Genomic DNA, 57,671 nt, shown 5'->3' with positions numbered 1-57,671 from the left:
CAGGGCTAAATACGGATCAACTCAAATCTGCGGTGAATTTATTAAAAACATTAAAAGCACACCCAGGACTTGAGTTTGAAGATAAAGATTCTGATTACCAAATTCCTGATGTTGTGGTCATGAAACGCAATGATCATTGGCAAGTTCAATTGAATCCTGATGTGATGCCTAAATTAAGAGTAAATTCATTTTATGCCAGCATGATCCGTCGAGCTGATCAAAGTGATGAAAATCAATATTTGCGTAATCAAATGTTGGAAGCCAAGAATTTTATTAAAAGTGTAGATGAGCGTCATAAAACCTTATTGAAAGTGGCCTCTTGTATTGTCGAACATCAAAAAACATTTCTTGAGATCGGTGCTGAAGGGATGAAGCCTTTGGTGCTGCGTGATATTGCAGAAGAAGTTGAGTTACATGAGTCAACTGTTTCGCGGGTGACAACCAATAAGTATATGTTGACGCCACGTGGGCTATTTGAATTGAAATATTTTTTCTCAAGTCACGTCGGTACAACGTCGGGTGGGGAAGCATCTTCCACAGCAATTCGTGCGAAAATTAAGAAAATGATTGCAGAAGAAAATACGCGTAAGCCTTTGTCTGATAATGCGATTGCCAATATGTTGAAGGATGAGGGAATTGATGTGGCACGGCGTACGGTCGCAAAGTATCGTGAGTCGTTACACATTCCGTCTTCTTCTGAGCGAAAAGTCTTGATCTAAAATTTAAAGTATGATTATTCTAGAGATTCATTATTACGAAATAATGAATCTCTTTTTATTTTAAAGGATAGTTGAAATGATTTGATCAGATTGTGCAGATTCTTTTCTGGCTGTGAAACATTTCGGCTGTACCTTTGCTAATCCTAAAAGAAGGTGAGGGATAGAATTATGCAAATAACAATTCGTGGTCATCATTTAACTATCACCCCTGCAATTGAAGAAAATATTCGTGAAAAATTTGCTGAAATGACGAAGCATTTAGATCAAGTCAATAGTATGCAGGTGAAGCTGTCAAAGGATCATCAAATTGATAAACATTCAAAAAAAGGTAGTGCGAACCATATAGCTGAAGCGATTATTCGTTTACCTGGAATTGAATTGTTTGCACAGGCCACGGCAGATGATATGTACACTTCGATTAAAAAATTGACAGAAAAATTAAAACGACAATTACATAAACATCGAGAATTGCAGATGGAGCATACTCCACTTTTAGCTTGATCTTGATTTTAATCTAGGGAGGTTTGTGATAAACCTCCTTTTTTTATATATAAAAAATTGTGCGATGAGTGCATTATTTTTCCTGATTTATAGTAAAATGGCGGGTTTTACACCATTGGTCCTGTATAGAGGTCTTTGTCATGAATAGTGAACAGCTCACTGAAATTTTAAAAACTGCTTTTCCTGAAGCTGAAGTTGCAGTTAGTGGGCAAGCGGGCAAGTTTGACCTCCGAATTGTTGATGATCAGTTTGAAGGAAAACGTCCTGTTGCACGTCAACAGACTGTTTATACTCCGCTGAACTCTTACATCGCAAGTGGTGAAGTTCATGCTGTGACCATTCGCGCAATGACAAAAGAAGAATGGCGCAAAGCTAGCCTTTTTGGAGCTTAAAAATTAATGGATAAATTTTTGATTCAAGGTGGCGTTAAGCTCGAAGGTGAAGTTCGAATTTCGGGTGCAAAAAATGCGGCATTGCCGTTGCTTGCAGCCATGATTTTGGCGGATTCACCGATCAAATTGACCAATGTACCGCATTTAAAAGACGTGAATACTCTGGTGCAATTGATTGCTGGTTTAGGTATTCAAATGACCTATGAAGGTGATACGGTTACTGCAGATACCTCAACTTTAGATAACCAATTTGCCCCTTATGAATTGGTTAAAACCATGCGCGCTTCAATTTTAGTGCTTGGTCCTTTGGTTGCACGTTATGGTAGTGCTAAAGTTTCTTTACCAGGTGGTTGTGCAATTGGTTCACGTCCAGTAGACCAACACTTAAAAGCGCTTGAAGCATTAGGTGCTGAGATTGAAGTTGAAAATGGTTACGTACATGCCAAAGTTGATGGTCGCCTAAAAGGTGGTGAAGTCGTTTTTGACATGGTGACTGTGGGTGGAACAGAGAATATTTTAATGGCAGCTGCGCTCGCGGAAGGTGTAACGACCATTCGTAATGCTGCACGTGAACCTGAAATTACCGATCTTGCGAAAATGTTAATCAAGATGGGCGCAAAAATTGAAGGTTTGGATACGGATACGCTTGTAGTAACAGGTGTTGAAAGTTTACATGGTTGTGAATATGCCGTTGTAGCCGATCGTATTGAAACAGGTTCATATTTAGCTGCCGCTGCGATTACGGGTGGTCGTGTCAAGACCACGCATACTGATCCAACTTTAATGGAGTCAGTACTGGAAAAATTTGAAGAAATGGGCGCGGAAGTGACTCGTGGTGACGATTGGATTGAGTTGGATATGTTGGGTAAACGTCCAAAAGCAGTGAGCTTCCGTACGCTTCCTCATCCTGAGTTTCCGACGGATATGCAAGCACAGCTTATGGCTGTAAACGTGATCGGTCGTGGTTTTGCGACCATTTCAGAAACGATTTTTGAAAACCGTTTTATGCATGTGCCTGAGTTGTCTCGTATGGGGGCAAATATTGAAGTTGAAGGAAATGATGCAATTGTAACAGGTGTCGAGAAGCTTTCTGCTGCACCCGTGATGGCAACAGATTTACGTGCATCATTCTCTTTGGTCTTAGCTGCATTGGCTGCTGAAGGTGAAACGTTGATTGACCGTATTTATCATATTGATCGCGGTTATGAAGATGTTGAAGCAAAATTACAAGGTTTAGGTGCTCAAATTAAGCGAGTAAGTGCATGAGTGACATGAGAAACGATGATCCTAATTTCAATGTAATGGGTAATTTTGATCATGGTTTAACATTGGCATTGAGTAAGGGGCGTATTCTCAAGGAAACTTTACCCTTACTTGAAACAGCGGGTATTAATTTACTCGAAGATCCTGATAAATCACGTAAATTGATTTTCCCAACTACACATAAGCAAGTCCGTATTTTAATTTTACGCGCTTCTGATGTTCCGACTTATGTTGAAAATGGTGCAGCAGATTTAGGTGTGGCAGGTAAGGATGTTTTAATGGAACATGGGGCACAAAATGTCTATGAACCATTGGATCTTAAAATTGCGAACTGTAAATTGATGACCGCAGGCAAGGTTGGCATGGAGCGTCCGAAAGGGCGTTTGAAAATTGCGACCAAATATGTCAATTTAACGCGTCAATACTATGCCAGCTTAGGTGAGCAAGTTGATGTGATTAAGCTGTATGGTTCTATGGAGCTGGCACCTTTAGTTGGTTTAGGTGATTACATTGTCGATGTAGTGGACACTGGAAATACTCTACGTGCCAACGGCTTAGAACCATTGGACGAAATTTGTAAAGTGTCTTCCCGCTTAATCGTGAACAAAGCAAGTTTTAAGCGTAAGCAAGCCTTGTTAAATCCGATTCTTGCACAGTTAGAAATAGCTGTTGAAGAACGTCAAAAAGCAAAACAAGCTTAATTTGACAAACTTGATAAAACCGCCCTTTAGGGCGGTTTTTTTATTTTTTAATCGAAGAAAATAAGGTTGTATAAATGACAGGCTAGATCATCTAACAAGGCTTAAATCTCAAGGTATCATTTAAAAATAGAGGTGTGCATACTGAAAATCCTATAACAAAGAAAACAACCATTTATTTCAAAATTACCCAATTTCCCTTATATCGATGAATTGTCTTTTATTGAAGTTGCTGATGAAATTAAGCCGCGATCAGCCGAACAGATTGTAAAAATGTAGGATAGCATTTGTTTCTTATTTTGGCGGTTTGACGATAAAGCGTGAATAGATCGATTACAAAAATTGATGTTGAAGCTGATTTAATCTCAAACAAACTGGCCATGATCAATCGGGCTGCCTCTGTGTAGATAGTTTTTATATTATCTGGAAACACGAAGCTTATGAGACAATATTATGCGTATTGAGTGCGAGCAAAGCATAAATTTTCTATAGACATTGCAGATTGTTATTGTTGTGATTTAATTTATTTATGCATGTAAAACGTTTGAAGCGGGTATGGCTTGTCTCAAACTTTTAAATATTAAAAAGCTAGTTGATGAGGTTGATTCGATCTCTTGTTATGACTAGGCATGTATAAGGTGAGATTGAAAAGGCAGATGGCTAGAGGATTTCTCATCTGTCATGTGCACGGGGCTTTAAATGGGTTGATACAGCGTGATGGTGATTGGAATCATCTTGATGTGAACACCTAATCCAGTATTTTTATATTGATGAAAGTCATTTCCGATGGGGCTAAGTTGAAATGCTGATGTTATCTTGCCCACAACCTCATGGAAACAAGGTAAACTAACGCTTTCCAATTCAAACCTTGTGGGTAAATTGATGCGACGTTTATCGACTCAAGATCAAAACTTCAAGCAGACTTTTGCAGACTTGTTAGCTTTTGAAACTGTAAGTGATCCTGAACTTTTAAAAACTGTAGACCAAATCATTGCTGATGTTCGTCAGCATGGTGATGCCCATGTTCTTAAACTTACCCAACAATTCGATCGACATCCAGCGCATCAATTTTCAGATCTAGAACTGACCCAAACTGAACTAAAAGCTGCATTTGAGGGTTTAAACTCGGAAGTGCGTGAAGCACTGGAGTTTGCCGCAGAACGTATTCGTGAATTTCACCAAGCGCAAAAACAAGAGGGTTGGACCTATGTGGATGCTTTGGGCAATACCTTAGGTCAAAAAGTTACGCCTTTAGATCGCGTTGGTATTTATGTACCTGGAGGCTTGGCGTCATATCCATCTTCTGTATTGATGAATGCTGTGCCAGCTCATGTGGCGGGTGTACCTGAAATTATTATGGTGGTTCCAGCACCGAATGGTGAGTTGAATCCATTGGTATTAGCCGCGGCTTATTTGGCTGGTGTAACGCGTGTATTTACTATTGGGGGAGCACAAGCAGTTGCTGCCTTGGCTTATGGTACAGAAACGGTTCCATGTGTAGATAAAATCACTGGGCCAGGTAACCGTTTTGTCGCTGCTGCGAAACGTGCGGTGTTTGGTCAAGTTGGCATTGACATGATTGCAGGTCCTTCAGAAATTTTGGTGTATGCTGAGGGTGAAAATGATGCGAAATGGCTCGCTATGGATGTATTGTCTCAAGCCGAGCATGATACCGTCGCTCAAGCCATTTTCATTACACCTGATGAACAATTACTGAATGATGTTGCCCAAGCGGTAGAAGAGCATTTAGCAGTATTACCCAAAGCAGAAATTGCACGGACTTCAATTGCAAATCGAGGAGCTTTGGTCTTGGTCAAAGACCGTCAAGAAGCGATTGATTTAATTAATCAGGTTGCACCAGAGCATTTAGAGCTTTGCTTGGATGAAGCACAGGAAATGGCTGAAGAGATTCGCCATGCCGGCGCGATTTTTATGGGGCGATATACACCTGAAGCGATTGGTGATTACTGTGCAGGCCCGAATCACGTGTTACCGACTTCGGGTACGGCGCGTTTTTCATCGCCACTCGGTGTGTATGATTTTCAAAAGCGTTCAAGTTTGATTATGTGCTCTCAAGCAGGGGTAAAACCTCTGGCGAAAACGGCAGATATCTTGGCGCAGCAAGAGAGTTTAGATGCCCATGCCCGCTCAGCACGTTATCGTTATCAATAAATTATTTTAAAACCTCTTCCTAAACCTCTCCTAAAAGGAGAGGGAACGCCTCGATGAAATCAATAACGAGGCGTAAATTCCTCTCGCTGAGTAAGCTTAAAGGATTTCTTTAAGGCGAAGCGTAAGAGAGCTTAGGAAAGGAAATATAGAGAAATAAAATGTCAAATATTAGTCCAGCACAAATGCGTTTTTGGAGTCCTGAAGTACGTGAATTAGAACCGTATGTACCAGGTGAGCAACCCAAAATTCAAAATTTATTAAAATTAAATACCAATGAAAACCCATATCCGCCATCTCCTAAGGTGGTAGAAGCTGTACAAGCGGTACTAGTAGATTCTGCGGATGCCTTACGTTTATATCCAGATCCTGATGCTTCTGCATTAAAGCAAGCAATTGCTAAACAGCAGCAGATTGATGTCGCGAATGTTTTTGTCGGGAATGGTTCAGACGAAGTTTTGGCACATATCTTTAAGGCTTTTTTTGTCCAAGATAAACCCATCCTTTATCCTGATATTACCTATAGTTTTTATCCTGTTTATAGTCAGTTCTTTGGGGTTCAAACACAAGTTTTACCTTTGAATGATGCTTTTGAAATTGTGGTAGATGACTATAAGCAAGCCAATGGTGGCATTATTATCACCAATCCGAACGCGCCAACCAGTATTGCTTTAGGGTTGGAAGCGATTGAGGAAGTCTTACAAGCTAATCCAGATTCGGTGGTGGTGATTGATGAAGCTTATGTCGATTTTGGCGCTGAATCTGCGGTTAAATTAGTGGAAAAGTATGAGAACTTGGTGGTTTGCCAAACCACATCCAAGTCTCGTTCATTGGCTGGTTTACGTGTTGGTTTTGCGATTGCACAGCCGCATTTAATTGCAGCACTCGAAGCGGTGAAAAATAGCTTTAATTCTTATCCAATCGATCGTTTTGCGATTGCTGCAGCCGTAGCTTCTTTTGAAGATCAGGCGTATTTTGAACAGCAATGTGAAAAGGTCATTCGCAGCCGTGAAAAATTGGTCAATGAGCTACAAGCGATTGGTTTTGTGATATTGCCGTCTAAAGCCAACTTCATTTTTGCATCTTTACCCAATAAAGATGCGGGTGAATTGGCAGCTGAATTACGTGCATGTGGCATTATTGTGCGTTATTTCAATAAGCCACGCATTAATCAATTCTTGCGTATTACCATTGGTACCGATGAGCAAAATCAACGTTTGGTTGAAACGTTAAAGCAAGATATTCTGGCTTAAGATTGCGGCTTCTGCCATGTGTTGAGTAAATCTAGCATGGCAGAAACTTTATCAAAACATTCTTGGTATTCAGCATCGCAGTCAGAGGCAATGGTGACTCCGCCGCCCGCCCATAGAGAAATATCCTGTTGATATTTCTGAATAGAGCGAATCAAAATATTCCATGAACCTGTGCCATCAAAATTAAAATAACCTAATGATCCACAATATGCACCACGTGGCGCGCCTTCTAACTCTTCAATAATTTGCATGGCACGAATTTTGGGTGCGCCTGTAATTGAGCCACCAGGTAGCGCTGCCAACAATACATCTAAAGCTTTGACATTGGGTTTCAGGGTTGCTGTGACTTCACTGACCATGTGATGAACTTGATTAAATGATTCAATTTCAAATAATTTTGGTGTTTTAACCGTCCCTGTTTCTGCATAAACACTTAAATCATTACGTAACAAATCTACAATCATGACATTTTCAGCCTGATCTTTAGACGAGTGTTGCAATTGGTGTTTAGATTGTGCATCGCGCTCTGCATCTGCATAACGTGGCATAGTGCCTTTAATTGGTTTAGTCACCAGTTTTTTTTCTGCTAAAAATTCGATAAACAGCTCAGGAGAGCAGCTCAGTAATTCGAAGTCTTCAGTTTTTAAATAACCTGAATAAGGTGCATCAGTTAACTGCCAGAACTCTTGTGCCACAGAAAGTAAACGCCCTTCAGCTTGTCCTTTAAATTCTTGGGTCAGGTTAATTTGATAGCAGTCTCCCGCTTTAATATATTCTTGTACCTGTGTAAAAGCATGTTGATATTGTTGCTTATTCCAACGTGCTTGACAGCTTTGAGTCAGCTGTAATGGAGTGACATTAGATGTCGATTCTAATTTGTTCTGAATGAATGTGAAAATTTGTTCAGCTTCTGGCTCATCACTATAAAAATACCAAACATCATCCTGAAATTTTAAATAAGTTTGAAATAAACCAAGCCAAAAACTAGGTTGATCTTTTGAGTGAACCTTCACATGTTGTGCACTGGCAAAATCATAACTGATGAAGCCCATGAATCCGCCCTGAAAGCCATCAGAATTGGATTGATTATTTTCGAACTGTTTAAAACTTAAACTAGATTCAATGGGGATATATTGGTCAAGTTGTGTTCTTTGATAAGTTTGACGGACGCCATTTTTTACACATTCAAATTGACATGGAAGAAAAGAAATGACCGGGCTTTGATTGTTTTTTAAATAAATTAAATGTGGAAGATCATCGAGATATGAAAGAATTTCCTGAACATTAACAGGTTGATCACAAATCACATTTTGGAAAAGAGCAGGGCTGGTCATATGCTTAATAAAGCTGGCATCAAAACTATATTCTATATTTTACTCGAATGTGAAGGAAACAACACAGTAAATACCGTTTGTCGGCAAGATTCACATTACGACCAACAGCAGTTGAACAAAAAATAGCAGACCTATAACGTTATGGGTGCCAACGGATCACTCAAGGAACTATGTACTGTTGTCGAAAAACAAATAAAACAACAGATGCATCGAGTGGTTGACATTAAAGAAAAAGAATACTCTTGGGAGAGTGGAACATGAAAAAATTAACTAAACTTGTTTTAGTTTCTTCAATGGCTATTAGCGCGAATGCGATGGCTATGCAAGCAATGGACGATGCTTCATTAAGCGCGACAACGGGTCAAGATGGTTTAAATATCGGTATTGGCATTTCTAAAGTCGAGATTGAGAAATTATTCATTCATGACAATGACGGCCTTGCAACAGCTGGATTGGGCGGTACTTCAACTGCTGGTGCCATTGTAATTAAGGGCAATGGTACAGGTGCGACGGCAACCAAAGGTATTGTGATTGGTGCCAACTATGATAATGCTGGTGCATACTTACTCGCTTCACGTAACCTTGCAGACTTAACCATTGACACGGATGCAGGTACTTCAGGAACAGGTGGTGCGTTCCTGAACATTGGTGCTCAGGTTTCTGGTTTAGATATTAAAATTGGTGAAATTGGGGTAACAGGTTCAGGCGCGCTTCCAACAGCAGCTTCAACCAGTATTCGTCGTGGTGGAGATGATACCAACTACAATGCAATTTTATCGGGTCTATCTTTAAAAACAGGTCCTATGTCTGCCAATATTCAATTGGGTGCAGCACCACAAGGGGCTATGGTGAAGTTGAATGCGACCATGATTGGCGGTTTAGAAATTACCAACCTCGGTATTTTGGATAACTCAACCAAACAAGGGACTGGTGATGGTACGACTGGTAACCGTGCAGCAGGTCAAATCTTCGTAGACAGCATTAAAGTTGCGGATGCAAATGCCAAAGATTTAACCTTGAATCAATCGATCAGTGTGATTGGTACAGAAGGTGCAAACAAAGGTTATTTACGTATCATCAGCTCTAGTGGTGCAGTCGATAACTATGTGAAAGGTGTACATTTAGGTAGCCAAGCGGCGGCATCAATTGGTGATGTGGAAGTACAAGGTCTACAAACTTATTACAGCCCAACATTAGGGGTTTATACACCTGGTGCAGTGATTACGATTTCTGGTCACTAATCATTTGGTAGGAAAAGCGCGTGAATTCACGCGCTTTTTTTTTACAAAAAACCATTCAGTTCATCGAAAAATGTAAGAAAAAGCTGTTTCTTTTTTTTAAAAACAGGTATGTTGTCAAAATACAAGGAAGTATAGAGTTTTTACTCTAGAAAAATAATAAATTTCAGGCACGTCATGCCGAATACCAGAAAGTTAGGGAATATGTTAGAGATCGCATTGGGCTCGGCATTGATGTATTATTTTGCCACGCAAGCCTTTGAAATAAAAGAAAAACCTCCTGAGGCAGTTTATTACACTGAAACATTAGATTCACGGCAAGATTCTTTTACTCGCATGCACCGTGAAACCGTTCAAATTCAACCTGCATTAATCGATCAATTTCGTGGCATTGTGCGTCAAGCCTATGACTATAGCTGTGGTTCTGCTGCATTAACAACATTACTCAATGGTTATGTGGGCACACAGTTGACTGAACAACAGACCATGACTGGCTTACTTAAGTTCGGTGAGTCTGAGCGGATTATTGAGCGTCGCAGCTTTTCACTACTGGATATGAAGCGTTTTGTTGCTGCACTCGGTTTAGAAAGTGGGGGCTATAAAGGTGAGTTTTCAGATTTAGTCGCGCAAGGACAGCCAGCCATTGTTCCAATCTCATATGCAGGGTTTAAACATTTTGTGGTGTTTAAGGCCTATAAGGATAGGCGTGTTTACGTCGCTGATCCAGCTTTGGGAAACATTAGTTTTGATGAAGAACGCTTTAAAGAAATTTGGGAAAATAACACCTTATTTCTAATTAGTGTTCCACCAGAACAACGTAAAAATTTATTGGCATTACAGGATAGTGATATGCGCCATGTTGAGGATGCAACAGTAAACCGTTATGCACTGGTTGATATTCAATATCCTCAGTTTTATATGGAAAAACTGGCGGATCGTGGGGCAACGATCTCAAGAATTGTCAATAATAACCCAGAATCAGAGATGAACGGCCAATATGTCGATCGACATTTACGCCTATATTACAAGAGCAAATAGAGCGGTTTAAAGCAAATAAAAAAAGAATAGAGTGGACGGAAATGAAAAATCAATGGATGAATAAAACTTTATTGGTGCTGAGTATTCAAATTTTGATGGGGACTGCTTATGCAGCCGATACGACAGCTGAAACACAGGGAACAACCGTTGGAGCTCAAGAAACAGCAGTTGCATCAAGTGTAGAAACCAATGCCACAACACCACCGCATGATGCTTCTAATGCATTGCAGCAACAAGAAGGTGATGCGACTAAACAAACCAATCTTGAAGAAGTTTTTACCTCAAACGAGCGTCAATATTCTTTAATTAAAAAAGGCGATATTTCTGCATTTTACGATGTGGATTATACCTATTATCGCGATACCCAATTAGATCTAGAAATGGCACAAGGTAGCCTGTATCAATTACGCGTACAGGAAAATGCCAGCCATACTTTGACCAATACTTTTACCGTACAGTATGGGGTACTCGATAATTTAACCTTCACGGCTTCATTACCACTAGTTGCAAAGACGGACAATTTAAAAGACACCTCCACCGCAGGCTTAGGGGATATCTCTTTAGGTACACGTTGGGAACCGTTCCCTTTAAAAACGGGACGTTTACCTTTGATTTTATTTGGAAATATCTCGACCAAAACAGGGGATAGTCCTTATGAAATTAATCCAACTTCCGACTTAGCTACAGGTAAAGGCTATTATTCAGCAGGTGTGGGTGCGAGTACACGTAAGTATATTGATCCTGTGGTGCTTTTTGCTTCTGTATCAGCGAACTATGGTTTCAAAGAATCGGGTTTAGATCAGCGCCGTGGTCCACGAGTCATTGAAGAGTTTGACCCAGGCATTAGTGGAGGTTTTTCATTCGGTTTCGCCTACTCATTTAACTATGATGTGTCTATGACCATGTCATACCAGCAAAGTTTCAATACGGGTGCAGAATTTACATATACCTCGGGTGAAAGTTACTCACCAGCCGATCAAACCAGTTCAACCTTTGCGATTTCATTGGGCGTACGTGTTTCACCAGACACCATTGTGAATGGCACTTTAGGTATTGGCTTAACTGAAGATGCACCCGATGTCTCTTTAGGTTTGTCCTTCCCATTAGATATTGCAGGTTTCGGTAAAAAAATCAGCTAAGAGGGCAGTCGCATGTACAAGGTACGACTTAGCCCGTTAGTTTCAGCGATAGTTTTATCGGGCTGTTCAAGTATGGCTTTTGCTCAACTCGGGCAAAATTTGTCAGTAGATATTCGATCACTTGCGATGGGGAATGCGGTCACAGCCGATCCACCTGGGGTAAGTGCGGTACATTATAACCCTGCGGCATTGACGAAAATTGAAGGTTTGCAAACAGATGTACAGGGGATTCTGGCAGACTTTAATATCAAACGTCAGTATTCAGCACCTGAAGGCTATAACGTTTTTGGTTATTCAGATGACCCGTTGGTGTGTAATGACGGTCCTGAAGTGGCTTCAGACATCTGTACGGATTACAAAGGCCCAGTAAATGGCGATGTAGAATATATCAGCCTGTATGTACCTTTTTTAAAGAAAGTCGTCGATTTAGGTGAGGGGATGCCAATGCTCGCGCCAACGGCTGGCGCAGCATATAAACCACCTGGTTCTAAAACCACTTTTGCCACAGCATTTTATGCACCCTTAGTGGCTGGATTCGGTGCAGAAAATGGCAATCCAAGTAACTTTATGGGACAACAGGTGGCATTGGAACGCTTTACTTATTTGTCACCATCTATCGCCTATGAAGTCAATGATGAACTTTCCATTGGTGCATCCGTGGGCATGTCTTATCAAGCCTTTGCCTTAAAAACAGATTTGCGTTTCCCGAATGAAATGATTGGGATGTTACGCATGATTGATGAGGTGGTTTGTACCCCATTTAAAGATAACTCGGATGTGATTACCGATATTTTATTACTCGGGATTTGTAATGCTCAAGAAGGAATGAATCCATTTGGCCGTTTTGGTCGGATGGAAGTCGCGATGGAACAATCATTGAGTCCGAGTTTTAACCTTGGGGTGATGTGGGAACCAACCGACGAATTTAGCTTTGGTATGGTGTATCAAAGTGCTTCAAAAATGCGTTTGAAGGGGAAATACACGATTGATAACTCGAAAGCGCCACGTGAGTTGATCAATGGTTTGATGTCTTCGCCTACAGGCCAGATTCTTGCGGCAATTTTAGGTTTTCCACAAAGTATTCCTGCGACGGAATCAGGTCTAGTGTCGATGGATTTTGAATATCCACAGCATATTCAGGCGGGCATCAAATATATGATTCTGCCAGACCTACAAGTCAATGTAGATGTAGGTTGGACAGATTATCGCGCATGGGACAAGTTCAAATTTGAGTTTGACCGTTCTATCTCGGCATTAAAAATTGCCAAACTCCTTTCGCCAGATATTACCGACAACAGTTTGTCATTGCCTTTGAAATTTGATTCACCTTGGAACTATGGCATCGGGATTGAATATTCGGCAACTGATCGTTTGAAGCTCCGAGCTGGATATGAACCAAGAACCAGCGCCATTCCCGATGATAAACGAAATACCATGGTGCCTATTAATAATGCACAATTATTTGGTTTGGGTGTGGGTTATCGCTTCGATGCCGATACAGACGTAGATTTATCCATTGGTTATTTACGCAGTAAAGACAGTATTCCTGCCAATACCAGTACTTTATCGAACCAAACTGGGGTGAATAATATTTTACTCAACCCATACGCGGGCTTAAACGTAAAAACCGAAACCAATATCACTATTTTAGGCTTGAGTTATCGTACAAAATGGTAAGACAAAACAATACAGCTAAGCGGTTTACGTGGGTGTCATCATCGACTTGGGTTTTATGTGGGGTGATGGCACTGTCTGCAAATGCGGGTGAGTTTTATACCATCATTGGGCCAGATGGTCGTCCAATGGTGATTCCTCGTGCGCCTGCGGAAACCCAAAAAGTGGAAGTTCAATCTAAGGTTGAGCTTTCATCAAAGCAAAAGACAGAACAAGAAAAAACAAAAGTAAAGGATGCGCCATCTGCACAGGTGGTTCAACCGATGCCAAAAGTACAAGTTGTTGTGCCACCGACTGTTGTCGCTGAAAAAGTTGAATCTCAAGTAAAAACTAAACCTCAACTTGCTGAAGCGCAAAAAACACCTATCGTGGTACAGCCAGAAATGGTTGATCAAAGTAAATCTATTCCACCAGTAAATAATGAAAAAAAACTCACGTCTGTTGAGTCACAAGTCGCTGTAACAGCAAAATTTACCGAAATCCCAAAACAAGTGAATGAGCAGCCCAGTCAGCACATTATTACACTTCAAACGCCACCCGTGGAACTCGCTCAATCACCTATAACTCAGAAGGCAACTTCTGCACAGGTTGAGCGGGCACTGCATAAAATTGAAACCAATGTGGCCATTGAAAAAGCCACACAATTAAAAAGCAAACAAGAAACCAGTTCGGTATCCACGCAATCTACACAAGAAGGATTTCTGGAAATTAATGGTGATCGTTATGTAAAAAATGAATATTTAGAAGGGAAAGAATTTAATTTAGAAAATAAAAAACGCTTTTATATCATGCCAGAAGGTGTGGTCGATAAAGAGTTAGGCCCACCTCGTTTGCAAGTGGTTGAACGCGAAAAAGGGGTGAATCAAGGTGTACTCGACCGATTATTTAAGAAGCATCATCCAGTTGAAAATTCAGTGATTACTTTATCGACCCAGTATTATCCAATTGCAAAAGATCAAGTGGTACAAAGCTTGGGTCAAAGTTGTTATCGCGATAAAAAAATACAAAAAGCAAAATTACTCAAAGCTCAGCAAGACGTCAATTTATGGCCTCGCCAACCGTTAAAGAATCATTTTGATTATGAAGTGGTGGAAGTGCAGACGGGCATTAAAAATGTGCAACTGAGTTCTTATGCCTCGAGTCAAAATCAACCGAGTTATTACTGGCCTTTTGTGGCTTTTCTGGATGAATCTGGTTGTGTCATTGAAGGCGTGACGGGTTTTAAAAATCAGGACCGTGCCGAAAACAAATATCGCCATGCTGTGATAGACGGCATGTTACAGCTACCTGCACAAACCAGATATATTTTTATGACCCCTTTACTTTCAGCAGTGGATGTTGAAGAGCAAGCATTAAGCAATCAAGGACAAATCAAACTGACCGCGGTTCGTTAGTTAGAAAAATAGAGTAATAGGAATGAAAAATAAATATTTATTAACCATCGCACTTTCAACGTTAATGTCAGGACTAACTGCTTGTGGTGGGGAAAGTGCCAATATTATTCCAGAGAAAAATAATAACAGCACGGTGAATGGCAGTTGTACTGTGGGTGCGAGCAATTGTATTCAGTTTGCACTGGATTATCCTTTTGATGGTTTAAATTTTTCCTGTAGTAGTGATACACAAAATACCTTTGTGACCTTGATGGATTTAAAGAATGGCGTTGCCACAGGCACCTGTAATTATAGTGATAGAGTCAATGTGTTCTTGTTGGGTAAAGCGGATAAACGGATTGCTTTAGGTTCCTTTCCAATCAGTAATATTGCTTTGGTCAGTACCGATCAAATTCCGCGTTTGACGGTATTAGATATTGCCAAAGGGATGACTAACCGTGATGCGACCGTGCTCGATCCAAGTGATGCTACAGTCAAAACCGCGATGAACTTGGTTAAAATTATTCAGGCATTGGCTTTACAACAAAAAAGTATTAACACGAAAACGGATATTCAAGCACTGTACATGAGTGATTCGATCCGTGAAAGTCTAGATAAAATTACCAGCTCGGTAACCGCACAACAGATGGTGAATGGAGAGTACGCCGCCATCATTAAACCGTGGTTAGATGTCTCAGTCATTTCAGATGCAGAAGCTTTTGCAGTGGTCAGTCAATTATTGAATATTAGCAATGCCGCGGTGTATCAGCCGGAATTTTCTCTATTCTCGACATCTGGCAGTGTGGTGAGTAGCTTAACGGGGTCGGATGGCTTAACGGGCTGTAATAAAGATGTTTGTGCTGCAAATGACACAACCACCAAACATTTGTTTGGACATTTTATGCTGTTGACGGATCGTCAAGGCTATACGTTTGGTAGCGGTTTGCAATGGAGAGGCTTAGCCAAATCAGGACTAACCTCAATTGCTGGGGTAAATGCCGAATTACTCCGAAGCTATAAACCCACCCGTATGACGGCATTGCCGCAAAACCATTGGATTAACCCGCTGAATAAGCGCATTGATCAAAATTATTATATTGGTGTAGATGACCCGAATTCAGATGACCTGATTATCAATCAAGGGAAGCTGTATAACGATTATATGATTGCGGGTAAGGAAAAATTCTATAAATTATTGACACAAAAAACCACGGTGACCACTGAGGACTTGAAAGACCTTGGACAATGGCAACAGCGTTATGGTGTCTCAGATACGTTTAAAGGTTCCTTAGATCTCTTTAAAGTTTATCCAATTACGTATTTAGATAAACAAGTATTTAAATCGAGTAACAATGTCTCGGCAGGTGAAAATTACATTTTTCCATTGTATGCAGATTTGACATTCAAATTCACCGATAGCAGTGTGCCAAGTCTAAAACTGGGTATTGTGATTGATGAGAAAGGTGATATTCGAACCAATATGAAGCCTGCTGCGACCGATACCGATATGAGTACAGGAAGTTGTAGCACAACAGTGGGCAGTAATTTAAAAGACAGTAATGGTGTGCAGCAATATCGCTTAGGCACAACATCACGTGCATTTATTGATGATCGTGCGATCTCTATTCGTATGATTTTAGGCGATGAAGCATTAAAGTCAGTCAATGGTGCTTTGATTGGTGTGAACTCAACTATTCAAATATCTGCCACAGGTGAAAAAATCGTGGTGGGTGGTGCTTTAGTTCACTTACAGAATTTATTAAATGCATCGACGGGAAGTACAGGACGTATCACCTTTACCGATTCTGCTGGCGATGCAGTCAAATGGGCGAACAGTTATGCCAGTTTTCAAAAGGTATATAATGCCAATAATACCGATGAAACGACGGATGACACGGCTTTAGCAAAATTAAGTGGCGGAACTTTAGAAATGAGTTTGGCCCCTTGCTATAGCGTTAAAGCCAAAAGCTAAATCTCGATATTCTGAATAAAAAAAGCCGATTCAAACGAATCGGCTTTTATTTTTATCAATACGTTAAACTGATTTAACCAGTATGGTCTAAACGCGTACCTAAGGTTTCTAAATGCGTAATAAACGCATTGGTTTTCCGATCAGAAAAATAGTGCTTAAGTGTTTGTTCTACACTTGGGAATGCTAATTCTGTCCACGGAATTTCATGTTCTTCAAAAAGGCGGCACTCAATACTTTCTTCGCCCGCACCAAAGCTTCCATTGATCAGTTGGGCTTTAAACAATACATAAATTTGCCCAATACGTGGAATATTGTACATGCAGTATAGTTGCTCAATTTCGACTTCTGCTTGTGCTTCTTCACGAGTTTCACGTGCAGCGCCTTGCTCCATGGTTTCAAACAGTTCCATGTAACCTGCGGGTAATGTCCATAAACCATAACGCGGTTCAATTGCACGGCGGCAAAGCAAAACTTTATTGTCCCACAGCGCCAAAGCACCACAAATAACTTTGGGATTTACATAATGAATATGACCACATTCTGTACAAACGCGACGTAATTGATGATCGCCAAGTGGAATTTTTTCAGTCGTTTTATGTCCACAATTTCCGCAGAAGTCCATATTCATCATCAATGATAAAGTTGCCACTCAGCATAACTGAAAAAAACAAGTTTGACATCTATTCTCTCCAATCCGATCAAAATTCAGCTATGATGAAATGAAGAACAACAGAGGTGAGTGATATGGATAATCGTTCATTAACACATGTGTTACAACAGCATTTAAGATTTTCGACCCGTAAGCGAGAAGCTGAAGCTGCCGTGTTAATTGCGATTACTGATGAAGCTGACCCCAAAGTGCTCTTAACCCGCCGTTCAGTGTACTTGTCTAATCATGCCGGTGAAGTGTCTTTTCCCGGAGGCAAACGAGATCCGCAAGACACCAGTAATATTGTGGTTGCGCTGAGAGAAGCCCAAGAAGAAACAGCTTTAAACCCGTTTGATGTACAGTTATTGGGTGATTTACCCATGCAAAAAGCCCGTAATGGTATGTTGGTCAAACCGATTGTTGGGCTTATTCCGCCGCAGGTTGAACTGACAGCTCAGCCTTCAGAAATTGATCGAATATTTTTTGCTTCTTTACAAAATTTGATGGAAGCACCGCCAACGCCACATGAAGTCCGTTATGCACAACAGTCGCTGTATTTTCCCAGTATGCGAGTTGAAGATGAAATTGTGTGGGGATTGACAGCCCGCATGTTGATTTCCTTATTCCAATATGGATTGAATTATCAAAAAGAATGGCCTTTTTTATTAAATTCGCCATTATTCTATGCCCAGCAGGCATTGCTCAAAACCAAAGGACGTAATTGAACATGATGTACAAATTTGCCGGACATGCACCCAAAGCTACGCATGTTCCTTTTGATGGATGGGTGGCCGACAACGCAACCGTAATTGGTCAAGTTGAATTGGGACAACAGGTCAGTGTTTGGTTTGGGGCGGTGATTCGTGCAGATAACAGTCGGATTCAATTGGGGGATTTTACCAACGTACAGGAAAATGCGGTCTTGCATACCGATGCGGGTATTCCGATGCACATTGGAAATTACGTCACTATTGGACATCAAGCCATGCTACATGGCTGTACGGTGGGCGATAATTCTTTAATTGGCATTAACGCCGTGATTTTAAACAATGCAGTGATTGGGAAAAACTGTATTATTGGCGCGAATGCTTTAATTCCAGAAGGAAAGGTGATTCCCGATAACTCTTTGGTGATGGGTTCTCCAGGAAAAGTTGTAAAAACACTAGATGCTGATGTCGAAGCGAAATTAAAGTTAAGCGCATTGCATTATGCTGAACATTATAAGAAATTTACCCAACTGGAAGTTTTTGAATTCTAATAAAAGCATTGTTTTTTAAACCAAGCGAATGCTTGGTTTTTTTGTATCTAGGCGGGGAAATTCTCGCGTCCAAGAATTGAGTAGAGTATGATAGCCCTCGTTTTTTAAGATAAAGTTGAAGCAAGGTTGAGCATGAAATTGCTGGCATTAGAAACAGCCAATGAACAGTGTTCTGTTTCTATCGTAGATGAAAATCAAGAGCTGTTTTTCCAATTAGATACGCGTGCAAAGGCTCAAACGCAAACCATTTTACCTATGGTTGAACAGGGCTATGCTCAATTAGGTGTAACGACAGAAGATTTAACCGCGATTGCTTTTAGTCGTGGTCCGGGTTCATTCAGTGGTGTGCGTATTAACGCAGCCGTGACTCAAGCACTCGCATGGGCACATGATCTCCCTGTGATTCCGGTATCAACTTTACAAGCTTTGGCGCAAGCCGCTTATCGGTTGCATGGTTTGACTGCTGTGACGACAGTACTTGATGCACGTATGAATGAAGTCTATATCGCGAGTTTTCAACTCGGTGATCAAGGCATTATGCAAGCGGTTGATGAAGAACAATTATTAGACTATCAACAGGCCGCCAGCATCACTCAATTTACCTTGGTGGGTTCAGGTTCAGCTTTAATTCAGCCTGATGCTTTAGAATTTAAAGATGTGGTCGCAACGGCACAAGATATTGCTCAAATTGCACGTGTAGCGGCGCTCAACGCACAATGGGTCAAGGCAGAACAAGCCCTTCCAGTGTATTTACGTGATAATGCATGGAAAAAAATTCCAGAACAAATTAAAGCAACTTAAGGTTAGATATGGATCTTTTATTATTGTTTAAAGCGGCCATAATGGGCTTGGTAGAAGGGATTACTGAATTTCTACCAATTTCAAGTACTGGGCACTTAATCTTAGCAGGTCAACTTCTAGATTTCTGGACCATCGAAAAAAGAGATATGTTTGCAGTTGCCGTGCAGATTGGCGCGATTGCAGCCGTAATTTATGAGTATTGGGGTAAACTTTGGGGCGCTTTAATTGGTGGTCTAAAAGGTCAAGAACAAGGTCGCCGTTTAAGCATTAACTTAATTATTGCCTCTATACCGATTGTGATTGTGGGCTTAACCTTTGGCGACGTTATTAAAGCTTATTTATTTAATGCGATTACCGTTGCGATTGCTTTAATTGTCGGTGGTTTTATTATTTTATGGGCCGAACGCCGTCCTCATAATATTCAAACGCAAGAAGTTGATGATTTAACCTATAAGCAAGCGACTTTAATTGGTCTGATTCAATGCTTAGCCTTATTTCCAGGCACATCGCGTTCAGGTTCAACCATTATTGGGTCTTTATTTTTAGGCGTATCGCGTAAAGCTGCGGCGGAATTTTCTTTCTTTCTCGGTATTCCTGTCCTAATGGGTGCAGGTTTGCTAGATATGTATAAAATGCGTGCCGATTTGCACAGTAATGATATGGCTGTTTTAGCTGTTGGGATTATTGTGGCATTTATCTCTGCGCTCATCGTCATTCGTGCCTTGATTCGTTATGTGTCTAAACACGACTTTACTGCATTTGCATATTACCGTATTGGCTTTGGTTTATTTATTTTGGCAACTTGGTGGACAGGTTGGGTCACTTGGTAATGCATTTATTTACGGAACCTCAGTTTCAAGCTCAGGCACAGCACTATGCGGCTGTGCTTGCATCCCGTGGAGTTGAGATTCAGCTTGAATTAATTGAAAAATTGAATGCGCGTTTTTTACGTTTAAATCCTGAATTGGCCCTGTGTGTCGATGAGCAAGGGCTCTGGTTATGTGCCAATGGCATGAAAATGCAGCCTGATTGGCAGGCAGAAATTCCACGTTTAAAACGTGCATCGCTAAAATCAGAAATGATTGCCCGTGCTTGTCAGTTGGCGGAAAAACCACGTTTAATTGATGCGACTGCGGGTTTAGGGCACGACAGTTTATTGTTAGCTGCACTGGGTGCAACGGTTACTTTAGTGGAACGCCACCCGATTTTATTTACGCTACTGGAAGATACACGACAGCAAGCATTGGCCGATTCTTATCTTGCCCCGATTGCAGCACGGATTCATTTGGTTTTTTCAGATTCAGCAGATTATTTAAAGCAATGTGCAGAGCAACAGCAGCACAGTGATGTAGTGTATTTAGACCCCATGTTCCCGCAACGTGATCAAAATCAACAAGCTATTAAAAAGCAAGCTCAAGTCAAAAAGCAGATGCAATTGTTACATTTACTGCTACCAGAGCACGGTGAAATGGATTTGGGGGATCAACTGCTGCCTCTGGCCCAACAGATTGCAAAACGTGTGGTGGTCAAGCGTCCTCGTCTGGCGGTATTTTTAAATGATCAACAACCTGATACGCAATGGCAGGGGGATGCTTGTCGTTTTGATGCTTACTTTCAGCTTGATCATCAGACCTTAGGATAATTGTTTCAATATTGGGCAAAGATTTGTTATATAGTTAAAAATAATATTGATAAAAAACCGATCAAGCATAAACTAGCTATGCAATCAAGCGAGTAGCACTAGCCACCTGAAAACCTTATGAAGATTGATTTTAAGCCCTCCATTAATTTTTGGCACGATTTTAAAAGCAACCAAATGGCGGGACTGTGGCTGTTTTTAGGTTCACGACGTGCATTACAAATTGTCCATCCTTCAATTTTACAGTTGATTTTCTGGGGGATATTAGGCGGTTGTGCCAATACCTTATTTAGTTGGCTCAGTGCGGGCGAAGTCGGTGAGTTTAACTCGCAAGGTTTGGTCAGTTATGCGCTATGGCCTTTCATTGCACTGATTGTTGGTATTTTCCTATCCCAACGGGTAAATAATCCACGTTTAATGTTGGTTCCCGCTTTATTGTGGTTGGTTTTAGATACCCATATCGCACTGCTACAAAGTTTTATCCAATATTTGGGCATGATTGATATTTTGCCTTATGCTTTTTATGATTATTTGCCGACCATTTTTATGGTGCTGTTTGTCTGGCAAAGTCTGGCGGTGGTTTGGGTGTTCGCCCGTGAGTTAAAATGGCCATGGTGGGAACGTGCGCTGATTATGTTAGCAACACTATTTACTTTGGTGGTGTGGCAGATGTCAGTGAAAAGTCAACCGATCTGGAAAGTTGAAGATGTCCCACCAACTTTTGCCGAAGATGCCTTTTATGCCCAAAGTCGACTGCTGAATAAGAATTTACAAGCCATTGAATATGGAGAGTTTGCTCAGTCACATTGGTACTTTTTAGGGGTGGCGGGTGCCAGTTACCAAGATGTCTTTATGTCTGAGGTGAAACGCATACGTGAACAATTTGATACTCGTTTTGGAACCTTTGGTCGTTCCATGATTTTGGTGAACAATCCTGCGACACGCACTGAAATTCCAATTGCTTCACGAACCAGTATGGAACTGGCATTAAAGCGTATTGGTCAGCAGATGAACCGTGAGAGTGATGTGCTTTTCCTTTATATGACCTCGCATGGTTTGCAGAATGAATTTGAAATGGAAAATGCACCACTCGATTTGGCACAAGTCGATCCAAAATGGTTAAGAGATGCGTTAGACCGTTCGGGCATCCGTTGGCGCGTCATTGTGATTTCAGCATGCTATTCAGGCAGTTTTGTATCGGCATTACAAAATGATAATACCTTGATTATTACGGCTTCCGCAGCTGATCGGGCTTCATTTGGTTGCTCGAATGAAGCGGATTATACTTATTTTGGTCGTGCGTTCTTTGATCAGGCTATGCGTGAACAGCATTCGATGAAAGATGCTTTTGCACAAGCCAAAGATACTGTGGCGCAATGGGAAACTGCTCAAGGCTTTGATCCCTCTGAACCACAATGGTCGATTGGTAAAAATATGGAATTGATGCTGCCACAATTAGAGCAACGTTTGTTTCCACCGACAACAACCACACCACCAGTTCAAGCGCAAGCGGTTATGCATACACCCTAAAAAGGAATTCAAGATGGAATTATTACAAAAAAATCGCTGTTTTGATGGTGAGCAACGCATTTATCGTTTTAATTCCCAAACACTCAAAGGCGATAGTCGTTTTTCTGTGTATTTACCCCCGCAAGCATTAGAGGGGGAGGCTTGTCCTGCTTTATTTTATCTTGCGGGATTAACCTGTACCGAAGAAACTTTTGCCATTAAAGCGCATGCACAACGCATGGCAGCACAATTGGGTCTAATTTTAATTATGCCCGATACTTCGCCACGTGGTGAGCAAGTGGCGCAAGGTGATCATTGGGATATCGGTCAGGGTGCGGGTTTCTATATCAATGCGACACAAGCACCGTGGGCGGAACATTATCAAATGGAAAGCTTCATTGTTCATGAGCTTTATGATCTAGTGTTGCAACAATTCCCAGTTCAGCAAAACCGTATTGGTATTTTTGGTCACTCGATGGGCGGCCATGGTGCTTTAACGCTAGCGTTTAAATATCCTGAAAAATTTAAATCGGTTTCTGCCTTTGCACCTATCTGTGCACCAAGTCAATGTCCTTGGGGAGAAAAAGCATTTTCAAACTATTTAGGTAAGGATCAATTGGTTTGGAAGCAGCACGATGCGACAGTATTGGTGGGCGAAAAAGGTGCTTTATTTAATGAAATATTGATTGATCAAGGTTTGGATGATCAGTTTTATAGCCAGTTAAATCCTGCATTATTCCAACAAGCATGTACAAAAGTTGGGCAAACTTTGACCCTGCGTGAACATGCTGGCTATGATCATGGTTATTATTTTATTCAAAGTTTTATGGATGATCATCTACAATTCCATGCCGTACAACTTGAATCTTAAGTGACTTTTTCAAACGTGCGGAGTTTAACTCCGCTGCCATTCTGCTTCGAATTCTTGCTGCGCCATACGACTTAAATGATCGAGTACCACTTTTTCTAAGTGATCCATTTTTTCTGTGGATGCCGTAATTTCAACCGCTAAGTATTCTGCTTGTGGTACAAGCTTAACCTGTGCTTCAGGCATAATAATCTCAAATTGCTGTTCAGTTTCTTTCACTTCAAATTTATGTTTCCAGTGATTATATAAACGCTTGGCAATACGGGCAGATTCTAATGTGGCAATTTGGCTTGAGCTTTTCATTTTTTTTCATCATGAGGTTGGAGCTTTACCATAACAAATATAGCAGGCTTGCATAGCGTATCACTGCAACGCAATGTTGCAAAAATGAAATGTCACAGACCTCGGTCGCAGTTTGCTATAATAATGCCATTAAATTAATGAACAGCCAGGTTAATCCATGTCCAAGCCTTATTTAATTGCACCTTCTATTTTATCTGCTGATTTTGCACGTCTAGGTGAAGATGTTGAAAAAGTATTAGAAGCAGGCGCTGACGTGGTGCATTTTGATGTGATGGATAATCACTATGTACCGAATTTAACCTTCGGTGCAGGAATATGTAAGGCATTAAAAAACTATGGCATTAAAGCGCCGATTGATGTGCATTTAATGGTTTCTCCTGTAGACCGTATGATTGGTGATTTCTTGGAGGCGGGGGCAGATATTATTACGTTCCACCCAGAAGCCACAGACCATATTGATCGTTCTTTACAGTTGATTAAAGCAGGCGGCGCTAAAGCAGGTTTAGTCTTTAACCCTGCAACACCATTACATTATTTGGATTATGTTTTGGATAAAGTTGATCAAATCTTATTGATGAGCGTAAACCCAGGTTTTGGTGGACAAAAATTTATTCCAATGACTTTGGAAAAATTACGTCAAGCGCGCAAGATTATTGATGCCTCAGGTCGTGATATCCGTTTAGAAGTCGATGGTGGTGTTGGTCCAGCAAACATTCGTGCAATTGCAGAAGCAGGTGCGGATATGTTTGTCGCGGGTTCAGCCATTTTTGGTAAACCCGATTATAAAGCTGTGATTGATGATATGCGTGATGAACTTTCCAAAGTCGGTTCAGTTACAGTTTAAGTCTTATCAATAAAAGTTGTGTAGATTGTGGATAACTTTGTGGGTAAGCTTGTAGATATCTATGTAGATAACCATATGGATAACTCGTTTAAACAATAAACAATTTTGCATCAAGTGTTTATAGATTAGACTTTATATGTATAAAAAGAGCACATTTGTGCTCTTTTTTATTGTTATTAAGCTTTGAAAAAATAGCTGCTTTATTCAGCTAAGCTTAAAAAGTATGCAGATTAAAAAATAATAAATATCAGCGAATTTTAAAAATAAATACTCGATTAACCCAGAGCAAAAAATGAGAAAAAATTGTGTCTCACGCATTTGTTGGGTATGCTGTATAAATGCATTTTGCTGTAATGACCTTCCTCATTTAGGATTTTAAAAGTGTCAACGACTCTCCGCAGACAGTCTTGGTTTGTTTGCTTCATGGCTTTTGTCATGGGGTGGAGTAGTCTTGTGTTTGCATCCACAATGCCGATGCATGCCAAAATGCTGCAACAGCAAATGGCGGATGTGCAACCAGTCACAGCAGTTGTTGTTTCTGAACATGCGTATAAGACACATCCTGATTGTCATTCGGCTGTCCAGCATCAGCAGCATAATGTACATATGGATGCTCAAAAGAATCATTGCGAAAGTAGTTTGCAGAGTAGTGCAGTCAAACAATGTGCAGATTGTGCTCAATTACATTGCCAAACTTTAACCGTTTGGCTTGATACCGCTGTTGCAGAAACATTCCCCCAGCTTTCTCCAGATGCGTTAACCAATTTACATAGCCGCTATATGGCTCAGCATTTACTTGGTTATTGGCAAGAAATTTTACGTCCTCCCAAAGCTTAACTTTATTTCAGAAACAAAATTTTTATTAATTTCGAATAAAGGTTAAGTCATGTCTATTTTATTTCGTCAAAGCCTTTTGATTGGGCTATGTATATTTTCATCTTCTTGGACTTTGGCAGCGGTTAAGGAATATCACCTGACCATTGATGAAGGCTTGGTCAATATTACAGGTAAACCGCTGAAACGTATTACCGTGAACGGCAAGTTTATAGCGCCATTACTTGAATTTGAAGAAGGTGATGATGCAGTCATTCATGTACATAATAATTTAAAAAATCAGGATTCATCCTTGCATTGGCATGGGTTGTTGTTGCCTGGTTTGATGGATGGTGTACCTGGTTTTAATGGGTTTAAAGGTATTAAACCCAATCAAGATTTTGTCTACCGTTTTAAAGTCCGCCAGAATGGAACTTATTGGTATCACGCTCATTCCAAAGGACAGGAACAAGACGGTTTGTATGGCGCTCTGGTCATTTATCCAAAAAATAAGCAACCTTTAGCAAGGCATGAAAAAACTGAGCGTGATTATGTGGTTATGCTGTCGGACTTTCATGAACAAGAAAGTGATCAAATCCAGAAAAATTTAAAAATTTCTGCCGAATATTATCAAAATCAACGCGAAACTTTGGGGAATGTATGGCAGCAAATTCAACGTGATGGACTCAAAGCCACATGGTCTGATCGTAAAATGTGGAATCAGATGCGGATGCTCAAAACGGATCTGTCCGATGTAACGGGCTATACCTTTTTGGTCAATGGTAAAACGCCTGAACAAAATTGGACTGGCATGTTTAAGACAAATGAAAAAGTCCGTTTACGCTTTATTAATGCCTCTGCCATGTCTTTTTTTGACGTGCGAATTCCGAACTTGAAAATGACCGTGGTCAGTGCGGATGGTCAACCTGTTCAGCCTGTGAGTGTCGATGAATTTCGGATTGGAACGGCTGAAACTTACGATGTAATTGTTGAGCCAAAACAAGCAGATTATCAAATTGAGGCTGAATCCATAGATCGCTCAGGTTTTGCCATTGGGACCTTGCAGAATGAACTTGCTCCTGTGAAGCCAACCATACAGATGCCACAAGCTCGACCTCGTGCCTTGTTGAATATGGCAGACATGGGACATGGAAGTGGTGATCAATCTTCTAGTATGGATCACTCGAAGATGAATCATACAGAGATGCAAGGCATGGATCATTCGAAGATGAATCATACAGAGATGCAGGGCATGGATCATTCAATGATGAACCATGCAGAGATGCAAGGTATGGATCATTCACAGCATCAACAGATGACATCGACTCAAAATAATGCTGTGGTTGAGGGATGGGCAAATGCCTCTACGCCCGCAGGTAATAAGGCATTGCAATATAGTGATTTAAAATCATTAACTCCACAGCCAGATACCCGTGAAGCAAGCAGTGAACTGGTGATTCGTTTAGGTGGCACCATGGAACGTTATATGTGGACCATCAATGGGAAAAAATTTAGTGATGCTGAGCCACTGAAAGTGAAGTATGGCGAACGTATTCGCATCAAATTTATCAATGACAGTATGATGGCGCACCCGATGCATTTGCATGGCATGTTTATGCAATTGGAAAATGGGCAAGCAGCGGTTGATATGCCGAATAAACACACCATTGTGGTTCCACCTGCAAAAACTGTGACGGCGTTGTTAACTGCGGATGAACTCGGTGAATGGGCGATTCATTGTCATTTGCTGTACCACATGAGCGCAGGCATGATGAATAAACTAATTGTTGCCAATGTGACAGATGGGAAAGTATCAACCATACCTCTATCAGAAGCGAGCCATTCTAAAGTTCAAAACTCAAGTACAGAACAATCAGGAGATCAACATGCACATCACTAATTTATTACCAAAAATTGTTCTCCTTAGTTCAGTATTATTGAGCCAAGTGGCTTTAGCACAAGAACAACAGGTACATGCAGCACATCAGTCAATGACTGAATCAGAGGGTCATCACGCTGAGATGGATCATTCTAAAATGCAGCATGATATGCAGAATATGAATCATTCCCAAATGCAGCATGATATGCCGAGTATGGATCATTCCAATATGCAGCATGATATGCCGGATATGGATCATTCCAATATGCAGCAGATGGAAACGCCCATCCGTTCGGAAGCGGAACCTTCAAAAAAAGGATCCCGCGATGCTAAAACTGAAAAAGTAAATACTGAACAGCAGGGACAGGGAGATCAACATGAGCATCATTAATGTATTTCCACGAACTGTTCTGGCAGGTTCGTTGTTGTTGCTGAGTCAATTGGCTTTGGCACAAGAGCAACAAGACCATACTATGTATCAGCAGCAGACTGAAACTGATCATTCTCAAATGCAGCATGATATGCCGAGTATGGATCATTCCAGTATGCAGCAGATGGCAGCCCCCATCAGCCCGCAAGCGAGTGCCTTGAAAGACCAAGATTCACTTCAAGATCAAGATGAACTATCACATACGAATCACTCACAGCATCAACATGTTCAAGCTGAGTCCTTGCTATCAGGAACCAATCATCAAACACACGATCATCGTGCAGAACATGGTGCTCAGATTTATGCGATCACGATTTTGGATAATAAGTGGTTGTTGAATGAAGAGGGGAAAGGCACTTTAAAATCTGAATTTGAAACCCGTATTGGTACGGATGAAAATAAACTCTTTATTAAAGCGCATTTGGATAAGCATGAGTCGCAGATGGCTGAATATGAAGTAAAGACACTTTATAGTCGAATGATCTCAGACTTTTGGGATGCACAAATCGGTACACGTTACCGTGTAGAAAAAGTCGAGTTAGATCAGCATCGTAAAGATACGGAAGAAAAATTGGATGCCGTAATTGGTTTACATGGTCTGGCGCCGTATTTCTTTGAAACAGATGCCTATCTATATGCAGGTGCAGATCAGTACTCAGGCTTTAGTCTGGAAACTGAGCGAGATTTATTGCTTTCGCAAAAGCTGATTTTGAAACCTTATTTGGATTTAGATCTTGTGTTTAGTGATGATTCTAAATATGCCAAAAAAACAGGGTTGAGTAATATGACGGCGGGTTTGGAAACCCGTTATGAAATTAGTAAAAAGGTCATGCCATATATCGATATTGCATATGAATATTCAAAAGGCAACGACGCAACACCTTGGCAGACTGAGAGTGACTCTGAGAAAGGCTGGCTCTATGGTGCAGGCATTCGCTTTAAGTTCTAAGCTCTGAGTTTACGCACGTTTTATTTAGTTCAATAAACCGATAAGGCTTTAAAACGAATGTTTTAAAGCCTTATTTTTTATCGGTGTATTTAATGTTATTGCAGCATGGTTTTGCCCTATAAAGGTGCCATGTTTAGTATAATTTTAAACCAATATAAGGGGGACGACCTCCCTTGGTGCTTAAATTATAAAGGGTGCACCAAGAAAATTCGTCAGGACGACCTGATCTTTATTCAAATTTGGAGGTTGTCATGGCTTGGATTGTACTTATTTTTGCCGGTATTTTTGAAATTGTCTGGGCATATTCGATGAAGCTGTCAGAAGGCTTTAGCCGAATTGGTCCGAGTATTATCACCCTCATTTTTATGATTTTAAGCTTTGCATTATTGGCGTATGCAATGCGTACTTTACCCTTAGGAACGGCATATACCATTTGGACAGGAATTGGTGCAATCGGTTCTTTTCTGGTGGGTATTTTTATTTTAGGTGAGCCTGCGACGGCTATGCGGATGCTTGCCGCCATCTTAATTATTGCAGGGCTTGTATTGATGAAGCTTTCATCTTCATAATCAGTCTTATTTTATTTCTGAATACCGCAGGAGCAGGCGATGAAACTGGCATTTATGTATATGGCTTCTCCTGTTGGGCAGTTAAAATTAGTTGCACATGATACCGCGCTTGTTGCGGTACTTTGGGAAAATGAAAATCCCAAACGAGTGCGGTTGGCGGAATTGGTCGAACAGCAGGATCATCCAATCTTGCTGCAAACACAACAGCAGCTCATGCAATATTTTGCAGGTACACGTCAGCAGTTTGATCTGCCTCTAGATTTTGAAGGAACTGAATTTCAAAAGCAGGTTTGGCAAGCTTTGTTAAATATTCCCTTTGGCGAAACCCGCAGTTATAAAGACATTGCAGAACAATTGGGTAATCCCAAAGCGGTACGTGCGGTGGGAGCAGCCAATGGTAAAAATCCAATTTCCATTATTGCGCCGTGTCATCGGGTGATTGGTTCAAGCGGTAAATTGGTGGGTTTTGCAGGTGGTTTAAGCAATAAAGAGATTCTTTTAAAAATTGAACAACTGAAATAAACTGAGAAACTAAATTCTTTATAATTTTAAGTAAAATGATTGCACAGATTTTTGCGCCGCTACTGTCCACCTTTGGATGGATATTATTGCTATTTATCGTTATAGGCATCCTCAAAGCATTTAAACCTTATTTAAAAGGAAAAATGGGGGAGTTTGCCGTTGCAGCTCATGCCAAACTTTATTTAGATCAAGATAGTTATACCTTACTTAATGATTGTACTCTGCCAGATGAGCAAAATCAGACCACACAAATTGATCATATTTTGCTGAGTCCTTTTGGTATTTTTGTGATTGAAACCAAAAACTATAAAGGTTGGATTTTTGGAGGTCAGCATCAAAAAATGTGGACACAGAAAATTTATAAAAAGAGTTTTAAGTTTCAAAATCCATTACATCAAAACTATAAACACCAAAAGGTGTTAGAGGCGGTGTTATCGGATATTGTTGAGCCTCAGTTCATTCATTCACTAGTGGTATTTATGCCTGATTGTGAATTTAAAACCCAGATGCCACAGCATGTTTTTCGTGGAGCGGGTTGGACGGATTATGTGAAAAATTTTCAAGAAGTTACGATTCCACCGATGAAGTTGAAACGTATTCAATTACGGATTGAAAAAGAAGTACTCGAAAAGTCGTGGAAAACCAATCGTCAACATATTGAAAACTTAAAGATCAAACACAGTGAATAAAAATAAACCCACAGCGCTTGTTTGAGCTGTGGGTTTATAAATGAAAGCGAAAACTTAAAAACGCTTCGGGATTTTCTGTCCATTCGGTACAGGTGTTTCCGCCTGTTTTAACACGCCAAATAACCATGTTTCTGCATGTTGCACCGCAATTTTTAACTCATCGCCCATCGCGAGACGACCAGCAATAAAGCTCGCGAGTGAACAGCCTGAACCATGATATTCGCCTGCCAAACGTGGGCAATGACTTTCAGCCACAAACTCACCATCGATATATAAGGCATTGCGAATATAGTCGGCAGTCTCTTCATGCCCACCTTTCACCAAAACTGCTTTTGCACCCATCGCAAACAGTTTCTGCGTGGCTGCTTCCAAGTCTTGTTCGCCCGTTAAAGCACGGAGTTCTACGGTATTTGGGGTAAGAATAGTGGCCAATGGAATGAGTTCGACAAAGGCTTTGACCAGTGTCGCTTGATCCCCTAAAGAACCACCGCTATTCGCAACCAACACTGGGTCAAGTACATAACGATATTCTGGATGTTCACGTAAAAATTCAGCCAGCGTTGCAATATTGTCGGTGGTACCGAGCATCCCAGATTTCACACACTGAATCGGTAGATCACCGACTACGGCATGTGCTTGGGCCAAAAGTAATTCTTTGGAGGTTGCTTCAAAGCCAAAGACTTGTTGTGAGTTTTGAATGGTCAGTGCGGTACATGCAATTGCGGCATGCGCACCACTTTGACCAATCGCTTCAATATCCGCTTGTAAGCCAGCACCGCCAGAAGGGTCTAAACCCGAAAAGCACAGTACAGTCGGGCGCATGTACATTTCCTTCATTCATAAGATTTGCGATAGTATAGGCAACTTTGAGCGAAGTCTCGAGCGTAATTTATTGGGTTGGACAATGATTAAGAATATCTTGATTGATTTAGATGGAACACTGACAGATCCCAAAGTAGGGATTACCACTTCTGCACGTTATGGTTTGGCAAAAGTGGGGCACCCCATTCCTGAATCGAAGAATATTGACTGGATTATTGGTCCACCACTGAAAGCATCCTTGGCTAAAATTTTAAATGTTGAGCCTCATGATGTTTTGGCGGATCAAGCCTTATTGGGTTATCGTGAGCGGTTTTCAGTCACAGGTTTATTTGAAAATCATGTGTTTGAAGATGTTGCATACACTTTAGCGGTATTAAAAAATAAAGGTTATCGCTTGTTTTTGGCAACTGCAAAACCCGAAGTTTACGCACGTCAGATTTTAGATCATTTTGATTTATTACAGTATTTTGAATACCCTTATGGCAGTGAACTGAATGGTGAACGAACCAATAAAGGGGAGTTAATTGCTTATATTCTAGAACAAGAGCAGCTTCAGCCTGAAGAATGTTTAATGGTGGGTGACCGAGAACATGATATTTTCGGCGCACGTAGCAATGGTATTGAAACCATTGCCGTGGAATATGGTTATGGCTCTATGGCTGAACTTGATGCAGCTCAACCCAAGGCTCGAATTCAACGTTTTGCCGATTTGTTGAACCTGATTTAATCAATCATTTATCCATTTAAGCACCTCACTTTCCCTTGTTGAAAAGTGAGGTGCTTGGTTTTATATGCTTAATATTCTACGAATTTCATTGGCTAAAACTGCGGGATTGGCATGTTGATGTGGAATGCTAAAACTTTTAAAGCCATCCCCTCTAAATTTACGATCTACTTCTAATAACACGTGAGTTTGATGCTGTTCTGCCACAAAGGACACTTCAATTTCATTGATGCCACTAAAGAACTGCGTAGGTTTAAACTCTAACTCTTGATAACAGCCAAGGGTCGAGAAAAACCCATTGCCACGAAGTTGACCTTTTTCAACATCGGCCGTCACCAAGTGAAAACCACATTGTTGCATGGCTTGAATAAAGCTGTGCATGGTAGGCGTCGGGGTAATCTGTAGATAGTCTTTATCGGTGGCATCCAGCCCCCAATCGACATCTAAATGAGTATGTAGCCAAACTCTGGTTTTATTGCTGCGACAAGCCAGATCGGTCAACGGCGTTTCAAAAGGCAATTGAATTGAAAACGGGAAGGTGTGGGTTTGGTTGGCTTGTAATTCAAATGCACCACTAATATGCCATTCCGCAATCGTTAAATTGGTATTGTATTCTGAGTCATTTGATTCGACTTCGGCGGTGGTCATTAATTTTAAATAGATGCCATTAATGCTTTTATTGGAGGAAGCGCCAGTAAAAATCACTTCTCCATTCAGGACTTGCCCTGCTTCGAGTTGGTTGTTATGTATGCGAGTATCAACCTGAATGCTTTGTAGACCTAAGCTCGACATGAGTTTATTCAACATGATGCAAAAATTCCCAAAAGAAAGATATGAAAATTAAGAAAAATTAGAAAATGAAAAATAAGTGATTTCTAAAATAAAGCTGCTCGAGATTAGCATAATTCAGTCAAGACTTAGCGCATATCTAAATACAAAGTTTCCTTAATTTCTTCCATCACAATATAGCTATGCGATGAAGCAGATGAGGGGAGTTTTTTCAATAAATCACCCAATAAGCGGCGGTAAGCACTCATCTCTTTTAAGCGAGCTTTGACCAAATAATCGAACTCACCCGAAATTAGATGGCATTCCAAAACTTCGGGAATTTCGACCAAATCACGTGCCACTTGGTCAAACACATCACCTGATTTGGCAGAGAGTTTAATCTCTAAAAACACCAGTAAATTTCGGTCGACCAGTGCAGGATTAAGCCGCGCGTGATAGCCCGTAATAATGCCATCACGTTCGAGTCGCTTGACTCGTTCTGAACAAGGCGTTGTAGATAAATTAACCCGAGACGCCAGTTCACTAATCGCAATCCGTCCTTCTATTTGCAGAATATCCAAAATCAGGCGATCTACACGGTCTAATTTACGCATAAGTTTTTCCCTATTTTTAGCCTTTATTTAGTGAAATTGGCATGAATATATCTCAACTATACCTGTTAAATCAGTCAAATTCACTATTGATGTAGAAATATACTAGTTAAATAAACTGGTGAAGCAGTGAGAGAAAGGAAATGCGCGTAATCGTTCTAGGTAGTGGTGTAATTGGTGTAGCAAGTGCATATTATCTTGCGCAGCAGGGAGCAGAAGTAACTGTATTGGACCGCCAAGCAGGTCCAGCAGAAGAAACAAGTTTTGGTAATGCAGGTCAAATTTCTCCAGGTTATTCAACGCCTTGGGCAGCGCCTGGCATTCCATTTAAAGCCGTGAAGTGGATGTTCCAGCATCATGCGCCATTGGCGATTAATATGGATGGCAGCATGTGGCAGTTACAGTGGATGGCACAAATGCTGAAAAACTGTAATGCACAAAGCTATTCAATCAATAAAGAACGTATGACCCGTGTGGCGGAATACAGCCGTGATTGTTTACGTGAATTGCGTAAAGACACAGGGATCAGTTATGAAAACCGTTCAAAAGGCACATTACAGGTATTTCGTAATGAAGCGCAATTAGAAGCGGTACAACGTGATATTCAAGTATTAAAAGAGTGTGGTGTGCCACATGAATTGCTATTGAAAGATGACCTTGCTCGCGTAGAGCCTGCACTGGGTTTTGCTAAAGATAAACTGGTCGGTGGTTTACACTTACCAAATGACGAAACTGGCGATTGCTATAAATTCACCAATTCGCTTGCAGATATTGCCAAAGCCAATGGCGTGAAGTTTCTGTTTAACCAAAACGTAACGCGTTTAGTGGTTGAAGGCGATGAAATTAAAGGTGTAGTGGTGAATGGTCAAGTGCTGACTGCTGACCGTTATGTCTTAGCTTTTGGTAGTTATTCGCGTGATTTCCTAAAACCACTTGAATTGAATTTACCAGTATATCCAGTCAAAGGGTATTCATTGACAGTGCCAATTATTGATCCGGCGTTTGCACCACAATCAACCGTATTGGATGAAACCTACAAAATCGCGATTACCCGTTTTGATCAACGTATTCGTGTGGGTGGGATGGCTGAGTTAAGCGGCTTCAACCTGAAATTGAATGATGACCGCCGTGGTACCTTGGAAATGGTCACCAAAGATTTATTCCCAGGCGGTGACTTACCCAATGCGACTTTCTGGACAGGCTTACGCCCAATGACTCCAGATAGTACGCCAATTATTGGGGCGACTCGCTTTAAAAATCTGTTTTTGAATACAGGACATGGCACCTTGGGTTGGACCATGGCATGTGGTTCAGGCAAGCTGATCAGTGACTTGGTGATGAACAATAAACCAGACATCAGCATTGATGGTCTGTCGATTGAACGTTATTTAAGTGCAGCGTAATTCCTGAATTCAGGGAATTGTTTGAACTTTAGGGAAGAAGGGTTATGCCACGTCCAATTACTGCGGTCATTCATCAATCCGCACTCAAACATAATCTGGCAATTGCGCGTGCCGCAATGCCAGACAGTCAAATTTTTGTCGTGGTCAAGGCCAATGCCTATGGGCATGGCATTGAACGCGTGTATCAAGCATTTAAATTTGCCGATGGTTTTGCATTGCTTGATATCGAAGAAGCAAAGCGCATTCGTGCCTTGGGCTGGACAGGAGAAATCTTGTTACTGGAAGGTATTTTCTCGCCACAAGATCTATATGATTGTGCACAGTACCAATTGAGTTTTACTGTACATAATGAACTGCAAATTCAATGGTTACAGCAGTTTCCTGTTGCAGCACAATTCAAAGTGTTCTTAAAAATGAACAATGGTATGAATCGTTTAGGATTTACGCCAGAACACTATGTACACGCGTGGCAACAACTGAAAGGTTTAGCTTCGGTTAAAGAATTGGTACACATGATGCATTTCTCAGATGCCGATGGTGAACGTCAGGGGCAATCTGGGATTGAATACCAACACCAAGTATTTCAACAAATTTTACAACAGTATCCAGGGCCTTGTTCGGTCAGTAATAGTGCAGCAATTTTAAGATATTCCAACCAGTTACGCTCGGATTATGCACGTAGCGGCATCATGCTTTATGGCAGTTCTCCCGATTTTCCACGTCATACTATTCAAGACTGGAATTTACAACCGAGTATGAGTTTACGCAGTGAAATCATCTCGATTCAACAGTTAAATCCAAACGACAGTATTGGTTATGGCTCTAGTTTTGTCGCAGACCGACCAATGCGGGTCGGTATTGTCGCATGTGGCTATGCCGATGGTTATCAACGCATCTCACCGACAGGCACACCTGTATTGGTGAATTCCATTCGTACCCGTACTTTGGGGCGTGTCAGCATGGACATGCTGGCCGTTGACCTTGATCCAATTCTGGATGCACAGATAGGCAGCGAAGTGGTGTTGTGGGGGCAATCGAGCACTGGGGCGGTATTGCCGGTTGATGAGGTTGCAGTAACCTCTGGCACCGTAGGCTATGAACTGATGTGTGCAGTCACTGCACGTGTCAATTTTTCAATTCAGGAATAAGGAATTTTAACCATGTCACAACAAGATATTCAGCGCTTTAATACCACTCCTGTAATGAGTGCCGTGACGGTTTTTAACAATGTGGTGTATTTATCGGGTCAGGTGCCTAAAAATTCTGATTTGGATATTACGGGACAAACTCAAGATGTATTAAACACCATCGATCAGCTTTTGGCACAAGCCAACAGTGATAAAAGCCGTATTTTGTCGGCACAACTTTTTCTGAAAGATTTGACTGATTTTTCAGTGGTGAATGAAATTTGGATTGACTGGTTAAAAGACCATGCAACGCCTGCACGCGCTACTATTCAAGCCGATTTGGTGAATCCAAAATGGCTCATTGAGATTGCGGTAACTGCGGCACAAAAGTAAGTATTCATCCATGGAATGGAGGACGCAAGTAATGAGCAAAGTGATCAACTGACTAACCACAAAGGTTAAGGGTTACGTTGTTAAGGATAAGGGCTTAGCCCTAGATCAATGTTATTGCTCGAGAGGAGCTAGATCTGGGTTAAGTCATATAAAGGAATTAAAAAAGGATGTTGAGTTATGACCACAATGCGTGAGCCAAAAGCTGAACAAGCAACCCATGAGTTGCAACGCAAGCTCTCTAATCGTCATTTACAATTGATTGCAATTGGCGGAGCTATTGGTACAGGTTTATTTATGGGTTCAGGGAAAACCATCTCCCTCGCTGGACCTTCAATTTTACTGATCTATATGATTATTGGTGGTATGTTCTTTTTCCTCATGCGTGCATTAGGTGAAATTCTACTCTCCAATTTACATTACAGATCTTTCATCGATATGGCACATGATTTAATTGGTCCTGCAGCGGGCTATTATATCGGCTGGTCGTATTGGCTGGGTTGGGTCTTGGTTGGTATTGCTGACCTTGCTGCTATTATTAATTATCTGAATTTCTGGTTACCGCCAGATATGGCATTTACTCCCATAGGGCAAGCGTTGATCAGTGCAGGTTGTGTATTATTTGTACTTGGACTGAATCTTTTAACCGTAAAGCTATTTGGTGAAATTGAATTCTGGTTTGCACTGATCAAAATTTTAGCCATTCTAGGCTTGATTGTGATTGGTGGTTTTATGGTATTCAGTCATTTTCAAGCTCCCCAAGGTTCAGTTGCCAGCTTTAGCAATGTCTGGGCGCATGGAGGCATGTTCCCGAAAGGCGTTAGTGGTTTCTTGGCGGGCTTCCAAATTGCATTATTTGCGTTTGTTGGTGTGGAATTGATTGGAACCATGGCGGCTGAAGCTAAAGATCCAGAAAAGAACTTACCGAAAGCGGTGAATGCAATTCCAACCCGAATCATTCTGTTTTATGTGTTGGCGTTATTTATTGTCATGTCGGTGACGCCGTGGAATCAGATTCCAGCGGATCAAAGCCCATTTGTGAGCTTATTCTTACATGCGGGTATTCCAGTTTCTGCCATCATTATGAACTTAGTGGTACTGTCTTCCGTCATGTCTTCGATGAATAGTGGCGTGTTTTCGACCAGTCGCATGCTGTTTGGTTTATCTCGCGGTGGTCAAGCACCTAAAGGTTTGGGTGAATTATCCAGTCGTGCGGTTCCAGCCAAAGGTTTGTTATTTTCTTGCATCTTTATTATGGCAGGTGCAGCGCTACAGTACTTTGTACCGAACACCGTGGAAGCCTTCACCTTGGCAAGTTCATTGTGTGTAATTCTATTTATCAGTATTTGGGGACTGATTATGGTGTGCTATTTACGCTACCGTAAACTGCGTCCTGAATTACATGCACAATCGAAGTTTAAAATGCCAGGTGGGGTGTGGATGTCTTATGTGGTATTAATCTTCCTTTTCTTTACCTTGGTCATTTTAAGTTTAGAACCCGATACTTTACGAGCCTTAATCATTAGCCCAGTGTGGTTAATTATTTTGGCCACTACGTATCGTGTGTTGTATTTACCACGTGTGAAAAAACGTATGTTAGGACAGCAACTCGATAACTAAGTAAAACTGATTTTTGCTAGCGATATTTGAGAGAAAGCCCTGCACATGCAGGGCTTTCTTTTTGTTTGAGCTAAATAAATGGGCTCTAATGAAGTGTTAGATAATTGTATGATTTTATGTACAAAAGCTGTTTAAATCAGATGGTTTAACTTTTAATGAAGCACTTTAAAATTCTAACAACGGTCTATGCGTAATTATAAAATCGACATTCTGCGCGGAGTGTCCATCCTTTTGGTGCTGATTCACCATTTCAATATTCCGTATAAATTACACGATACGTTTCTAGGTATCCTAATTGGAGGCGAAAGCTTAAGTACCTTAATTGCAAGGAATGGCAACTATGGTGTGACCATATTTTTTGTCATTTCGGGCTTTTTGATTACCCAGCATACCTTACAACGTAGTGGATCTTTGGCGCAGATTAAGCTGAAAGATTTCTATATCCGCCGTATTGCCCGAATTATGCCATGTCTGGTGTTATTGGTTGCGCTGGTGAGCGTGCTCGGAAGTTTCGGGTTGCAACCCTTTATCAACCAGTCGCCGAATGGTGTAGAGGTGTCCTATGCCGTGACCATCTTTTCTGCTTTGAGTTTCTGGATGAATCTATTGATTATCAAATACGGCTGGGTCAACTATGCCTTGGGCGTATTGTGGTCTTTATCGGTTGAAGAGGTTTTCTATTTAGCATTTCCTGTACTGTGTTTAGCACTTGGTCGAGGCAAAGGCTTTATTGTTTTTCTACTCGCAATAATCGCTTATGCACCATATTTTCGTGCTTTACATTTTGGCGAGGAAAGCGGCGCTTATTTGTATCATTATTTCTCTAGTTTTGATGGCATTGCGATTGGCTGCCTCACTGCAATGTATGCACAGCATTTTAAAGTTGCCATTTACCGTCCAAGAGTGATCGTTATTGTGAGCGTATTGCTGATGGTTGCTTTATATTTTTATGCACCGATCAAAGAGCTGAGTACATGGAGTATCAGTGTATTTGCGTTACTTACAGCGTTACTGATATTTTGCTTTGCACAAGATCCCAAAGTTAAACCTGTCTCATACGCAGCACGGAGCTTGGTCTGGATTGGACAGCGTAGCTATGAAATGTATCTGTTTCATTTGATTATTCTCGGCTTAATGAAAGTGGTGTATTTCCCCAAAGAAACTGTAGCGACTGAAAAGCTGCTGTTGTTACCTGTTTATTTTATCGCAGTATTTATTATGAGTTGGGCGATTGAAAAGTATTATTCGACTCCACTCAATTTAAAAATTCGACAAGCTTGGATACGGTCGTAGCACGGGTCTTTAGATGCGCTGTTGATTTATTTTTAGACATTAAAAAGCCCCGAATCAATCGGGGCTTTCATTTCGGGGATTCTAAAACGTTGGTTTAACCACGACTAAAATCACTACAGCAAGTAAAATTAGGGTTGGCATTTCATTAAAGAAACGCCAGAACTTGTGTGACTTGTAATGGGCGTTACCAATCAATTTCTTACGGTAATAACCGCAGACAAAATGGTAAATCACTAACAGTCCAACCAAGCCAACTTTCAGGTAAAACCATAAGGCTTCGTGGTAGTGGCGCGTTGCATCGCCCCAATCCACCAAGAAGTGTGCCGTGATCAATGTCGCAATCATCGATGGCCACATAATGCCACGGTACAATTTACGTTCCATGACCTCGAAACGTTGATGACTGACGGCATCATCACTCATGGCATGGTAAACATAGAGCCGTGGTAAGTAGAACAATGCTGCGAACCAACATACCACGGCAATAATATGTAATGCTTTTACCCACAAAAAAGCATCAGAAGGAGCATCCATCAAGTCACCCTAAAATGGGCGGCTTAGCCTTCCCACTTTTTGAAAATGAGACATGCATTTACGCCGCCAAAACCGAAACTGTTACTCATCACAGTATTCAATTTTGCGTCACGTTTTTCAAGCACGATATCAAATGGTTTTGCGCCTTCATCCAGTTCAGTCACGTTGATGTTTGGTGCAATAAAGTCATTTTGCATCATCAGTACTGAGTAGATCGCTTCTTGTACACCAGCAGCACCCAAGCTATGACCTGTCATTGACTTGGTCGAGCTAAGTGGAGGAACTTGACCTTCACCAAATGCACGTTCCATTGCTAATAATTCAGTCACGTCACCCGCAGGTGTCGACGTACCATGCGTATTCACATAGTCAATCTTGTCTACGCCGTGTTGTTTTGCTTCTTCTAGTGCCATAAGTACACAACGTGTTGCGCCTTCACCAGATGGCGCAACCATGTCTGCACCATCACTGTTTGCAGCATAGCCCACTACTTCGGCTAAAATGTTGGCACCACGTGCTTGAGCGTGTTCAAGCGATTCAAGTACCACGAAACCGCCACCGCCAGCAATCACAAAACCGTCACGGTCAGCAGAGTACGGACGAGAAGCTGTTTCTGGTGTGTCATTGTACTTCGAGCAAAGTGCGCCCATCGCATCAAACAACAAACTTTGAGACCAGTGATCTTCTTCACCACCACCTGCAAGCATTAAGTCTTGTTTACCGAGTTGAATCAGGTTGTAGGCATAACCAATAGCATCAGCAGAGGTTGCACAAGCGCTAGTAATGGTATGAGCAACACCTTGCATTTTAAATGCTACGCCTACGTTCGCAGTGATGGTGTTCGACATGTTACGTGGCACGAAGAAAGGACCAACTTTACGCGCACCTTTAGTGTCGAGTAATTCTTTCATTTCAATGACAGATGCTGTTGAACCACCACCTGAACCGCCTGCAATACCGTAGCGAGGATTGCCACCAATTTGCTCTGCGGTCAGACCTGCGTTTTCTACCGCAGCAACTGCAGCGTTATACGCATACATTGCACATACGCCCATAAAGCGTTTTAATTTGCGGTCAATGTGGTCGAAATTTTGTTCTGCTGCTGCGCTGATGTGACTTTTGAAATTAAGTTCAGCATAAGTCGGGTTAAAACGTGTTCCAGAAATCCCGTTTTGCAATGAATGAGTGACATCTTCTAAAGTGTTACCGATGCATGAGTTGATACCCATACCAGTAATTACAACACGTTTCATCTACAGATCCCTTATATGGTGATATTTCGCATGACTATATGCAATCAGGGGAGAGCCTTTATGCTACAAGTCTTCATATGTTTGATTTGCAATCATGATAGCAGAAAGAATTTTGAATTCTTATGGCAAATATGATGTGTATTTGGAAGAAAGGAAAAAAGTGAATTTAGGCAAAGTTCTTAACTAAAAGAAACAGTTTGATGTTGAGATAAACTTAGACTATACCTAGTATTTAGCGAGAAATGAAAGAATTGAACAAGAAGGGTCTAGAATGACAGAAGCTAATAATAAACAATCAACAGGATTCCTCTCAAATGCCTTTGGAGTGGCTAAAAAGCTCAGCCAAACTGGAATCGATGTTTTGCAACATGTTGCACCAGGCTCTATTTCGGCTTATCCGCAAGGCGCGGGAAATTCAGCGTTTATTGAGGGCAAAGCTGATTCTAAATCTGCTTTTGAGACCAAAAAATATCAAGATGCACAGCAGATTTTACGAGAACATTTTCCGCAAGTTTCCCGACAACTTTTAGGGCGTCATTATTCAAAAGTGAATAATGTGGCGAATTTTGTAGCGCCACAGTATACCGACAAAATTAGCGACTATTTTTTTGAAAAACTGAATGCCTTTAGTTCAGATATCAGTTCTGTCGACGACGTTTTAGATCAGGCTGGGGTGCGTGATCTGGAAAGCTTAACGCAAGATATTGATCGCTCTAAACGGATTAGTCAGGCTTTAGCAGAACAAAATAAATGGATTGCATCTTTACAAGGCCTGCTTACAGGGGCAACGGGAACCATTGGCTCAAGTGTCGATATTCCATTGTCTTTAATTTTGTCACTGAGAACCATTTATCAGGTCGGGCGATCTTATGGCTTTGAACTGAATAAAGATACTGAACAAGAGATTATTCAATTTATTTTTAAACAAATTGATTTAGGAATTATTGCAGAGAAGCAAGCCTTATTAATGGCGGTTAAAACCGTGTCTAAAATGTTGCAAACACATGATATTGGGCAGTTGCAGTATTTATTGGGCTCAAGCAATGACATTGAAATGCTTAGAAAATGGCTACACAATGAACAGGGCGATTATAAATGGGCTTGGATGAATAAAGTCCCGAACTATAGCTTCCTAAGCAAATTGACGCCTGTTGCAAGTGCGACGTTAAGTGCAGTATATAGTTGGAAGCTCATAGAGGATGTCAATCAAAAAGCACAAGTGGTTTTTGCTCAAGCACGTCAATATATCCAGCAACATAAAGACCTCGAACTCTCCGTGGTCACTGCGTATGAACGTTCATTGGCATTATTGTCACAAGCGACACCAAAACTATTTACCGAAACGGTTCAACCAAGTTTGCTTGAGGCAGAGTCCATCAGTCCTGTCGTTGAGACCACATTGGAAAATAATAAAAATATTACCAAAGTCTATGTAAAGAAAAAAACTACGCCAAAACCAAGCCATGAAGCGGAGCAACAACAGCAAATTGAGCAGGGTTTAGAAAAATTGGCGAATCATTTGGTTGAACCACAGGCAGAAGTAAAGCTTCAACAGCCTGCATTAACCTCAAGTAGTGATGCTATAGAGGTTGTTGTGGATGGTGTTTCGGAAAAAATTGAAAACCCTTTGGCAGAGCCAATAGTGGCTGCAAAGCGTCCACGTAAGGTACCTACAAAAAGGGTTACAAAAAAGCCAATCCCACCGAATGAAAAATAAATCTCGAAAATTGTTCAAAAAATGTCAAGAAAAGCAAGATGGTTTACGGATAAGCGGTTCTCGAATGTTGACCATTTTTGCATCTTGACTTACAATTGCATGCCCTCAAAAAAGTAGTATTTTTTGGGGCTTTTTATTAACGGGAGAATTGCCATATGGCAACAACAAATCAGTTGATCCGCAAGGGTCGTACGACTTTAGTTGAAAAATCTAAAGTTCCTGCGTTGAAGGCTTGTCCACAACGTCGTGGTGTTTGTACACGTGTTTACACAACTACACCTAAAAAACCTAACTCAGCAATGCGTAAAGTTTGCCGTGTTCGCTTAACTTCTGGTTTTGAAGTTTCTAGCTACATCGGTGGTGAAGGCCATAACCTACAAGAGCACAGTGTTGTTCTTATCCGTGGTGGTCGTGTTAAAGACTTACCAGGTGTACGTTACCATACCGTTCGTGGTTCTTTAGACTGTGCTGGCGTGAAAGATCGTAACCAGTCACGTTCTAAATACGGTACTAAACGTCCTAAGAAATAATCTTTCGAGATTAAAATCTTAGTTCATTAGAACTGCAATCCTTTATCGTCTCGCTTGTCTGATTTCTGCATTTATTTTGTGAAATTCAAGCGACGTGTAGTAAGGCCAGCGAAGGTACATGACACTTTGTACCACTGCTGGATTAACCTGAAGTGTCATATCTATAGGTAGTTTAAAATGCCAAGACGTCGCGTAGTTGCTGCTCGTGAAATCCTTCCGGATCCTAAGTTCAGTAGCCAAACAATCGCTAAATTCATGAACCACGTAATGCAAGATGGTAAAAAATCTATTGCTGAAAGTATCGTTTACGGTGCTTTAGACCGCGTTCAAGAAAAAAACAAAGTAGACCCAGTTGAATTTTTCGAGACTACTCTTGAAAAAGTTCGTCCTATGGTCGAAGTAAAAGCTCGCCGTGTTGGTGGTGCTACTTATCAAGTACCTATGGAAGTGCGCCCATCCCGTCGTACTGCCTTGGCTATGCGTTGGTTAGTAGATGCTGCTGCTAAGCGTTCTGAAAAAACTATGGCTTTACGTCTTGCTGGTGAGTTGCTTGATGCAGCTGAAGGTAAAGGCGCAGCTGTTAAAAAACGTGAAGATGTGCACCGTATGGCTGAAGCCAACAAAGCCTTCTCTCACTACCGTTTCTAAGCGGATAAAACAGGCCTTAATCAGGACAATGACCATTATGTTTTCACATAATTGTCATCAAATCGCTTTAAGTTGCTAAGCAGCTTAAAGCGTCCTGTTTTAACAACAAAATTTAGGAATGCTAGAAATCATGGCTCGTCAAACTCCAATTTCTCGTTACCGTAACATTGGTATCTCTGCGCACATTGACGCAGGTAAAACAACTACGACTGAACGTATTTTGTTCTACACAGGTGTATCTCACAAAATTGGTGAAGTACATGATGGTGCAGCAACAATGGACTGGATGGAACAAGAGCAAGAACGTGGTATTACCATTACTTCTGCTGCGACAACTTGTTTCTGGTCAGGTATGAGTAGCCAATTCCCACAACACCGTATCAACGTAATTGACACCCCGGGACACGTAGACTTCACAATCGAAGTTGAACGTTCTATGCGTGTTCTTGACGGTGCGTGCATGGTTTACTGTGCAGTAGGTGGTGTACAACCTCAGTCTGAAACTGTATGGCGTCAGGCTAACAAATATAAAGTGCCTCGTTTAGCATTCGTGAACAAGATGGACCGTACTGGTGCAAACTTCTTCCGTGCTGTTGAACAAGTTAAAACTCGTTTAGGTGGTAATCCTGTTCCTATCGTTGTGCCAATCGGTGCTGAAGATACGTTTGCAGGTGTTGTTGACCTTATCGAAATGAAAGCGATTATCTGGGATGAAGCATCTCAAGGTATGAAGTTCGAATACGGCGATATTCCAGCTGACCTCGTTGATATTGCTAATGAATGGCGTACCAAGATGGTTGAAGCTGCTGCTGAAGCTTCAGAAGAATTAATGGACAAGTACCTCGAAGAAGGCGATCTTTCTAAAGAAGACGTTATCGCTGGTTTACGTGCTCGTACATTAGCATCTGAAATTCAAGTAATGCTTTGTGGTTCTGCATTCAAGAATAAAGGTGTTCAACGTATGTTGGATGCTGTAATTCAATTCTTACCTTCTCCTACAGAAGTTAAAGCAATTGAAGGTGTTCTTGACGATAAAGCTGAAACTAAAGCATCTCGTGAAGCATCTGACGAAGCTCCGTTCTCTGCGTTAGCGTTCAAAATCATGAACGACAAATTCGTAGGTAACTTGACATTCGTACGTGTTTACTCTGGTGTTCTTAAACAAGGTGATCCTGTTTATAACCCAGTTAAATCTAAGCGTGAACGTATCGGTCGTATCGTGCAAATGCATGCGAACGAACGTCAAGATCTTGATGAAATCCGTGCAGGTGATATCGCAGCGTGTGTAGGTCTTAAAGACGTTACAACGGGTGATACATTATGTGATGAGAAAAACGTCATTACTCTTGAACGTATGGAATTCCCAGAGCCAGTAATTTCATTGGCTGTTGAACCAAAAACTAAAGCTGACCAAGAAAAAATGTCAATTGCTTTAGGTCGTTTGGCTAAGGAAGATCCATCATTCCGCGTTCGTACAGATGAAGAATCTGGTCAAACCATTATTGCTGGTATGGGTGAGCTTCACCTTGACATCATCGTTGACCGTATGAAGCGTGAATTCGGTGTTGAAGCGAACATTGGTAAACCAATGGTTGCTTACCGCGAAACAATCAAAAAGACTGTTGAGCAAGAAGGTAAGTTCGTTCGTCAAACAGGTGGTAAAGGTAAATTCGGTCATGTATATGTTCGTTTAGAGCCTATGGATGTTGAAGAAGCTGGTAAAGAATACCAATTCGCTGAAGAAGTTGTCGGTGGTACTGTACCTAAAGAATTCTTCGGTGCGGTTGATAAAGGTATTCAAGAACGTATGAAGAATGGTGTCTTGGCTGGTTACCCTGTTGTGGGTATCAAAGCGACATTATTTGACGGTTCTTACCACGATGTCGACTCTGACGAATTGTCGTTCAAAATGGCTGGTTCTTACGCATTCCGTGATGGTTTCATGAAAGCAGATCCTATCTTGCTTGAACCAATCATGAAAGTTGAAGTAGAAACTCCAGAAGACTACATGGGCGATATCATGGGTGACTTAAACCGTCGTCGTGGTATGGTTCAAGGTATGGACGATTTACCTGGTGGAACTAAAGCAATTAAAGCTGAAGTACCATTGGCTGAGATGTTTGGTTACGCGACTCAAATGCGTTCTATGTCTCAAGGTCGTGCGACTTACTCTATGGAATTTGCTAAATATGCTGAAACTCCACGTAACGTGGCGGAAGGCATTATCGCTAAGTTCCAATCTGGCGGTAAAAAAGGTGACGACGAGTAATCTTTCGATTACTATAAGCCCAAACTAATTTTTTAGTTAATAACCAGTTGCTCATGCAGTGATCCTGCATGAGTAGTTTAAAAAGGAAAATCAAATGGCTAAGGCTAAGTTTGAACGTAATAAGCCACACGTGAACGTGGGCACAATCGGTCACGTTGACCATGGTAAAACTACTTTAACTGCTGCGATTGCAACTATTTGTGCAAAAACTTACGGCGGTGAAGCGAAAGATTACTCACAAATCGACTCTGCTCCTGAAGAAAAAGCACGTGGTATTACAATTAATACTTCACACGTAGAATACGATTCTCCAATCCGTCACTACGCTCACGTAGACTGCCCGGGCCACGCCGATTATGTTAAAAACATGATTACTGGTGCTGCTCAGATGGACGGCGCGATCCTTGTGTGTGCTGCGACTGACGGTCCAATGCCACAAACTCGTGAACACATCCTTCTTTCACGTCAGGTTGGTGTACCTTACATCATCGTATTCTTAAACAAATGCGACCTTGTTGACGACGAAGAATTACTTGAATTAGTGGAAATGGAAGTTCGTGAACTTCTTTCTACTTATGACTTCCCAGGTGATGACACTCCAGTTATCCGTGGTTCTGCTCTTGCTGCGCTTAATGGCGACGCTGGTCAGTACGGTGAGTCTTCAGTTCTTGCTCTTGTTGAAGCGCTTGACTCTTACATTCCAGAACCAGAACGTGCAATCGACAAAGCATTCTTAATGCCAATCGAAGACGTATTCTCTATCTCTGGCCGTGGTACAGTAGTAACTGGTCGTGTAGAAGCTGGTATCGTGAAAGTAGGCGAATCAGTTGAAATCGTTGGTATCCGTGATACTCAAACAACGACAGTTACTGGCGTTGAAATGTTCCGTAAACTTCTTGACGAAGGCCGTGCGGGCGAGAACTGTGGTGTTCTTCTTCGTGGTACTAAGCGTGAAGACGTACAACGTGGTCAAGTACTTGCTAAACCAGGTACAATCAAGCCGCATACTAAATTCGACGCAGAAGTATACGTACTTTCTAAAGAAGAAGGTGGTCGTCATACTCCATTCCTTAACGGTTACCGTCCACAATTCTATTTCCGTACGACTGACGTAACTGGTGCAATCCAATTACAAGACGGCGTTGAAATGGTAATGCCTGGTGATAACGTTGAAATGTCAGTAGAATTAATCCACCCAATCGCAATGGACCCAGGTCTACGTTTTGCGATCCGTGAAGGTGGTCGTACAGTTGGTGCTGGTGTTGTTGCGAAAGTAACTGCATAATCACTTATTGTGTGAAAAAAGCGCTCCTTTGGGGCGCTTTTTTTATGCTTATAAAATGTATAAATTTCAGGCTTTTTTATTCTGCATGAGCGTTTTTTTGCGTGTACCTATATAACCGATAGATCAATAGTTTCTATTAAGATAAAAATAGAATCATAAAAATTGTTAGACAATTTTCCTGTAAAACTGTCCTTAACTGATACTTCCTTGACCTTATCTGCCCTTATCGCTTGTGGTGAAAACCGTAATATTAGAATTAACAAAAACAAGCATAAAGATAGTTAGACCTTATGGGTCTGTAGGAGTCTCAGGATGAATGCTAAGGTAAAAATTACCAATCGTGCAGGTGCAAGTTTCCCTGTCCGTCGTATGAATTTTAATTTTGAAAACGTGCCTGAATATTGGATGAATGGCTCGGCAGGGTTAACGCATTTCATGACGGCCTTGTCTGCGCTTTTTCCAGCAGGTGAGCAATTTTTCATTGATAGTGTGCGTGCTGTACGTTATCACCCTGTCATTAAAGATAATGAGGTTCTGCAAAAGGAAATCAGTGCCTTTATTGGGCAGGAAGCCATGCACACACAAGAACATGTTGGTTTCAATGCTTCAGCTCAAAAGTATGGGCATGATGTAGCAAGCTTGGAAAAACAAACCGATAAAGTCATTCAAGGCTTTCGTAAGACAGCAGTCATTCTGTTTAAACCAGCCGGTATCACGCAAGAAATGATCGACTTAATGGGAACCACTGCTTTAGAGCATTTCACAGCAACGATTGCCTCGCAATTGCTAATTAATCGACATATTCAAGCATTGATGACAGATGAAACCATGTCGACCATGTGGTACTGGCATGCAATTGAAGAAAATGAACATAAAGCAGTGGCCTATGATGTATTTGAAGGGGTATTTGGCACAGGAGTAAAAGCCTACCTTGCTCGTTGTGGATCGTTGATTGCTGCTATGGCCACTTTGTTTTTTGTGCAAAGCTATTTTGTCTTTCGCTTACTAAAGCAAGACAATCAACTCAATTTTAAGGCATTAAAAGATATCTACATTTATGGTTATAGCCCATCGAAAGGAATTATTACGGGGATGGGACGTGAAATGTTGGCGTACTTTAAACCGGGGTTTCATCCTAATCATTTAGATACGGTAAGTTTATTAGCCAATTGGAAAGCAAAATTAGGATTGTAAAGTCTTATTGTGAGCTTTAAAGACTGCAGGGATATTAAAAATATCCCTGTTTTTGTTCGTTTCGCATCGAAAAATTTTTATAATACAGGCTTATTTAGATTTATAAGATGAACGGGCATGATTCGTTTAATGCAACAAGCCGATGTTAATGCAGTTGTTCAAATAGAAAAGTTGGTGCAAAGTCATCCTTGGACGCTGAACCAATTTCAGGATGCAGTGAATGGTTACCAAAGTACAGTGATTGAGCAAGCAGGACAGGTAGTGGGTTTTTGTATTCTGCAACCCGTTTTGGATGAGGCAAATTTATTATTGATGGCAATTGATCCCAATCAGCAGGGCAAGGGTTTGGGTTATCGGCTCTTAGATGAATCAATTGCTTTACTGAAGAATCAACCCGTGCAAATTTTCTTGGAAGTGCGGGAAAGCAATCAAGCTGCGATAGCCCTATATGAGAAGTCAGGTTTTCATCAGATTGATTTGCGTAAAAATTATTATCCAAGCCCGAATGGTGGGCGTGAGCATGCCATTATTATGGTTAAAGCTTGTACTGATGATTTTTCTCAGTTATTCAAATCATGATTTAAATATTTATGCGATGGAGTGAATCGACTCCATCAAAATATCCAGTTTATTTAATGATTGAATTATTCCAACCAGAGGGAAGTGTGGTCATTAATGAGTTTCCCAAAAGTTGAATCTCTTCTGCACTGAGTGAGCGATTAATACGACGCCATTGCCCATCGAGCAATAATTCTAGGGGCGTGTATTGAGACTTATAATTCATTTTATTGGAATGTGGCACCCAGTAACCTAAATAGACATAGTTCAATTGCTGTTGTTGTGCATATTCAATTTGCTTCATGATGGCAAAAGCCCCTAATGAGCGGCGATTTTCATCGGGATCAAAAAAGGTATATACCGCAGACAGACCATCATCAAGTTGGTCACAGGTCGAAACGCAGAGCAACTGCTCATCTTTCCACAGTTCCAGAAAAAAACTCTCAGTACAAGTATGGATCAGAAATTTTTCAAACTGGTCATAGCTAGGGGGAAACATATCACCATCGGCATGGCGTTCACGAATGTAACGTTCATATAAAGCATAATGTACATCACCCGCATCTTTAGGTTGAGTAATTTTCACCGTCAGATCTTGATTGCGTTTCCATGCTTTTTTTTGCTTGCTGTTCATTTGAAACTCTTGGACAGGAACACGGCAAGACAGGCATTGACGACATAAATGGCATTCGGGACGATAAACAAAGTCCCCGCTACGACGAAAACCGACACGTGAAAGTTCAGACAAAGTCACGACATCAATCCGATGTGCTGGATCTAGAAAAACCATGCGGGCAGATTTCTTTTCAAGATAACTGCATTCATGCGGTGGTGTGATGTAGTACTGTAAATCATTTAACAGGGACTTCGGGTGATATGAATTCATAAAGATCCCTCTATTGTTTTCATTCGATTAATTGCGAAGATAACGCTATTCTTTTACTTGAAAATACACCCTCTTGATACTTTTTCCAATCGATAGAGGGTTGTTTTATAATATCTTGTAACGATTTTAAATACTCTTGTCGAGAAATTGTACAAGCACCAAGGCTAAGTAAATGATCATTCACCAATTGACAGTCAATCCAAGCCAGTTGGTTTTCTTGTCCAAGCAACATTAAGGTATAGAATGCCATTTTAGACACGTCAGTACGGATACTGAACATCGATTCGCCAAAGCACCCCTTACCGATGCTCACACCATACAGCCCACCGACAAGCTGATCTTGTTCCCAGACTTCAATACTATAAGCATAACCCGCTGTAAACATGTCCAAATAACCTTGAATAATTTCTTCTGAAATCCACGTGTCATTTGCATAGCTGCGAGGGAGCGAACAAGAACGAATGACCGATTCAAAAGCATGATTAATGGTAATTTTATAGTCATGCTTTTTCATATTACGCAGCAAGGATTTACTCGGATGATATTGCTCGGGGCGAATAATGCAGCGCGGCTCGGGACACCACCAGCAAATGGGCTCACCTTCAGAAAACCATGGAAAAAGACCGTGGGTATAGGCTTCAAAGAGGGTAGAAGGGGAGAGGTCTGCGCCAATGCAAATCAGCCCATGTCCTTCTGGATCTGAATCAATTGGATCGGGAAATAAATATTCGGAAGGTGCTAAAGTATGCTGCATGATTGAGTTCTGGGAGTTATTCTTTACGCTATCATACATAAAAAAACCGCCCTATTTGGACGGTTTTAATAGATACAAAAGATTATGAACCTAGTGCATCTAAATATTTTTCAGCATCGAGTGCAGCCATACAGCCTGAACCCGCTGAAGTAATTGCTTGGCGGTAAATGCTGTCAGCTACGTCGCCTGCTGCAAATACGCCTGCAACCGATGTTGCAGTCGCATTGCCAGAGGTACCACTTTGCACTTGAATGTAGCCATCACGTAGGTTGAGTTGACCTTCAAACATACCTGTATTTGGTTTGTGACCAATCGCAACAAATAAACCTTGAACATCAATATCTTGTGTTGATTCATCTTGGGTTGATTTCAAACGAACTGCAGTTACACCCGTTTTGTCACCCAATACTTCATCGACTTGATTGTTCCAAAGGATGCTGATTTTGCCTTCTTTTTCTTTTTCAAATAAATGATCTTGTAGAATTTTTTCTGAACGTAAACTGTCACGACGATGCACAAGCGTCACATGTGAGGCAATGTTAGACAGATAGAGTGCTTCTTCGACCGCAGTGTTACCACCACCGACCACCATGACTTTTTGGTTTTTATAGAAGAAACCGTCACAAGTTGCACAAGCACTGACACCTTGGCCCATGAATTTTGCTTCAGACTCTAAACCTAAATACTGTGCAGTTGCACCCGTTGAGATAATCAATGCATCACAAGTGAACTCTTCCATATCGCCTTTAAGAACAAATGGGCGAACACTAAGGTCAACTTCATTGATGTGGTCATACACGATTTCTGTGCCAAAACGTTCTGCATGGGCTTGCATACGTTCCATGAGTGCAGGACCAGTTAAACCTTCTGGGTCACCCGGCCAGTTATCCACTTCCGTTGTTGTGGTTAATTGACCACCCAATTGCAAGCCAGCAATCAGCATTGGTTTTAAATTGGCACGTGCAGCATAAACTGCAGCACTGTAACCTGCAGGACCAGAACCTAAAATAATTAATCGTGAGTGACGAGCGCTCATTCGCGACATCCTTTTTTTCTTTCAAAATTTATGAAATTATACGTGAAAGTGTATAACAGTTGTGTGTGTTCAATGTGGGTAATATTGATCATGCAAATCGGTTTGAGCTATATAGAATAAAGTTAACAACAAGCCCTCATAATGTTGCATCTTTTTTACGTGAACAGGTGCATAATATCAGGTTTTATTAAGAAACAAATTCAGGTTGTTTTCCAAAAAAACATGAATGAAAAAATGCTTACAGGACAGAGTATGACTGCGGTGTCAGGTGCTTATGCACAGCGCTTAATGATGACATTATTTTTAGTCTCATTTGGGATTTATCTGTTCCTTGCAACAGTCACTTATACACCTTTTGATCCCGGTTGGATGCATATTTCCAGTGATACCCAACAGGTTTCTAATGCAAGTGGTGTCGCTGGAGCATGGATTTCAGATTTATTGTTTGGATTTTTAGGTTGGGCAAGCCTGCTTATCCCACTTTTCTTATTTATTGAAGCGATTCAAGTGTGGTGGCCACGCAGTTTTCTGAACCGACCATTTCGTTATGCTGCTCAATTTTTTATTTTGTTGGCGACAGCAACCTTATTATTTTTATTTTGGGAAGTACCTGCGGATACTTTAGCCAATGCCTCTGGTGGTATTATTGGCTATGAGTTGGGACAAAGCCTGAGCCAACTTCTGACCATCTATGGTGCTGCGCTGTTCTTAATTGTGTTTTGGGTGGTGTTATTTACTTTGGCCTTTGGGGTAAAGTGGAACAAAACATGGGATACCTTGCGAGCTACACCTGCCTATCTTCAAGACTTATTTTATAAAAATGTACCTGAGAGTGAATCTGATTTTGACCGTACCACACCTCAAGTGCAAAAACAGGTGATTGCAGTCGCGCCAAGTAAAGCCTCCAATCAAACTGAATTAGATGATACCAATCCCTCTAAAGCCTCAATTGAGCAACCTTTTATTGCTGGTGCGGCAGCCGAGCGTCTGTTTGATGATATGGTGCATAAAGAATCTAAGTTGAATCAGCTTGATGAATTCGATTTAGACGATGATGAAGAGTTTGAAAAAACCATTGCCAAAGCGCATCAACTTGAACAAGACAGCCAGCGTACCATTGCGACGGGTGAAGTTTGGCGTGCTTTAAATACCCATAATGATCATCTACATAAACAAGATATTGAGGCATTATTAAAAGCCGCTGAAGATGAAACTGTAGTTCCTAAGCATGATTTCAATTCTGTAGTAGAGCGTCAATATCCTGTTGATGTGCAGCTTGAACCTTCTCCAAAACCAGTCAAAAATAATCTTGATTGGGACGATGATGAGATTTTTGATGAGCTACTTGCTGCTGTACCTAGTGGTAAGGTGGCTTCGGATGTACATAGCCCATTCCAACGCAGCGAAGTTCAGGCTATTCAGCCTACAACAACCCCTGATATTGCGGTAGTAGACGCTTCAATTTTGAGTATGTCTGCTGTCGCCGGAGTTACTGCTGGGGCAACAAAGGCACATTTATTGAACGATGAATTAGATCGTTTTCTAGATGATTTTGATGCAGAAGAACAACATGCAGAGTCTGCTGTGGTCGAGCAGCGTACAGCATCGTCTTATGCACAATCATCAGCCTTTGTTCAAACGCCAATACAGCACACGGCTATAGAGGTGTCAGAGCGTTTTACTGAACAGAGCAAAGCTGAGTTATCTAAAGAGGCATTCATTGAAGCTTGGCAAGAAACTGCGGGTAAACCTCAAGAAGAAGATGAGTTTGATTTTGATGCGCCTTTGACGGATGCTTCAGGACGACCCATGTCACGTGCTATGCAGGTCGCACAAAAACGTCGTGATTTATCTACGCTACCCGGATTGGATTTGCTTGATCGTGTTGATCCGAACAAAAAAGTAAACTTCACTGCTGAACAATTGGAACGTCTTTCAGAATTACTCGAAATTAAACTACAAGAGTTCAATGTTAAAGCCAAAGTAATGGAAGCTCAACCCGGACCAGTTGTGACGCGGTTCGAATTGGATTTAGCACCTGGGGTTAAAGCCTCTAAAGTCACCAATATTTCGAAGGACTTGGCACGTTCCATGTCAATGGCTTCGGTGCGTGTAGTAGAAGTAATTCCAGGTAAACCTTACATTGGAATTGAAGTTCCAAATAGTGCACGTGAAATGGTGCGTCTTATCGAATTATTGGAAACACCGACTTATCGCGATCCAGCGGGTTTACTTTCAATGGCGATGGGTAAAGACATTTCCGGTAATCCTGTGATTACCGATTTAGGCAAGGCCCCACATATGTTGGTTGCAGGCACCACAGGGTCAGGTAAGTCTGTTGCTGTGAACTCGATGATCTTATCGATGCTGTTGAAATATACACCCGACCAATTGCGCCTGATTATGATTGACCCTAAACAATTAGAACTGGCCAACTACAATGATATTCCACATTTACTCACCCCTGTCGTAACAGACATGAAAGATGCAGTTAGTGCATTGAATTGGTGTGTGAATGAAATGGAGCGTCGTTACAAGCTCATGTCATTCCTTAAAATTCGTAAACTGGCGGACTATAACCGTAAGGTTGAAGAAGCATTGGCGAATGGGGAAGACCTGATTGATCCGACATGGAAAGCCAGTGACTCTGTTGTGGGTGAGCGTGCACCACGCTTAGCACCGTTACCTTCGATTGTGATTGTGGCAGATGAATTTGCCGATATGATTATGCAGGTGGGTAAAAAAGCCGAGGAAATGATTACACGTTTAGCGCAAAAATCACGTGCTGCCGGTATTCATTTGCTCTTAGCGACCCAACGTCCATCCGTAGATGTTATTACAGGTTTGATTAAAGCCAATATTCCAACTCGTGTTGCATTGCGTGTAAACAGCAAAATTGACTCTCGAACCATTTTGGATGCAGGTGGTGCGGAAGACATGTTGGGGCATGGTGATATGCTGTTTCTAGGGCCTGGTAAAATTGAACCTGAACGTGTGCATGGTGCCTTTATTTCCGATGATGAAGTCAACCGAATTTGTGATGCATGGCGAGAGCGCGGTGATCCAGATTATATTGATGAAATCTTGACTCCATATGATGAAGAGCCAACTTCACGTGGTTTTGAAGATGGTGATGGCAGTTCAGACCGTGATGCCTTGTATGATCAATGTGTGGCCTTTGTTTTAGAAACGCGTAAAGCTTCGACGTCATCTTTACAACGCAAGTTCAGTTTGGGTTATAACCGTGCGGCACGTATTATCGATCAGATGGAAGAAAATGGGATTGTGAGTGCGATGGGTGCGAATGGTAAGCGGGATATTCTCGTCTAGTCTTTATCTACTAAAAGCCTGCTTGAGAGCAGGCTTTTTTATGCGGTTCAATTTAATAATAGAACATGGTTTGTGCCAACTCGATAAAGGCACGTGTTGCAGGACTGATCAGTTTTTGATTGCGGACTGCGAGTCCAATTTCACGTTGTGTATTCGGCAGTAAGGGTCTTTTGACAACATTGGGGTGTAGTGCGAGCAGTTCTGGCGTCATGGCCATATCGGCCACAATCGAAATGCCTTCATGCTGATTGACCATATTCAGAATCGTTAATAACTGCGACAGTTGATATTGAATCTTGGGCTGTATGTCATATTGTTTAAGGAGTTTTTCAATATGCGTCTGGCTACCTGCCTTGGTTAAAATAAAAGGGTAGTGCTTCAGTTGGGTAATATCCACCTGACTCATTTGTGCAATCGGGTAGGAGTTAGGAATAAGGGCAATAAAAATATCTTTAATCAGTGGAAAAGTATCCAATTGATGGCTGGGTAAAACCGCAAATCCAACATCAACCTGTTGGTTTAAAATCCATTGCGTGACTTCATCATCGGTTCCTTCTTCCACAAAAACTTCAATTTGAGGGTATTCAGTCCTAAAAGCTTGCAGTAGTTCAGGTAAAAGATGAATCGATGCGGATGCCCCAAATGAACCGATTCTTAAAGTGCCTTGTTGCAGTCCATGTGTCGCAGCAACTTGCTGTTGCATGACTTGTGCTGTATTTAAAATTTCCTGTGCATGGATGCGAAGTTGCTGCCCAATTTCGGTCAGTACAACACTGTTTTGTTCTCGGCTAAACAATTGTACACGCCAAAAATGCTCCAGACTTTTTATGGCATGTGAAACCGCAGATTGAGAAATCCCGAGTTGCTTGGCTGCGTTGCTAAAACTTTGATGTTTAGCAACCAGTAAAAAAATTTCAAGTTGGCTAAAGGTCATTTGAGGGTATGAGTAAACACTCATTTTATTATGAGGGAGAAGAAGGATTATATTCTGTTTCCAAAATGAGTCAAAGCTGACTGATGTGCAGTAATTGGAATAAATGAATGAACATGATCATGGCACTCTTTCCATTGGTTTTCCTGATAGGAATGGGATATGTGTTTAAGCGGACAGGTTTTTTGCAGGAGGGGTTTTGGGCAAACTCTGAAAAATTAAACTATTTCATTCTTTTCCCAGCTTTATTGTTTAGCAATCTTTCTAACGTAAAGCTAGATTTAGGTTCTATGCTCATGCTTTACATGGCATTGATCGTAATCATTCTGTTGATCAGCATGGTGTTATGGGCACTAAAGTTTTACTTTCATATTCCAGTACATCGTTTTGGGGTTTATATTCAAAGCCAGATTCGATTCAATACCTATATTGGGCTTTCTTTGATGGGCTTAATGTTTGGCACAACAGGCATGCAATTGTTCGCCACGATCATTGCTGTGGCAATTCCATTGGTCAATATTGTTTCGGTTTGCTCATTTACCCAAAGTGCACAGGGACAGTTGCGTTTTACGCTTATTTCTGTTGTGAAGAATCCGCTCATTATCGCTTGTTTATGGGGTATCGCATTTAATTGCTCTGGCTTATTGATGCCAGAGGGCATATCGCAATTATTGAAGTTATTGGCGAGTAGCAGTCTGCCATTAGGTTTAATTTCAGTCGGAGCGGCGTTACAGTTTAGTCAGCTCAAACCTGATTTCGGGCGCGTCATGATGAATAGTGTATCGCGGTTAGTTGGAGTACCTATACTGACTTATTTTGTGGCACAAGGATTTGGCTTAGCGCCATTACATATAGCGGTCTTGGTGGTTTTCTTTGCTTTACCCACAGCGTCGGCATCTTATATTTTAACGCGCTATTTTCAAGGGGACAGTCAACTCATGGCGGCAATTATTAGCTTACAAACCCTTTTATTTGCGTTGAGCTTTCCATTGCTGATGCAACTATTGTTCTAATTTTTTTAGGTTGAAGATCATAAAAAAGCCTACACAAGGTAGGCTTTAAGGCTTAACCAAATTTTGCCAAGACTTCTAAGAATCCATCACATTGGCGAGGGTATTCAGCAATTACATCATGAATCCGTTGACCTTGGGGATTGGTTGCATTGACATTGCGACCATCTGCGACAAATTGAGTTAACAAACGTTCGTAGTCAGTTGGACGCATATGTTTGAATGCGTGGTAAAGAACATGAAAGTCGGCATTAACTCCTGCAGGAGGAAGCTGATTTAAATAGGCAAAAACGCGCTCATCCGACCATTCTTCATTAAACGTTGCTGGCTGAGATAATGCCATCGCAAACTCCTTGGTATATTCTTTTCAAACTAAAAAGGCAAAATAGCTGATGCTATTTTGCCTTGAATCCATTTGATTGACTAATCAGATTTCAGATTATCGCTCTTCAGGCAAATTGATATTCATCTCCAACATTTCAATATTCGCTTC

57 protein-coding genes (2 of these 57 running past the window's edge) are annotated in these 57,671 nt (G+C 41.2%); 43 read left to right on the top strand and 14 right to left on the bottom strand.

Annotation, left to right across the window (positions count from 1 at the left end):
• The 7 genes from E0H82_RS03210 to hisC form a co-directional block, all read left to right on the top strand.
• Positions 1-719, top strand: the final stretch of a protein-coding gene (locus tag E0H82_RS03210) for an RNA polymerase factor sigma-54 (protein ID WP_131262963.1). It extends 733 nt beyond the left edge of the window; only the last 719 of its 1,452 coding nucleotides appear in the window; the start codon falls outside the window, past its left edge; the stop codon is at positions 717-719.
• A 168-nt stretch (positions 720-887) separates the two neighbouring features.
• Complete coding sequence (gene hpf / locus E0H82_RS03205; RefSeq protein ID WP_131262962.1) at positions 888-1,220, top strand: ribosome hibernation-promoting factor, HPF/YfiA family; 333 nt, start codon at positions 888-890, stop codon at positions 1,218-1,220.
• A gap of 140 nt (positions 1,221-1,360) precedes the next feature.
• Positions 1,361-1,612: a BolA family iron metabolism protein IbaG gene (ibaG, locus tag E0H82_RS03200; protein WP_131262961.1), complete on the top strand. Its 252-nt coding sequence runs from the start codon at positions 1,361-1,363 to the stop codon at positions 1,610-1,612.
• Positions 1,613-1,618: 6 nt separating this feature from the next.
• Positions 1,619-2,878, top strand: coding sequence for a UDP-N-acetylglucosamine 1-carboxyvinyltransferase (murA, locus tag E0H82_RS03195; RefSeq protein ID WP_131262960.1), 1,260 nt, complete (start codon positions 1,619-1,621; stop codon positions 2,876-2,878).
• Positions 2,875-3,576 (top strand): ATP phosphoribosyltransferase, encoded by a 702-nt coding sequence (gene hisG / locus E0H82_RS03190; RefSeq protein ID WP_116762818.1) that lies wholly within the window; start codon positions 2,875-2,877, stop codon positions 3,574-3,576. The genes murA and hisG overlap by 4 nt, the downstream gene beginning before the upstream one ends.
• 867 nt (positions 3,577-4,443) lie before the next feature.
• On the top strand, positions 4,444-5,745 hold the full coding sequence (gene hisD, locus E0H82_RS03185; RefSeq protein ID WP_165492915.1) for a histidinol dehydrogenase: 1,302 nt from the start codon (positions 4,444-4,446) through the stop codon (positions 5,743-5,745).
• A 158-nt stretch (positions 5,746-5,903) separates the two neighbouring features.
• Complete coding sequence (gene hisC, locus E0H82_RS03180; RefSeq protein WP_131262958.1) at positions 5,904-6,995, top strand: histidinol-phosphate transaminase; 1,092 nt, start codon at positions 5,904-5,906, stop codon at positions 6,993-6,995.
• Here hisC and pabB read toward each other — a convergent pair.
• Positions 6,992-8,329, bottom strand: a complete 1,338-nt coding sequence (gene pabB, locus E0H82_RS03175) for an aminodeoxychorismate synthase component I (protein WP_131262957.1) — start codon at positions 8,327-8,329, stop codon at positions 6,992-6,994. The two genes, hisC and pabB, sit on opposite strands and share 4 nt — an antisense overlap.
• A gap of 257 nt (positions 8,330-8,586) precedes the next feature.
• Here pabB and E0H82_RS03170 point away from each other — a divergent pair, with 257 nt between their 5' ends.
• The 6 genes from E0H82_RS03170 (at position 8,587) to E0H82_RS03145 (ending at position 16,763) form a co-directional block, all read left to right on the top strand.
• A complete protein-coding gene (locus tag E0H82_RS03170) occupies positions 8,587-9,570 on the top strand; it encodes a DUF6160 family protein (RefSeq protein WP_131262956.1) in 984 nt (327 codons plus the stop codon).
• A gap of 201 nt (positions 9,571-9,771) precedes the next feature.
• Entirely contained in the window at positions 9,772-10,605 is an 834-nt protein-coding gene (locus tag E0H82_RS03165) for a C39 family peptidase (protein WP_131262977.1), read from the top strand.
• Between the two features lie 41 nt (positions 10,606-10,646).
• The gene (locus tag E0H82_RS03160; protein WP_131262955.1) at positions 10,647-11,744 is read left to right on the top strand and encodes a hypothetical protein; all 1,098 of its coding nucleotides are present in this window, start codon (positions 10,647-10,649) and stop codon (positions 11,742-11,744) included.
• Between the two features lie 12 nt (positions 11,745-11,756).
• Positions 11,757-13,421 carry an OmpP1/FadL family transporter gene (locus E0H82_RS03155; RefSeq protein ID WP_131262954.1) on the top strand — a complete coding sequence of 555 codons (1,665 nt, stop codon included), beginning with the start codon at positions 11,757-11,759 and terminating at the stop codon, positions 13,419-13,421.
• A complete protein-coding gene (gene filE / locus E0H82_RS03150; RefSeq protein ID WP_131262953.1) occupies positions 13,415-14,812 on the top strand; it encodes a putative pilus assembly protein FilE in 1,398 nt (465 codons plus the stop codon). The genes E0H82_RS03155 and filE overlap by 7 nt, the downstream gene beginning before the upstream one ends.
• Before the next feature lie 22 nt (positions 14,813-14,834).
• Positions 14,835-16,763: a hypothetical protein gene (locus E0H82_RS03145; RefSeq protein ID WP_131262952.1), complete on the top strand. Its 1,929-nt coding sequence runs from the start codon at positions 14,835-14,837 to the stop codon at positions 16,761-16,763.
• Positions 16,764-16,836: 73 nt separating this feature from the next.
• On the opposite strand, the gene E0H82_RS03140 is transcribed toward E0H82_RS03145, so the two are convergent.
• Positions 16,837-17,385 (bottom strand): NUDIX hydrolase, encoded by a 549-nt coding sequence (locus E0H82_RS03140; RefSeq protein ID WP_131262976.1) that lies wholly within the window; start codon positions 17,383-17,385, stop codon positions 16,837-16,839.
• Positions 17,386-17,507: 122 nt separating this feature from the next.
• Here E0H82_RS03140 and E0H82_RS03135 point away from each other — a divergent pair, with 122 nt between their 5' ends.
• From E0H82_RS03135 to fghA, 7 genes are all read left to right on the top strand, one after another.
• Positions 17,508-18,137 (top strand): CoA pyrophosphatase, encoded by a 630-nt coding sequence (locus tag E0H82_RS03135; protein WP_131262951.1) that lies wholly within the window; start codon positions 17,508-17,510, stop codon positions 18,135-18,137.
• A 2-nt stretch (positions 18,138-18,139) separates the two neighbouring features.
• Entirely contained in the window at positions 18,140-18,670 is a 531-nt protein-coding gene (locus E0H82_RS03130; RefSeq protein WP_131262950.1) for a gamma carbonic anhydrase family protein, read from the top strand.
• 132 nt (positions 18,671-18,802) lie between these two features.
• On the top strand, positions 18,803-19,471 hold the full coding sequence (gene tsaB, locus E0H82_RS03125) for a tRNA (adenosine(37)-N6)-threonylcarbamoyltransferase complex dimerization subunit type 1 TsaB (protein ID WP_131262949.1): 669 nt from the start codon (positions 18,803-18,805) through the stop codon (positions 19,469-19,471).
• A gap of 8 nt (positions 19,472-19,479) precedes the next feature.
• Positions 19,480-20,301, top strand: coding sequence for an undecaprenyl-diphosphate phosphatase (locus E0H82_RS03120; protein WP_131262948.1), 822 nt, complete (start codon positions 19,480-19,482; stop codon positions 20,299-20,301).
• Complete coding sequence (locus E0H82_RS03115) at positions 20,301-21,113, top strand: class I SAM-dependent methyltransferase (RefSeq protein WP_165492911.1); 813 nt, start codon at positions 20,301-20,303, stop codon at positions 21,111-21,113. Before E0H82_RS03120 ends, E0H82_RS03115 begins: the two co-directional genes overlap by 1 nt.
• A 117-nt stretch (positions 21,114-21,230) precedes the next feature.
• Complete coding sequence (locus E0H82_RS03110) at positions 21,231-22,640, top strand: C13 family peptidase (RefSeq protein WP_131262947.1); 1,410 nt, start codon at positions 21,231-21,233, stop codon at positions 22,638-22,640.
• A 13-nt stretch (positions 22,641-22,653) separates the two neighbouring features.
• Positions 22,654-23,490, top strand: a complete 837-nt coding sequence (fghA, locus tag E0H82_RS03105; RefSeq protein WP_131262946.1) for an S-formylglutathione hydrolase — start codon at positions 22,654-22,656, stop codon at positions 23,488-23,490.
• Between the two features lie 24 nt (positions 23,491-23,514).
• Here fghA and E0H82_RS03100 read toward each other — a convergent pair whose 3' ends face one another.
• A complete protein-coding gene (locus tag E0H82_RS03100) occupies positions 23,515-23,790 on the bottom strand; it encodes a DUF2218 domain-containing protein (RefSeq protein ID WP_131262945.1) in 276 nt (91 codons plus the stop codon).
• A gap of 157 nt (positions 23,791-23,947) precedes the next feature.
• On the opposite strand from E0H82_RS03100, the gene rpe reads away from it, so the two are divergent.
• The 8 genes from rpe (at position 23,948) to E0H82_RS03060 (ending at position 30,485) form a co-directional block, all read left to right on the top strand.
• Complete coding sequence (rpe, locus tag E0H82_RS03095) at positions 23,948-24,634, top strand: ribulose-phosphate 3-epimerase (RefSeq protein WP_131262944.1); 687 nt, start codon at positions 23,948-23,950, stop codon at positions 24,632-24,634.
• A gap of 453 nt (positions 24,635-25,087) precedes the next feature.
• Positions 25,088-25,471: a hypothetical protein gene (locus E0H82_RS03090; protein WP_131262943.1), complete on the top strand. Its 384-nt coding sequence runs from the start codon at positions 25,088-25,090 to the stop codon at positions 25,469-25,471.
• A gap of 49 nt (positions 25,472-25,520) precedes the next feature.
• The gene (locus E0H82_RS03085) at positions 25,521-27,347 is read left to right on the top strand and encodes a copper resistance system multicopper oxidase (RefSeq protein WP_131262942.1); all 1,827 of its coding nucleotides are present in this window, start codon (positions 25,521-25,523) and stop codon (positions 27,345-27,347) included.
• A complete protein-coding gene (locus E0H82_RS03080; RefSeq protein WP_131262941.1) occupies positions 27,334-27,717 on the top strand; it encodes a hypothetical protein in 384 nt (127 codons plus the stop codon). Before E0H82_RS03085 ends, E0H82_RS03080 begins: the two co-directional genes overlap by 14 nt.
• Positions 27,704-28,705 carry a copper resistance protein B gene (locus E0H82_RS03075; RefSeq protein ID WP_131262940.1) on the top strand — a complete coding sequence of 334 codons (1,002 nt, stop codon included), beginning with the start codon at positions 27,704-27,706 and terminating at the stop codon, positions 28,703-28,705. The genes E0H82_RS03080 and E0H82_RS03075 overlap by 14 nt, the downstream gene beginning before the upstream one ends.
• Positions 28,706-28,956: 251 nt before the next feature.
• A complete protein-coding gene (locus E0H82_RS03070) occupies positions 28,957-29,274 on the top strand; it encodes a DMT family transporter (RefSeq protein ID WP_131262939.1) in 318 nt (105 codons plus the stop codon).
• A gap of 39 nt (positions 29,275-29,313) precedes the next feature.
• Complete coding sequence (locus tag E0H82_RS03065; RefSeq protein WP_131262938.1) at positions 29,314-29,796, top strand: methylated-DNA--[protein]-cysteine S-methyltransferase; 483 nt, start codon at positions 29,314-29,316, stop codon at positions 29,794-29,796.
• A gap of 35 nt (positions 29,797-29,831) precedes the next feature.
• Positions 29,832-30,485 (top strand): nuclease-related domain-containing protein, encoded by a 654-nt coding sequence (locus tag E0H82_RS03060; protein WP_131262937.1) that lies wholly within the window; start codon positions 29,832-29,834, stop codon positions 30,483-30,485.
• A 54-nt stretch (positions 30,486-30,539) separates the two neighbouring features.
• Here E0H82_RS03060 and E0H82_RS03055 read toward each other — a convergent pair whose 3' ends face one another.
• Positions 30,540-31,307: a hydroxymethylpyrimidine/phosphomethylpyrimidine kinase gene (locus tag E0H82_RS03055; RefSeq protein ID WP_131262936.1), complete on the bottom strand. Its 768-nt coding sequence runs from the start codon at positions 31,305-31,307 to the stop codon at positions 30,540-30,542.
• Between the two features lie 82 nt (positions 31,308-31,389).
• Here E0H82_RS03055 and E0H82_RS03050 point away from each other — a divergent pair, with 82 nt between their 5' ends.
• The gene (locus E0H82_RS03050) at positions 31,390-32,034 is read left to right on the top strand and encodes an HAD-IA family hydrolase (RefSeq protein ID WP_131262935.1); all 645 of its coding nucleotides are present in this window, start codon (positions 31,390-31,392) and stop codon (positions 32,032-32,034) included.
• A 60-nt stretch (positions 32,035-32,094) separates the two neighbouring features.
• Here E0H82_RS03050 and E0H82_RS03045 read toward each other — a convergent pair whose 3' ends face one another.
• Both E0H82_RS03045 and E0H82_RS03040 read right to left on the bottom strand, forming a co-directional pair.
• Positions 32,095-32,838, bottom strand: coding sequence for a sporulation protein (locus E0H82_RS03045; RefSeq protein ID WP_131262934.1), 744 nt, complete (start codon positions 32,836-32,838; stop codon positions 32,095-32,097).
• 110 nt (positions 32,839-32,948) lie between these two features.
• A complete protein-coding gene (locus E0H82_RS03040) occupies positions 32,949-33,413 on the bottom strand; it encodes an Lrp/AsnC ligand binding domain-containing protein (RefSeq protein ID WP_116762760.1) in 465 nt (154 codons plus the stop codon).
• A 140-nt stretch (positions 33,414-33,553) separates the two neighbouring features.
• Here E0H82_RS03040 and E0H82_RS03035 point away from each other — a divergent pair, with 140 nt between their 5' ends.
• From E0H82_RS03035 to E0H82_RS03015, 5 genes are all read left to right on the top strand, one after another.
• Positions 33,554-34,813, top strand: a complete 1,260-nt coding sequence (locus E0H82_RS03035) for a D-amino acid dehydrogenase (RefSeq protein ID WP_131262933.1) — start codon at positions 33,554-33,556, stop codon at positions 34,811-34,813.
• A 44-nt stretch (positions 34,814-34,857) separates the two neighbouring features.
• The gene (gene alr, locus E0H82_RS03030; protein ID WP_131262932.1) at positions 34,858-35,961 is read left to right on the top strand and encodes an alanine racemase; all 1,104 of its coding nucleotides are present in this window, start codon (positions 34,858-34,860) and stop codon (positions 35,959-35,961) included.
• 12 nt (positions 35,962-35,973) lie between these two features.
• A complete protein-coding gene (locus tag E0H82_RS03025; RefSeq protein ID WP_131262931.1) occupies positions 35,974-36,333 on the top strand; it encodes a RidA family protein in 360 nt (119 codons plus the stop codon).
• 186 nt (positions 36,334-36,519) lie between these two features.
• Positions 36,520-37,950, top strand: coding sequence for an amino acid permease (locus tag E0H82_RS03020; protein ID WP_165492914.1), 1,431 nt, complete (start codon positions 36,520-36,522; stop codon positions 37,948-37,950).
• A 186-nt stretch (positions 37,951-38,136) separates the two neighbouring features.
• Complete coding sequence (locus E0H82_RS03015) at positions 38,137-39,243, top strand: acyltransferase family protein (RefSeq protein ID WP_131262929.1); 1,107 nt, start codon at positions 38,137-38,139, stop codon at positions 39,241-39,243.
• An 81-nt stretch (positions 39,244-39,324) separates the two neighbouring features.
• On the opposite strand, the gene hemJ is transcribed toward E0H82_RS03015, so the two are convergent.
• Positions 39,325-39,777 (bottom strand): protoporphyrinogen oxidase HemJ, encoded by a 453-nt coding sequence (gene hemJ, locus E0H82_RS03010; RefSeq protein WP_131262928.1) that lies wholly within the window; start codon positions 39,775-39,777, stop codon positions 39,325-39,327.
• Between the two features lie 23 nt (positions 39,778-39,800).
• Entirely contained in the window at positions 39,801-41,030 is a 1,230-nt protein-coding gene (locus tag E0H82_RS03005; protein WP_116762748.1) for a beta-ketoacyl synthase N-terminal-like domain-containing protein, read from the bottom strand.
• Between the two features lie 271 nt (positions 41,031-41,301).
• Here E0H82_RS03005 and E0H82_RS03000 point away from each other — a divergent pair, with 271 nt between their 5' ends.
• The 7 genes from E0H82_RS03000 (at position 41,302) to rimI (ending at position 49,252) form a co-directional block, all read left to right on the top strand.
• Positions 41,302-42,747: an EcsC family protein gene (locus E0H82_RS03000; RefSeq protein ID WP_131262927.1), complete on the top strand. Its 1,446-nt coding sequence runs from the start codon at positions 41,302-41,304 to the stop codon at positions 42,745-42,747.
• A gap of 155 nt (positions 42,748-42,902) precedes the next feature.
• Positions 42,903-43,277: a 30S ribosomal protein S12 gene (gene rpsL / locus E0H82_RS02995; protein WP_002050319.1), complete on the top strand. Its 375-nt coding sequence runs from the start codon at positions 42,903-42,905 to the stop codon at positions 43,275-43,277.
• Between the two features lie 177 nt (positions 43,278-43,454).
• Positions 43,455-43,925 carry a 30S ribosomal protein S7 gene (gene rpsG, locus E0H82_RS02990; RefSeq protein WP_016167282.1) on the top strand — a complete coding sequence of 157 codons (471 nt, stop codon included), beginning with the start codon at positions 43,455-43,457 and terminating at the stop codon, positions 43,923-43,925.
• A gap of 130 nt (positions 43,926-44,055) precedes the next feature.
• Positions 44,056-46,194, top strand: coding sequence for an elongation factor G (gene fusA / locus E0H82_RS02985; RefSeq protein ID WP_131262926.1), 2,139 nt, complete (start codon positions 44,056-44,058; stop codon positions 46,192-46,194).
• A gap of 94 nt (positions 46,195-46,288) precedes the next feature.
• Positions 46,289-47,479 carry an elongation factor Tu gene (tuf, locus tag E0H82_RS02980; RefSeq protein WP_131262925.1) on the top strand — a complete coding sequence of 397 codons (1,191 nt, stop codon included), beginning with the start codon at positions 46,289-46,291 and terminating at the stop codon, positions 47,477-47,479.
• Between the two features lie 312 nt (positions 47,480-47,791).
• Complete coding sequence (locus tag E0H82_RS02975; RefSeq protein ID WP_131262924.1) at positions 47,792-48,673, top strand: metal-dependent hydrolase; 882 nt, start codon at positions 47,792-47,794, stop codon at positions 48,671-48,673.
• Between the two features lie 117 nt (positions 48,674-48,790).
• The gene (gene rimI / locus E0H82_RS02970) at positions 48,791-49,252 is read left to right on the top strand and encodes a ribosomal protein S18-alanine N-acetyltransferase (protein ID WP_131262923.1); all 462 of its coding nucleotides are present in this window, start codon (positions 48,791-48,793) and stop codon (positions 49,250-49,252) included.
• A gap of 49 nt (positions 49,253-49,301) precedes the next feature.
• Here rimI and E0H82_RS02965 read toward each other — a convergent pair whose 3' ends face one another.
• The 3 genes from E0H82_RS02965 to trxB all read right to left on the bottom strand — a co-directional run bounded on the left by E0H82_RS02965 (position 49,302) and on the right by trxB (position 51,907).
• Positions 49,302-50,117, bottom strand: coding sequence for an arginyltransferase (locus E0H82_RS02965; protein WP_131262922.1), 816 nt, complete (start codon positions 50,115-50,117; stop codon positions 49,302-49,304).
• A gap of 19 nt (positions 50,118-50,136) precedes the next feature.
• Complete coding sequence (gene aat / locus E0H82_RS02960; RefSeq protein ID WP_131262921.1) at positions 50,137-50,871, bottom strand: leucyl/phenylalanyl-tRNA--protein transferase; 735 nt, start codon at positions 50,869-50,871, stop codon at positions 50,137-50,139.
• Between the two features lie 82 nt (positions 50,872-50,953).
• The gene (trxB, locus tag E0H82_RS02955; protein ID WP_131262920.1) at positions 50,954-51,907 is read right to left on the bottom strand and encodes a thioredoxin-disulfide reductase; all 954 of its coding nucleotides are present in this window, start codon (positions 51,905-51,907) and stop codon (positions 50,954-50,956) included.
• Positions 51,908-52,159: 252 nt separating this feature from the next.
• Between trxB and E0H82_RS02950 the strand changes: the two genes are divergently transcribed.
• On the top strand, positions 52,160-55,237 hold the full coding sequence (locus E0H82_RS02950; RefSeq protein WP_131262972.1) for a DNA translocase FtsK: 3,078 nt from the start codon (positions 52,160-52,162) through the stop codon (positions 55,235-55,237).
• A 52-nt stretch (positions 55,238-55,289) separates the two neighbouring features.
• Here the strand turns inward: E0H82_RS02950 and E0H82_RS02945 are convergent, their stop codons facing one another.
• Positions 55,290-56,171 (bottom strand): LysR family transcriptional regulator, encoded by an 882-nt coding sequence (locus E0H82_RS02945; protein ID WP_131262971.1) that lies wholly within the window; start codon positions 56,169-56,171, stop codon positions 55,290-55,292.
• A 119-nt stretch (positions 56,172-56,290) separates the two neighbouring features.
• Here E0H82_RS02945 and E0H82_RS02940 point away from each other — a divergent pair, with 119 nt between their 5' ends.
• On the top strand, positions 56,291-57,181 hold the full coding sequence (locus tag E0H82_RS02940) for an AEC family transporter (protein ID WP_228258615.1): 891 nt from the start codon (positions 56,291-56,293) through the stop codon (positions 57,179-57,181).
• Positions 57,182-57,233: 52 nt separating this feature from the next.
• Here the strand turns inward: E0H82_RS02940 and E0H82_RS02935 are convergent, their stop codons facing one another.
• Complete coding sequence (locus E0H82_RS02935) at positions 57,234-57,521, bottom strand: PA4642 family protein (protein WP_131262918.1); 288 nt, start codon at positions 57,519-57,521, stop codon at positions 57,234-57,236.
• A 96-nt stretch (positions 57,522-57,617) separates the two neighbouring features.
• Positions 57,618-57,671, bottom strand: the final stretch of a protein-coding gene (gene minE / locus E0H82_RS02930; protein ID WP_116762020.1) for a cell division topological specificity factor MinE. 219 nt of this gene lie beyond the right edge of the window; only the last 54 of its 273 coding nucleotides appear in the window; its start codon lies beyond the right edge, outside the window; it ends in the stop codon at positions 57,618-57,620.

The sequence above is a fragment of the Acinetobacter sp. ANC 4910 genome, assembly GCF_004331035.1.
Lineage (GTDB): Bacteria > Pseudomonadota > Gammaproteobacteria > Pseudomonadales > Moraxellaceae > Acinetobacter.
This window is presented reverse-complemented; position numbering and strand designations above follow the sequence as displayed.

What these genes read in the sequence shown, in the direction of transcription:
- E0H82_RS03080 (WP_131262941.1), top strand. Translation starts at nt 27,334, where the DNA reads ATGCACATCACTAATTTATTACCAAAAATTGTTCTCCTTAGTTCAGTA.
- E0H82_RS03110 (WP_131262947.1), top strand. Translation starts at nt 21,231, where the DNA reads ATGAAGATTGATTTTAAGCCCTCCATTAATTTTTGGCACGATTTTAAA.
- E0H82_RS03040 (WP_116762760.1), bottom strand. Translation starts at nt 33,413, where the DNA reads ATGCGTAAATTAGACCGTGTAGATCGCCTGATTTTGGATATTCTGCAA.
- E0H82_RS02940 (WP_228258615.1), top strand. Translation starts at nt 56,291, where the DNA reads ATGGCACTCTTTCCATTGGTTTTCCTGATAGGAATGGGATATGTGTTT.
- E0H82_RS03135 (WP_131262951.1), top strand. Translation starts at nt 17,508, where the DNA reads ATGGATAATCGTTCATTAACACATGTGTTACAACAGCATTTAAGATTT.
- rpsL (WP_002050319.1), top strand. Translation starts at nt 42,903, where the DNA reads ATGGCAACAACAAATCAGTTGATCCGCAAGGGTCGTACGACTTTAGTT.
- murA (WP_131262960.1), top strand. Translation starts at nt 1,619, where the DNA reads ATGGATAAATTTTTGATTCAAGGTGGCGTTAAGCTCGAAGGTGAAGTT.
- pabB (WP_131262957.1), bottom strand. Translation starts at nt 8,329, where the DNA reads ATGACCAGCCCTGCTCTTTTCCAAAATGTGATTTGTGATCAACCTGTT.
- fghA (WP_131262946.1), top strand. Translation starts at nt 22,654, where the DNA reads ATGGAATTATTACAAAAAAATCGCTGTTTTGATGGTGAGCAACGCATT.
- E0H82_RS03160 (WP_131262955.1), top strand. Translation starts at nt 10,647, where the DNA reads ATGAAAAATCAATGGATGAATAAAACTTTATTGGTGCTGAGTATTCAA.
- hpf (WP_131262962.1), top strand. Translation starts at nt 888, where the DNA reads ATGCAAATAACAATTCGTGGTCATCATTTAACTATCACCCCTGCAATT.
- E0H82_RS02935 (WP_131262918.1), bottom strand. Translation starts at nt 57,521, where the DNA reads ATGGCATTATCTCAGCCAGCAACGTTTAATGAAGAATGGTCGGATGAG.
- E0H82_RS03045 (WP_131262934.1), bottom strand. Translation starts at nt 32,838, where the DNA reads ATGTTGAATAAACTCATGTCGAGCTTAGGTCTACAAAGCATTCAGGTT.
- E0H82_RS03035 (WP_131262933.1), top strand. Translation starts at nt 33,554, where the DNA reads ATGCGCGTAATCGTTCTAGGTAGTGGTGTAATTGGTGTAGCAAGTGCA.
- tuf (WP_131262925.1), top strand. Translation starts at nt 46,289, where the DNA reads ATGGCTAAGGCTAAGTTTGAACGTAATAAGCCACACGTGAACGTGGGC.
- E0H82_RS02965 (WP_131262922.1), bottom strand. Translation starts at nt 50,117, where the DNA reads ATGAATTCATATCACCCGAAGTCCCTGTTAAATGATTTACAGTACTAC.
- rpe (WP_131262944.1), top strand. Translation starts at nt 23,948, where the DNA reads ATGTCCAAGCCTTATTTAATTGCACCTTCTATTTTATCTGCTGATTTT.
- tsaB (WP_131262949.1), top strand. Translation starts at nt 18,803, where the DNA reads ATGAAATTGCTGGCATTAGAAACAGCCAATGAACAGTGTTCTGTTTCT.
- E0H82_RS03055 (WP_131262936.1), bottom strand. Translation starts at nt 31,307, where the DNA reads ATGCGCCCGACTGTACTGTGCTTTTCGGGTTTAGACCCTTCTGGCGGT.
- E0H82_RS03070 (WP_131262939.1), top strand. Translation starts at nt 28,957, where the DNA reads ATGGCTTGGATTGTACTTATTTTTGCCGGTATTTTTGAAATTGTCTGG.
- E0H82_RS03140 (WP_131262976.1), bottom strand. Translation starts at nt 17,385, where the DNA reads ATGGACTTCTGCGGAAATTGTGGACATAAAACGACTGAAAAAATTCCA.
- rpsG (WP_016167282.1), top strand. Translation starts at nt 43,455, where the DNA reads ATGCCAAGACGTCGCGTAGTTGCTGCTCGTGAAATCCTTCCGGATCCT.
- E0H82_RS03065 (WP_131262938.1), top strand. Translation starts at nt 29,314, where the DNA reads ATGAAACTGGCATTTATGTATATGGCTTCTCCTGTTGGGCAGTTAAAA.
- E0H82_RS03085 (WP_131262942.1), top strand. Translation starts at nt 25,521, where the DNA reads ATGTCTATTTTATTTCGTCAAAGCCTTTTGATTGGGCTATGTATATTT.
- E0H82_RS03120 (WP_131262948.1), top strand. Translation starts at nt 19,480, where the DNA reads ATGGATCTTTTATTATTGTTTAAAGCGGCCATAATGGGCTTGGTAGAA.
- E0H82_RS03145 (WP_131262952.1), top strand. Translation starts at nt 14,835, where the DNA reads ATGAAAAATAAATATTTATTAACCATCGCACTTTCAACGTTAATGTCA.
- rimI (WP_131262923.1), top strand. Translation starts at nt 48,791, where the DNA reads ATGATTCGTTTAATGCAACAAGCCGATGTTAATGCAGTTGTTCAAATA.
- aat (WP_131262921.1), bottom strand. Translation starts at nt 50,871, where the DNA reads ATGCAGCATACTTTAGCACCTTCCGAATATTTATTTCCCGATCCAATT.
- E0H82_RS02945 (WP_131262971.1), bottom strand. Translation starts at nt 56,171, where the DNA reads ATGACCTTTAGCCAACTTGAAATTTTTTTACTGGTTGCTAAACATCAA.
- E0H82_RS03100 (WP_131262945.1), bottom strand. Translation starts at nt 23,790, where the DNA reads ATGAAAAGCTCAAGCCAAATTGCCACATTAGAATCTGCCCGTATTGCC.
- E0H82_RS03115 (WP_165492911.1), top strand. Translation starts at nt 20,301, where the DNA reads ATGCATTTATTTACGGAACCTCAGTTTCAAGCTCAGGCACAGCACTAT.
- fusA (WP_131262926.1), top strand. Translation starts at nt 44,056, where the DNA reads ATGGCTCGTCAAACTCCAATTTCTCGTTACCGTAACATTGGTATCTCT.
- E0H82_RS03020 (WP_165492914.1), top strand. Translation starts at nt 36,520, where the DNA reads ATGCGTGAGCCAAAAGCTGAACAAGCAACCCATGAGTTGCAACGCAAG.
- ibaG (WP_131262961.1), top strand. Translation starts at nt 1,361, where the DNA reads ATGAATAGTGAACAGCTCACTGAAATTTTAAAAACTGCTTTTCCTGAA.
- E0H82_RS03165 (WP_131262977.1), top strand. Translation starts at nt 9,772, where the DNA reads ATGTTAGAGATCGCATTGGGCTCGGCATTGATGTATTATTTTGCCACG.
- E0H82_RS03025 (WP_131262931.1), top strand. Translation starts at nt 35,974, where the DNA reads ATGTCACAACAAGATATTCAGCGCTTTAATACCACTCCTGTAATGAGT.
- E0H82_RS03050 (WP_131262935.1), top strand. Translation starts at nt 31,390, where the DNA reads ATGATTAAGAATATCTTGATTGATTTAGATGGAACACTGACAGATCCC.
- E0H82_RS03015 (WP_131262929.1), top strand. Translation starts at nt 38,137, where the DNA reads ATGCGTAATTATAAAATCGACATTCTGCGCGGAGTGTCCATCCTTTTG.
- E0H82_RS03060 (WP_131262937.1), top strand. Translation starts at nt 29,832, where the DNA reads ATGATTGCACAGATTTTTGCGCCGCTACTGTCCACCTTTGGATGGATA.
- E0H82_RS02975 (WP_131262924.1), top strand. Translation starts at nt 47,792, where the DNA reads ATGAATGCTAAGGTAAAAATTACCAATCGTGCAGGTGCAAGTTTCCCT.
- E0H82_RS03170 (WP_131262956.1), top strand. Translation starts at nt 8,587, where the DNA reads ATGAAAAAATTAACTAAACTTGTTTTAGTTTCTTCAATGGCTATTAGC.
- E0H82_RS03130 (WP_131262950.1), top strand. Translation starts at nt 18,140, where the DNA reads ATGATGTACAAATTTGCCGGACATGCACCCAAAGCTACGCATGTTCCT.
- trxB (WP_131262920.1), bottom strand. Translation starts at nt 51,907, where the DNA reads ATGAGCGCTCGTCACTCACGATTAATTATTTTAGGTTCTGGTCCTGCA.
- E0H82_RS03005 (WP_116762748.1), bottom strand. Translation starts at nt 41,030, where the DNA reads ATGAAACGTGTTGTAATTACTGGTATGGGTATCAACTCATGCATCGGT.
- E0H82_RS03075 (WP_131262940.1), top strand. Translation starts at nt 27,704, where the DNA reads ATGAGCATCATTAATGTATTTCCACGAACTGTTCTGGCAGGTTCGTTG.
- hisG (WP_116762818.1), top strand. Translation starts at nt 2,875, where the DNA reads ATGAGTGACATGAGAAACGATGATCCTAATTTCAATGTAATGGGTAAT.
- E0H82_RS03155 (WP_131262954.1), top strand. Translation starts at nt 11,757, where the DNA reads ATGTACAAGGTACGACTTAGCCCGTTAGTTTCAGCGATAGTTTTATCG.
- E0H82_RS02950 (WP_131262972.1), top strand. Translation starts at nt 52,160, where the DNA reads ATGACTGCGGTGTCAGGTGCTTATGCACAGCGCTTAATGATGACATTA.
- E0H82_RS03000 (WP_131262927.1), top strand. Translation starts at nt 41,302, where the DNA reads ATGACAGAAGCTAATAATAAACAATCAACAGGATTCCTCTCAAATGCC.
- alr (WP_131262932.1), top strand. Translation starts at nt 34,858, where the DNA reads ATGCCACGTCCAATTACTGCGGTCATTCATCAATCCGCACTCAAACAT.
- filE (WP_131262953.1), top strand. Translation starts at nt 13,415, where the DNA reads ATGGTAAGACAAAACAATACAGCTAAGCGGTTTACGTGGGTGTCATCA.
- hisC (WP_131262958.1), top strand. Translation starts at nt 5,904, where the DNA reads ATGTCAAATATTAGTCCAGCACAAATGCGTTTTTGGAGTCCTGAAGTA.
- hemJ (WP_131262928.1), bottom strand. Translation starts at nt 39,777, where the DNA reads ATGGATGCTCCTTCTGATGCTTTTTTGTGGGTAAAAGCATTACATATT.